At 50.7% G+C, this 55165-nt stretch carries 62 protein-coding genes, 1 tRNA gene, 1 pseudogene and 1 riboswitch (2 of these 65 only partly in view); of the genes and pseudogenes, 25 read left to right on the top strand and 39 right to left on the bottom strand.

Going from position 1 to position 55165, the window contains the following annotated elements:
• Window positions 1-878, top strand: partial view of a DMT family transporter gene (locus JET16_RS21910; RefSeq protein ID WP_199620422.1) — the 3' portion only. It extends 46 nt beyond the left edge of the window; 878 of the gene's 924 nt are visible here — the last part of the coding sequence; its start codon lies off the left edge, out of view; its stop codon occupies window positions 876-878.
• A 6-nt stretch (window positions 879-884) separates the two neighbouring features.
• Here JET16_RS21910 and JET16_RS21905 read toward each other — a convergent pair whose 3' ends face one another.
• From JET16_RS21905 to JET16_RS21885, 5 genes are all read right to left on the bottom strand, one after another.
• On the bottom strand, window positions 885-1892 hold the full coding sequence (locus JET16_RS21905) for a DUF3231 family protein (RefSeq protein ID WP_199620421.1): 1008 nt from the start codon (window positions 1890-1892) through the stop codon (window positions 885-887).
• A gap of 72 nt (window positions 1893-1964) precedes the next feature.
• Window positions 1965-3053, bottom strand: coding sequence for a class II aldolase/adducin family protein (locus JET16_RS21900; protein ID WP_199620420.1), 1089 nt, complete (start codon window positions 3051-3053; stop codon window positions 1965-1967).
• A 41-nt stretch (window positions 3054-3094) separates the two neighbouring features.
• On the bottom strand, window positions 3095-4324 hold the full coding sequence (locus tag JET16_RS21895) for a zinc-dependent alcohol dehydrogenase (protein WP_199620419.1): 1230 nt from the start codon (window positions 4322-4324) through the stop codon (window positions 3095-3097).
• On the bottom strand, window positions 4305-5180 hold the full coding sequence (locus tag JET16_RS21890) for an alpha/beta fold hydrolase (protein ID WP_267908739.1): 876 nt from the start codon (window positions 5178-5180) through the stop codon (window positions 4305-4307). Before JET16_RS21890 ends, JET16_RS21895 begins: the two co-directional genes overlap by 20 nt.
• A gap of 40 nt (window positions 5181-5220) precedes the next feature.
• Complete coding sequence (locus JET16_RS21885) at window positions 5221-6378, bottom strand: MGDG synthase family glycosyltransferase (protein WP_199620415.1); 1158 nt, start codon at window positions 6376-6378, stop codon at window positions 5221-5223.
• Window positions 6379-6516: 138 nt separating this feature from the next.
• On the opposite strand from JET16_RS21885, the gene JET16_RS21880 reads away from it, so the two are divergent.
• Complete coding sequence (locus JET16_RS21880; protein WP_199620413.1) at window positions 6517-7416, top strand: diacylglycerol/lipid kinase family protein; 900 nt, start codon at window positions 6517-6519, stop codon at window positions 7414-7416.
• Window positions 7417-7629: 213 nt separating this feature from the next.
• Here JET16_RS21880 and JET16_RS21875 read toward each other — a convergent pair whose 3' ends face one another.
• Window positions 7630-7818 carry a dimerization/docking domain-containing protein gene (locus JET16_RS21875; RefSeq protein ID WP_199620410.1) on the bottom strand — a complete coding sequence of 63 codons (189 nt, stop codon included), beginning with the start codon at window positions 7816-7818 and terminating at the stop codon, window positions 7630-7632.
• A gap of 526 nt (window positions 7819-8344) precedes the next feature.
• Between JET16_RS21875 and JET16_RS21870 the strand changes: the two genes are divergently transcribed.
• The 4 genes from JET16_RS21870 (at window position 8345) to JET16_RS21855 (ending at window position 11606) form a co-directional block, all read left to right on the top strand.
• Window positions 8345-9523: an MGDG synthase family glycosyltransferase gene (locus tag JET16_RS21870; protein WP_199620407.1), complete on the top strand. Its 1179-nt coding sequence runs from the start codon at window positions 8345-8347 to the stop codon at window positions 9521-9523.
• Window positions 9507-10673, top strand: a complete 1167-nt coding sequence (locus tag JET16_RS21865) for an MFS transporter (RefSeq protein ID WP_199620404.1) — start codon at window positions 9507-9509, stop codon at window positions 10671-10673. The genes JET16_RS21870 and JET16_RS21865 overlap by 17 nt, the downstream gene beginning before the upstream one ends.
• Window positions 10674-10770: 97 nt before the next feature.
• The gene (locus JET16_RS21860; RefSeq protein WP_199620402.1) at window positions 10771-11079 is read left to right on the top strand and encodes a hypothetical protein; all 309 of its coding nucleotides are present in this window, start codon (window positions 10771-10773) and stop codon (window positions 11077-11079) included.
• Between the two features lie 173 nt (window positions 11080-11252).
• Window positions 11253-11606, top strand: a complete 354-nt coding sequence (locus JET16_RS21855) for a winged helix-turn-helix transcriptional regulator (RefSeq protein ID WP_199620400.1) — start codon at window positions 11253-11255, stop codon at window positions 11604-11606.
• 119 nt (window positions 11607-11725) lie between these two features.
• Here the strand turns inward: JET16_RS21855 and JET16_RS21850 are convergent, their stop codons facing one another.
• The 6 genes from JET16_RS21850 to JET16_RS21825 all read right to left on the bottom strand — a co-directional run bounded on the left by JET16_RS21850 (window position 11726) and on the right by JET16_RS21825 (window position 17119).
• Window positions 11726-11989 (bottom strand): hypothetical protein, encoded by a 264-nt coding sequence (locus JET16_RS21850; RefSeq protein ID WP_199620398.1) that lies wholly within the window; start codon window positions 11987-11989, stop codon window positions 11726-11728.
• 5 nt (window positions 11990-11994) lie between these two features.
• Entirely contained in the window at window positions 11995-13041 is a 1047-nt protein-coding gene (locus tag JET16_RS21845; RefSeq protein WP_199620396.1) for an FUSC family protein, read from the bottom strand.
• Window positions 13042-13452: 411 nt separating this feature from the next.
• Window positions 13453-14337 carry a hypothetical protein gene (locus JET16_RS21840; protein ID WP_199620395.1) on the bottom strand — a complete coding sequence of 295 codons (885 nt, stop codon included), beginning with the start codon at window positions 14335-14337 and terminating at the stop codon, window positions 13453-13455.
• A 224-nt stretch (window positions 14338-14561) separates the two neighbouring features.
• Window positions 14562-15338, bottom strand: a complete 777-nt coding sequence (locus JET16_RS21835; RefSeq protein ID WP_199620394.1) for a sporulation protein — start codon at window positions 15336-15338, stop codon at window positions 14562-14564.
• 101 nt (window positions 15339-15439) lie between these two features.
• Window positions 15440-16114 carry a GNAT family N-acetyltransferase gene (locus tag JET16_RS21830; protein ID WP_199620393.1) on the bottom strand — a complete coding sequence of 225 codons (675 nt, stop codon included), beginning with the start codon at window positions 16112-16114 and terminating at the stop codon, window positions 15440-15442.
• A gap of 141 nt (window positions 16115-16255) precedes the next feature.
• Window positions 16256-17119: a carbon-nitrogen hydrolase family protein gene (locus tag JET16_RS21825; protein ID WP_199620392.1), complete on the bottom strand. Its 864-nt coding sequence runs from the start codon at window positions 17117-17119 to the stop codon at window positions 16256-16258.
• Window positions 17120-17261: 142 nt separating this feature from the next.
• On the opposite strand from JET16_RS21825, the gene JET16_RS21820 reads away from it, so the two are divergent.
• Window positions 17262-17699, top strand: coding sequence for a hypothetical protein (locus JET16_RS21820; RefSeq protein ID WP_199620391.1), 438 nt, complete (start codon window positions 17262-17264; stop codon window positions 17697-17699).
• A 1-nt stretch (window position 17700) separates the two neighbouring features.
• Entirely contained in the window at window positions 17701-18645 is a 945-nt protein-coding gene (locus JET16_RS21815; protein ID WP_233532024.1) for an SPL family radical SAM protein, read from the top strand.
• Here the strand turns inward: JET16_RS21815 and JET16_RS21810 are convergent.
• Both JET16_RS21810 and JET16_RS21805 read right to left on the bottom strand, forming a co-directional pair.
• Entirely contained in the window at window positions 18642-19319 is a 678-nt protein-coding gene (locus JET16_RS21810; protein WP_199620389.1) for a uracil-DNA glycosylase, read from the bottom strand. The two genes, JET16_RS21815 and JET16_RS21810, sit on opposite strands and share 4 nt — an antisense overlap.
• 4 nt (window positions 19320-19323) lie before the next feature.
• Window positions 19324-19464, bottom strand: coding sequence for a hypothetical protein (locus tag JET16_RS21805; RefSeq protein ID WP_199620387.1), 141 nt, complete (start codon window positions 19462-19464; stop codon window positions 19324-19326).
• Between the two features lie 173 nt (window positions 19465-19637).
• Here JET16_RS21805 and JET16_RS21800 point away from each other — a divergent pair, with 173 nt between their 5' ends.
• The gene (locus JET16_RS21800) at window positions 19638-20288 is read left to right on the top strand and encodes an HAD family hydrolase (protein WP_199620384.1); all 651 of its coding nucleotides are present in this window, start codon (window positions 19638-19640) and stop codon (window positions 20286-20288) included.
• 461 nt (window positions 20289-20749) lie between these two features.
• Here JET16_RS21800 and JET16_RS21795 read toward each other — a convergent pair.
• Window positions 20750-20822 (bottom strand) — tRNA-Thr (locus tag JET16_RS21795).
• A 186-nt stretch (window positions 20823-21008) separates the two neighbouring features.
• Here JET16_RS21795 and JET16_RS21790 point away from each other — a divergent pair.
• A complete protein-coding gene (locus tag JET16_RS21790) occupies window positions 21009-21194 on the top strand; it encodes a hypothetical protein (protein ID WP_199620382.1) in 186 nt (61 codons plus the stop codon).
• Window positions 21195-21251: 57 nt separating this feature from the next.
• On the opposite strand, the gene JET16_RS21785 is transcribed toward JET16_RS21790, so the two are convergent.
• From JET16_RS21785 to JET16_RS21765, 5 genes are all read right to left on the bottom strand, one after another.
• Window positions 21252-22043, bottom strand: a complete 792-nt coding sequence (locus tag JET16_RS21785) for a TatD family hydrolase (protein WP_199620380.1) — start codon at window positions 22041-22043, stop codon at window positions 21252-21254.
• Window positions 22040-22816, bottom strand: a complete 777-nt coding sequence (locus JET16_RS21780) for an ABC transporter ATP-binding protein (protein WP_233532023.1) — start codon at window positions 22814-22816, stop codon at window positions 22040-22042. The genes JET16_RS21785 and JET16_RS21780 overlap by 4 nt, the downstream gene beginning before the upstream one ends.
• 83 nt (window positions 22817-22899) lie before the next feature.
• Window positions 22900-23667 (bottom strand): ABC transporter permease, encoded by a 768-nt coding sequence (locus tag JET16_RS21775; RefSeq protein ID WP_199620375.1) that lies wholly within the window; start codon window positions 23665-23667, stop codon window positions 22900-22902.
• Window positions 23664-23960: a thiamine-binding protein gene (locus JET16_RS21770; protein ID WP_199620372.1), complete on the bottom strand. Its 297-nt coding sequence runs from the start codon at window positions 23958-23960 to the stop codon at window positions 23664-23666. Before JET16_RS21770 ends, JET16_RS21775 begins: the two co-directional genes overlap by 4 nt.
• A 28-nt stretch (window positions 23961-23988) precedes the next feature.
• Window positions 23989-24972 carry an ABC transporter substrate-binding protein gene (locus JET16_RS21765; RefSeq protein WP_199620369.1) on the bottom strand — a complete coding sequence of 328 codons (984 nt, stop codon included), beginning with the start codon at window positions 24970-24972 and terminating at the stop codon, window positions 23989-23991.
• 111 nt (window positions 24973-25083) lie between these two features.
• Window positions 25084-25197, bottom strand: a riboswitch (TPP riboswitch).
• A gap of 242 nt (window positions 25198-25439) precedes the next feature.
• Between JET16_RS21765 and JET16_RS21760 the strand changes: the two genes are divergently transcribed.
• On the top strand, window positions 25440-26057 hold the full coding sequence (locus JET16_RS21760; RefSeq protein ID WP_199620366.1) for a DUF975 family protein: 618 nt from the start codon (window positions 25440-25442) through the stop codon (window positions 26055-26057).
• Window positions 26058-26455: 398 nt separating this feature from the next.
• Here JET16_RS21760 and JET16_RS30935 read toward each other — a convergent pair whose 3' ends face one another.
• Window positions 26456-26524, bottom strand: a complete 69-nt coding sequence (locus JET16_RS30935; protein ID WP_325176755.1) for a hypothetical protein — start codon at window positions 26522-26524, stop codon at window positions 26456-26458.
• Window positions 26525-26854: 330 nt separating this feature from the next.
• Here JET16_RS30935 and JET16_RS21755 point away from each other — a divergent pair, with 330 nt between their 5' ends.
• The 3 genes from JET16_RS21755 (at window position 26855) to JET16_RS21745 (ending at window position 28524) form a co-directional block, all read left to right on the top strand.
• Entirely contained in the window at window positions 26855-27328 is a 474-nt protein-coding gene (locus JET16_RS21755) for a ribonuclease H-like YkuK family protein (protein WP_199620363.1), read from the top strand.
• Window positions 27329-27447: 119 nt separating this feature from the next.
• Entirely contained in the window at window positions 27448-27780 is a 333-nt protein-coding gene (locus JET16_RS21750; protein WP_199620360.1) for a hypothetical protein, read from the top strand.
• Window positions 27781-27900: 120 nt separating this feature from the next.
• Window positions 27901-28524 carry a TerC family protein gene (locus JET16_RS21745; RefSeq protein ID WP_199620358.1) on the top strand — a complete coding sequence of 208 codons (624 nt, stop codon included), beginning with the start codon at window positions 27901-27903 and terminating at the stop codon, window positions 28522-28524.
• Here the strand turns inward: JET16_RS21745 and JET16_RS21740 are convergent.
• Window positions 28517-29107 (bottom strand): uracil-DNA glycosylase, encoded by a 591-nt coding sequence (locus tag JET16_RS21740; RefSeq protein ID WP_199620356.1) that lies wholly within the window; start codon window positions 29105-29107, stop codon window positions 28517-28519. The genes JET16_RS21745 and JET16_RS21740 overlap by 8 nt on opposite strands.
• A gap of 157 nt (window positions 29108-29264) precedes the next feature.
• Between JET16_RS21740 and JET16_RS21735 the strand changes: the two genes are divergently transcribed.
• On the top strand, window positions 29265-29591 hold the full coding sequence (locus tag JET16_RS21735; RefSeq protein WP_199620354.1) for a hypothetical protein: 327 nt from the start codon (window positions 29265-29267) through the stop codon (window positions 29589-29591).
• Window positions 29592-30273: 682 nt separating this feature from the next.
• Here the strand turns inward: JET16_RS21735 and JET16_RS21730 are convergent.
• The 5 genes from JET16_RS21730 to JET16_RS21710 form a co-directional block, all read right to left on the bottom strand.
• Window positions 30274-30438: a hypothetical protein gene (locus tag JET16_RS21730; protein ID WP_199620353.1), complete on the bottom strand. Its 165-nt coding sequence runs from the start codon at window positions 30436-30438 to the stop codon at window positions 30274-30276.
• A gap of 88 nt (window positions 30439-30526) precedes the next feature.
• The gene (locus JET16_RS21725) at window positions 30527-31807 is read right to left on the bottom strand and encodes a DNA recombination protein RmuC (RefSeq protein WP_199620351.1); all 1281 of its coding nucleotides are present in this window, start codon (window positions 31805-31807) and stop codon (window positions 30527-30529) included.
• Window positions 31808-31899: 92 nt separating this feature from the next.
• The gene (locus JET16_RS21720; RefSeq protein ID WP_199620350.1) at window positions 31900-32922 is read right to left on the bottom strand and encodes an alpha/beta hydrolase; all 1023 of its coding nucleotides are present in this window, start codon (window positions 32920-32922) and stop codon (window positions 31900-31902) included.
• A 155-nt stretch (window positions 32923-33077) separates the two neighbouring features.
• Window positions 33078-33731 carry a PAQR family membrane homeostasis protein TrhA gene (trhA, locus tag JET16_RS21715; protein ID WP_199620349.1) on the bottom strand — a complete coding sequence of 218 codons (654 nt, stop codon included), beginning with the start codon at window positions 33729-33731 and terminating at the stop codon, window positions 33078-33080.
• Window positions 33732-33791: 60 nt separating this feature from the next.
• A complete protein-coding gene (locus JET16_RS21710; protein WP_199620348.1) occupies window positions 33792-34559 on the bottom strand; it encodes a metallophosphoesterase in 768 nt (255 codons plus the stop codon).
• A gap of 159 nt (window positions 34560-34718) precedes the next feature.
• On the opposite strand from JET16_RS21710, the gene JET16_RS21705 reads away from it, so the two are divergent.
• Both JET16_RS21705 and JET16_RS21700 read left to right on the top strand, forming a co-directional pair.
• Window positions 34719-35579: a DegV family protein gene (locus JET16_RS21705; RefSeq protein WP_199620346.1), complete on the top strand. Its 861-nt coding sequence runs from the start codon at window positions 34719-34721 to the stop codon at window positions 35577-35579.
• Between the two features lie 122 nt (window positions 35580-35701).
• Entirely contained in the window at window positions 35702-36193 is a 492-nt protein-coding gene (locus JET16_RS21700) for a superoxide dismutase family protein (protein ID WP_199620344.1), read from the top strand.
• A gap of 88 nt (window positions 36194-36281) precedes the next feature.
• Here JET16_RS21700 and JET16_RS21695 read toward each other — a convergent pair whose 3' ends face one another.
• On the bottom strand, window positions 36282-36482 hold the full coding sequence (locus tag JET16_RS21695; RefSeq protein ID WP_199620342.1) for a cold-shock protein: 201 nt from the start codon (window positions 36480-36482) through the stop codon (window positions 36282-36284).
• A 70-nt stretch (window positions 36483-36552) separates the two neighbouring features.
• Window positions 36553-36750 (bottom strand): cold shock domain-containing protein, encoded by a 198-nt coding sequence (locus JET16_RS21690; protein ID WP_199620339.1) that lies wholly within the window; start codon window positions 36748-36750, stop codon window positions 36553-36555.
• A gap of 155 nt (window positions 36751-36905) precedes the next feature.
• On the opposite strand from JET16_RS21690, the gene JET16_RS21685 reads away from it, so the two are divergent.
• Window positions 36906-37781, top strand: a complete 876-nt coding sequence (locus JET16_RS21685) for an aldose epimerase family protein (protein WP_199620434.1) — start codon at window positions 36906-36908, stop codon at window positions 37779-37781.
• On the opposite strand, the gene ligD is transcribed toward JET16_RS21685, so the two are convergent.
• Window positions 37772-38689 (bottom strand): non-homologous end-joining DNA ligase, encoded by a 918-nt coding sequence (gene ligD / locus JET16_RS21680; protein ID WP_199620337.1) that lies wholly within the window; start codon window positions 38687-38689, stop codon window positions 37772-37774. The genes JET16_RS21685 and ligD overlap by 10 nt on opposite strands.
• Window positions 38690-38834: 145 nt before the next feature.
• Here ligD and JET16_RS21675 point away from each other — a divergent pair, with 145 nt between their 5' ends.
• Window positions 38835-39743, top strand: coding sequence for an ATP-dependent DNA ligase (locus JET16_RS21675; protein ID WP_233532022.1), 909 nt, complete (start codon window positions 38835-38837; stop codon window positions 39741-39743).
• A gap of 17 nt (window positions 39744-39760) precedes the next feature.
• Here JET16_RS21675 and JET16_RS21670 read toward each other — a convergent pair whose 3' ends face one another.
• Complete coding sequence (locus JET16_RS21670; protein WP_199620332.1) at window positions 39761-39925, bottom strand: hypothetical protein; 165 nt, start codon at window positions 39923-39925, stop codon at window positions 39761-39763.
• Between the two features lie 479 nt (window positions 39926-40404).
• On the opposite strand from JET16_RS21670, the gene JET16_RS21665 reads away from it, so the two are divergent.
• Window positions 40405-41076, top strand: coding sequence for an isochorismatase family protein (locus tag JET16_RS21665; RefSeq protein ID WP_199620330.1), 672 nt, complete (start codon window positions 40405-40407; stop codon window positions 41074-41076).
• 61 nt (window positions 41077-41137) lie between these two features.
• On the opposite strand, the gene JET16_RS21660 is transcribed toward JET16_RS21665, so the two are convergent.
• The 3 genes and pseudogenes from JET16_RS21660 to JET16_RS21650 all read right to left on the bottom strand — a co-directional run.
• A complete protein-coding gene (locus tag JET16_RS21660; protein ID WP_199620328.1) occupies window positions 41138-43723 on the bottom strand; it encodes a metallophosphoesterase in 2586 nt (861 codons plus the stop codon).
• A gap of 3 nt (window positions 43724-43726) precedes the next feature.
• Entirely contained in the window at window positions 43727-44992 is a 1266-nt protein-coding gene (locus tag JET16_RS21655) for a class I SAM-dependent methyltransferase (RefSeq protein ID WP_199620326.1), read from the bottom strand.
• 37 nt (window positions 44993-45029) lie between these two features.
• Window positions 45030-45644 (bottom strand): annotated as a pseudogene (locus JET16_RS21650) (nucleotidyltransferase domain-containing protein); the annotation flags it as partial.
• A 389-nt stretch (window positions 45645-46033) separates the two neighbouring features.
• On the opposite strand from JET16_RS21650, the gene JET16_RS21645 reads away from it, so the two are divergent.
• Window positions 46034-46333 (top strand): YkgJ family cysteine cluster protein, encoded by a 300-nt coding sequence (locus JET16_RS21645; protein ID WP_199620322.1) that lies wholly within the window; start codon window positions 46034-46036, stop codon window positions 46331-46333.
• A gap of 52 nt (window positions 46334-46385) precedes the next feature.
• Here JET16_RS21645 and JET16_RS21640 read toward each other — a convergent pair whose 3' ends face one another.
• The 3 genes from JET16_RS21640 to cspD form a co-directional block, all read right to left on the bottom strand.
• Complete coding sequence (locus JET16_RS21640; protein ID WP_199620320.1) at window positions 46386-47297, bottom strand: acyl-ACP desaturase; 912 nt, start codon at window positions 47295-47297, stop codon at window positions 46386-46388.
• Window positions 47298-47375: 78 nt separating this feature from the next.
• A complete protein-coding gene (locus JET16_RS21635) occupies window positions 47376-47612 on the bottom strand; it encodes a cold-shock protein (protein ID WP_199620317.1) in 237 nt (78 codons plus the stop codon).
• 80 nt (window positions 47613-47692) lie between these two features.
• On the bottom strand, window positions 47693-47893 hold the full coding sequence (gene cspD, locus JET16_RS21630; protein ID WP_199620314.1) for a cold-shock protein CspD: 201 nt from the start codon (window positions 47891-47893) through the stop codon (window positions 47693-47695).
• A 298-nt stretch (window positions 47894-48191) separates the two neighbouring features.
• Between cspD and JET16_RS21625 the strand changes: the two genes are divergently transcribed.
• The 4 genes from JET16_RS21625 to JET16_RS21610 all read left to right on the top strand — a co-directional run bounded on the left by JET16_RS21625 (window position 48192) and on the right by JET16_RS21610 (window position 53398).
• Window positions 48192-49766, top strand: a complete 1575-nt coding sequence (locus JET16_RS21625) for an FAD-dependent oxidoreductase (protein ID WP_199620311.1) — start codon at window positions 48192-48194, stop codon at window positions 49764-49766.
• Window positions 49767-49882: 116 nt separating this feature from the next.
• Window positions 49883-51211 carry a spore germination protein gene (locus tag JET16_RS21620; protein WP_199620308.1) on the top strand — a complete coding sequence of 443 codons (1329 nt, stop codon included), beginning with the start codon at window positions 49883-49885 and terminating at the stop codon, window positions 51209-51211.
• The gene (locus tag JET16_RS21615) at window positions 51204-52268 is read left to right on the top strand and encodes a GerAB/ArcD/ProY family transporter (RefSeq protein WP_199620306.1); all 1065 of its coding nucleotides are present in this window, start codon (window positions 51204-51206) and stop codon (window positions 52266-52268) included. Before JET16_RS21620 ends, JET16_RS21615 begins: the two co-directional genes overlap by 8 nt.
• Complete coding sequence (locus tag JET16_RS21610) at window positions 52265-53398, top strand: Ger(x)C family spore germination protein (protein WP_199620303.1); 1134 nt, start codon at window positions 52265-52267, stop codon at window positions 53396-53398. The genes JET16_RS21615 and JET16_RS21610 overlap by 4 nt, the downstream gene beginning before the upstream one ends.
• Before the next feature lie 57 nt (window positions 53399-53455).
• On the opposite strand, the gene JET16_RS21605 is transcribed toward JET16_RS21610, so the two are convergent.
• Window positions 53456-53959 (bottom strand): YhcN/YlaJ family sporulation lipoprotein, encoded by a 504-nt coding sequence (locus JET16_RS21605; protein WP_199620301.1) that lies wholly within the window; start codon window positions 53957-53959, stop codon window positions 53456-53458.
• Between the two features lie 405 nt (window positions 53960-54364).
• A protein-coding gene (locus JET16_RS21595) for an aromatic ring-hydroxylating dioxygenase subunit alpha (protein WP_199620297.1) crosses the window boundary here: on the bottom strand, window positions 54365-55165 show its 3' portion. 183 nt of this gene lie beyond the right edge of the window; 801 of the gene's 984 nt are visible here — the last part of the coding sequence; its start codon lies off the right edge, out of view; the stop codon is at window positions 54365-54367.

Here is a 55165-nt window from a genome sequence, read left to right as displayed (position 1 = left end):
ATCTGTACGCGATGTTGGCGCTCGGTATGGCGGCCATCTCGTTTTCGGCGATATTCATCCGTTGGTCCGATGCGCCCGTATCTGTCGTCGGGATGTACCGGCTTATTTTAACCGTTGCTATCATGCTCCCTTTCTTGTACAAATATGGCCATGAATTCCGCGCGCTCACTACCCGGGACAGTTGGCTGCTCGCCGGTTCCGGCGTCGCTTTGGCGCTCCATTTTTTATTGTGGATGGGCTCGCTGCGCTTTACTACGGTAGCGAGTTCAACCGTACTCCTGACGTTGGAGCCTGTTCTCGTGATGATCGGCTCGGTGTGGTTATTCCGGGAGCGGACCAGCCCCTGGACGGTCGCCGGCATGGCTGTCGCGATAACGGGTGCGGTTCTGATCGGGTGGGGGGATTTCCGCTTGTCGGGACAAGCTTTGTACGGTGACCTTCTCTCTTTACTGGGGACTCTTGCCGTCGTTGTGCATATGCTGCTCGGCCAGGCGCTGAGAAGCCGTGTTTCCTCTTTCGTGTACAACATCACCGTATTTACGGCCGCAGCGGCGGCGTTCGCCGTGTATAACGTTATGGCCGGGCACGCATTCACGGGATACTCGACACGGGAATGGCTGCTGTTCGCGCTCATGGCGTTAGTGCCGACCATATTCGGCCACATGTTGTTCAATTGGCTGCTGAAGTATGTAGGCGCCACAACCGTCTCCATGGCGGTGCTCGGCGAGCCTGTGGGAGCCACGCTGCTGGCGTGGGCGCTGCTTGGCGAAAGCGTTGGCCCGCTTCAAGCGGGGGCGGGCGCGCTGCTCATCCTCGGCGTGTGGATATTCCTTCGCGTAAGTGGAGCCGGGTCCGCTCCTTCGAAGCAGGCCGTGTAACAGCCGCTACACTGTCGTCAATGCACGCCGGTTTATGTTCTGCGGCGGCTGCTCCAACCAGCCGTTGTCGATCATGATATCCGCTCCCTCTTTCGCCAAACGCGCAGCTTCCGCGATCAATCTGGCATATACTACAGGGAGATCGCTGCGCAAGCTTATCGAAGCGGCCATACCGTAGTTCCCCATTCCGGATGCAATAAGGAGCGTAACGACAAACATGAGCAATCTGTCCGAATACGGAGGAATCTTCGACTCCGTTACGCCCGGATCCCAATCCGACGGAGTCGGAACGTCTTCCGCTTCCAGCTTGCTTGAGAGAATTTCTTCATGTTTCTTGGCCATATTCATGCCGCGTTTCATATAGCTGCGCACCTTTTCGTCCCGGGCGGTTTGCATAAAGCCGAGCAGCAGCCGGTTTCCGACGGCATTCGTTTCGATATTGAGCGCAATGTGAGTGATCTCTACAGCGAGCAAAGGCCGCGCATTGCCGATTATGCCGCTAAAAAAGCTCTGTTTGTGCACGACGTCCGCACGATCCGGCTTTGCAATGATCGGCGGGCGAATGTAGACGCCCTTGTTCAACATAGTGTCAGTCACTTCGTTGAACAATTCTATCGTCGTTTCCAACATGTTCATAAACAGCTTCCGAACATCGCTCCTGGTGCTGATGCCCAACATCATTCCATATGCTTCGAGTCCGAAGCCGGACATATGCTTCAAGAAAGTCAAAATAAAAATATCGGAAAACAATCTCGGTGCGTTCACATCCACGTCCTCTTCCGTGAATCCACGCGGAAGCGGCATGTTTTCGCCTCTCATGAGTTCCCCTGAAGCTTCTTCGTATTTCTTGGCGGCAAGGAGGGCTTTGGCTAATATATTTTGCGTATCCGGATCGTCCGCACTGGCGTTAAAAAACTCGAGCATGCGGCGGGTCATCGAATTGTACATATACGCATTCCACAGATTTGCGATCTCCGGCGCCGTCAAGCCGGCGGTTTGCCCGTTGCTGCTCAATTCCGTTCATCCTTCCGTTTCTGCGAGTTACCGTTAATTTCCCCTCCTTTTCACTAATCATTCCGGCTCGAATTAAGTCATCGGAATTTGGGCCATCACCCGACCGTCAATGCGATCGAAAATATCATCCAAATCAGGACCTGTAATGGTGAGACCGTGATTCTTCAATCCGATGATCGCCCTTGCGGGCTCAGGTTCCCGGTTAATCAACTCCGCCACGGTTTCTGCGAGTTCAATGGTTCCGCACGGATAATTAATTTCCGTTCCTTTCACTCCATCGATCCATGCGTGGATATGAACAATTGCGCCGACGTCCGGATGTTGGGAGTAGATCATCCAATGCTCGATCGCGTCAACGGAAACTCTATTTGGTGTAAGATTCGAAGGAACACTGATTTCCATAGCCTTTGAACCGGAGTCATACCCTTTGACGAGAAGCAGGTGATGACCGACTTTTCTCAAATCCGCCTTGTTGCAGCCCGCGGCGCTCATCCAAAAGCGGCTTTCCTCTTTCCGGCTGCTTAGATTTCCGTAGCTTAACCCTCCGATGCCGTACAGCCTCTTTAAATGCTTGAGATCGCGGGGAGTTAAATATTCTTGGATTGGAAAGGGGGCCGGAAGCAAATTCATTTGATCCAACCGTTGCCCGACCGTTCTCAGTTTTTCCGTAATTTCATCCCCCTCCCACAATTGCTCGGGCAAGTCGTCGAAAAACTCATTATTGATCACGAGCTGGGAAGATGCGAGCGGCTCAAGTCTCTCATAGAACTTCTGGAAAAAGGAATCCTCGTCGCCAGGATAGTACGCGATTTTGTAACATCCTTGTTCGGGGGTAATAAAATATACATCGGCATGGTCGTGACTGCAGCATATGTAAACCAGATGGTTAGAAAGGGAACGGACCAAATAAGGATAAGCAGATTTTAATATCGGTTCCTCATTCTTATAGCTTTCCATAATGGAAACGACGAAGGTAGCTTGCGCTTTCCTGCGGAACGGCCGGGGATTGCCGGTATCAATAAAGTTGAAAACGACCCGGATATGATCAATGGGCTCCGGGTAATAGCGATAGCCTTTCGACTGAAACGTATCCCTGATTCCCTCGGCGAACTGACGAAGCAAGGAACTGCCGCATGTGCCTGTAATGGTGAAACTGTGCATTCAAGGTGTCCTCCTGTCGTATGTGATGAAACAATCATTCCTTAAGGTTCGAACACAGCTTTCATACAAGCCTCTTTTCCTTTATTGACAACCGTCGCCAAAGCGTCTTTGTATTTTTCGAGAGGAAATCGATGAGTGACCAGCGGGGACAAATCCATTTTTCCGCTTCTCATCAACTCTATGGCGACTTCCATTGTTCTCATCCGCTTTCCGTTGAACTCCTCCATGCCGTAAGCAAAACTTCCTTTGACGTCCAATTCGTTGAGCCAAACCGTTGTCCAATCGATTCGATCCAAGAGGCCGGCCAATCCGAGAAGCACCACCTTGCCCCCGCTTCTGGCAAAACGAAGCGCGTCATTAACGCTATTGCTCTTTCCGACACATTCGAAGACTATATCCGCTCCTCCTTGAATGACAGGCGGCCCGATGACCGGTTTCAACACTCTTGCCCCCAGCGCTTCGGCGGTTTCATAAATGCTTTTGTAGTCCTTTCCGCCAAGACGAATGACTTCATCGGCGCCGTAGCGGAGCGCCAATTTCGACTGATAATCGTATTTGCATACAACTACAATTTTACTTGCGATATCCAATGCGCGAATGGCGGCCACCACACAGATGCCTATCGTTCCGGCGCCGACAACAAGAACGGTATCGTCATCTCCCGGACGGTTTCGCATCACGCTGTGAAGCGCGCAGCTGAAAGGTTCGATCATAACGCCGTTCGCATCGGTTATTTCATCGGGCAGCTTAATGACTTGACTATGGTGCGCGACCAGATAAGCGCTCCAGCTTCCCCCTGTATCCCTGCACGCGCCGATCAACAGCCCCGGCGCGATATCGCCGTCCGTCATTTGGCTGCAAATACTGTAATCTCCGCGCCGGCATGCGTCGCAAGGATCGGAGAATCCTCTAGCCATGCAGGACAGTATCGGATCAACCGCGACGCGGTCGCCTATCTGGAACCCCGTTACCGCCGCACCCGCTTCGCTGATCGTTCCCACCGCTTCGTGGCCGATTGTGAACGGAAATGAAGCAAAAGGAGAGGTGGAAGGACTATCGTGCAAATTAATCAGATTAATGTCGCTGCCGCAAATGCCGCCATATGTTACTCTGATCTTGACCCACCGGTCGTTTGGAAGGTCAGGATCGGCCGTTTCCCGAAACCTCAAGCAGGAAAAACCGGAATTCCAAAGAAGCGAAGGAAACATTCTGCCTATCGTCTTGCCGAATATGTATCGCGGGATAGAAAATTCAAATTTCAAGGACTGCATCGCAATCACCCTCGAGAATGTTTTCTGAAACTTCTATCGGGCGATTCCGGCCGCCCATGCGCGTGTCCAACCAGCGAAAAACATGCCGCAGCACTTCTCCGTCATGCAGAAACTGATGATTTCCTTTGGTGAACACGAAGCAATCTTTTTCATTGGAGGCGATACTTTCGATAAATCGCTCAATGAGACCGGAATTGACAACCGTGTCATATCGGTCGTAAAGGCATAAGATGGGGGATTGAAATTGCTTCACATCGGTTAATGCCGCAGTCCCGCTATGCAGCAGTTCGGTGAACCATCGGGGAGTATAGCGGATCGTTGCCAGCGGATCCTCGAGCAATCTGTTGGTCCAATCCGGCAAACGCGGTTGAAACCATTTCATCCTTCTCAAAGATTCGTTCCACTTTACAAGTTCAAGGGGTAAAGCGGGAGCCAAAAACGAAACCATATCGATGGATTTTTTAATGAAATATGGAAGCTTCAGGCGAATCCCCAGGGCCGGAGACGACAATATGACTCCCGTCACTTTGTCGCAGAACTGCTGGGCGTACCGGACGGCAACGAGGCCGCCCAAACTATGACCGAACAAATAAAGCGGCAGATCCGAGAACTGATTCCGAAGTTGAATGACCAATTCATCCAAGTCATCCAGATAGTCCTTGAACTGCCGGATATAGCCCCGACTTCCCTCCGACTTGCCGAATCCGCGCAAATCGGGAGCAATGAATGCAATATGCCGTTGCAAACATTCAACGCCTATATGCGAGTATTGTCCGGAATGTTCCCCGGCGCCATGAAGGAAAAGCATCAATCCTTGAGGATGACCGGGTTTCCACAATCGGTAAAACAGTTTCATATCCCGCGTACGACTATAATATGTTCCTTCCTTGGGATTTTTATACATTTGGCCCATCTCCGAATTGTGTGGCTTCATTATTGGCGAGAAGGTCTATAACTGCTTTCACACCGGCATACGGATTCATCTTTTGTTGAAACTGTTTCATGTTTTGGGATAACCGTTCGAGTGCTTCGGGAAAAAACAGCAGCTTTTCGATCCAGCGATCCGTATCCTGCCGGTTATTAATTCGGATGGCCATATGGTGCTTCACGAGATGATTGCAATTATATTCCTCATGGCCGGGAATCGGTTGATAAATAAGCATCGGCACACCTTTACTCAATGCTTCGAAGCATGTTAATCCGCCCGGCTTCGTTACCAGTAAGTCCGCCGCATCAAGCAACTCATCGATGTTATCTACAAATCCGACAATAACGATATGGGGGTGTCGAAAATGTTTATCGCGCTCAAAGGAAATTCTGAGCGAATCGTTGAATCCGGTACAAATGATCAACTGAATGCTTTCTTTCCACTTCATCAACCAACGAGCCACATCGCGGATCCCACCTAATCCGAGGCCCCCTCCCATCACCAAAACGGTAGGCATATTTTTCAAATTCAGTTTTCTTCTTGCCTCTTGCTTGCTGTTTTGCATCCAAAAACTTGATTTAATCGGAATTCCTGCAACGGTTATCCTATGTTTTTGAATTCCCATTTGGATTAATTGCCGGCAAACTTCATCATTCGATACGATATAGAGATCCACTTCGGGATGCACCCATACCCGGTGTGCGTGAAAATCGGTAATAACCGTACACAAGCTGACCGGATACCCGTTTTTTTTTACCCGGGATAACGTAGAGCTGCTGAAAGGGTGAGTGCAAATAACCAAATCGGGGTTCATTTGTTCCAGGACAGTTTCGATATTGCGATGAAACAACCGGTAAATCATAAACTGCAGCCAGTACGGAACAGGCTGATTTTGTTTTGTCAGACGATGATATATTATTTTCCACAAATAAGGACAAGTCGCGATGATTTGCTTATAAGTGCGGAGAACCAGTTCGCTTTTGACCGGGTGAAGCAATTTTCCCGTTTCGATGATTTGCGTTTGGATTGACGGTTCCTGAAGTGAAACGCCTTCAGCCAACGCCTCGGCTGCTTTTGTGTGGCCGCTGCCGAATGCTTCCGAGAGGATTAATACCTTCTTGTGCATAATTTTTCCTCCGCTGACAATTTGCTGAATGCTATTATGCACGAATTTATTAACTGTATTCAGCCGCAGTTCTGTATAGTTGATCGGCTGTGTTGGGAATTATTACTATATGGGGGAAGATTGTGAGGGATCATTCGTTTGTATAATTTTGTAGTTAATAAGATGGCGGGGAACGGAAAAGGAAAGAAGGTCTGGAAAGCCGTCGAACCGCTGCTCCAACGGCAACAAATAGGTTATCATGTTGAATTTTCGGTAAACTCGGCACATGCTGCGGACCTTGTACGGCAGCTTGTTGCAAAAGACTGCAATCGGACCGTATTGGTAATAGTAGGAGGCGACGGCACGCTGCAAAGCGTTATACCTGAGTTGATCGGATATAATGTGCCGTTAGGAATCATTCCTGCCGGCACGGGGAACGATTTTGCGAGAGCTTTGGGGATTCCGTTACACCCGAAGAAAGCGCTTGATTATTTATTCGAAGGCGGAATTAAAAAAATAGATGTTGCGAAAACCGGAGACAAATATTGTCTAACCGTCGTCGGGATCGGGATTGACGGAAAAGTGGCGCAAACCGTGAACGACAGCGGGTATAAGAAATGGTTTAATTTTTTTCGCCTGGGACATCTGTCATATGTACTCAGCTTACTTCAGGTATTGCTGCGCTATCGGCCTGTCACGGCAACCCTTAAGGTGGATGAAACGGAAATGACGTTTTCAAACGTGTGGTTGATTGCCGCAGCCAATTTCCCGAATTATGGCGGGGGGATGGTCATCTGTCCCGGCGCTTCTTATTCGGACGGGGTGCTTGATATTTGTATCGTTCACGGGATATCGCGATTCGAGCTTGTCCGGGTTTTCCCCCTGGTGTTTAAAGGAAAGCATATTTCACATTCCGGAGTTTCCATTCTGCGGGGGAAAGAAGTGAAGGTTGTGTCAAGTTCTCCCATGATAGCCCATGGAGATGGCGAAATAATCGGGCAAACGCCAATAGAGATTGATATTCGAAAAGAAGCGGTGCCTGTCATTTTTAACGGATAACATGGGGTTAACCTTAACACCGCTCCGCAATACTTTTGCAAGCTTGAATCGGATCTTGATGCGTATAGTTGTAACTGTTCAAAATTGCTTCCTGCCCCAGGGTTCGTTGGATTAAAGCAAAAAGAGAGCTCCCAAGTTTCACCTGAAACAGGGGAGTTCGTCGATGTAAAAAAAAAAAAGACCGCCGAAGCGGTCCTCCCTGTCGTCGTTATATTAAGAAACCGTGCTGCCGAGCTTTGCCATTTCGCTCTCGACAAGCCGTGTAAGCACGTCTTCGTATCCTCCCGGAATGCGGTATTTTTTCACGTATTCCCTCACGAACTTCCGCGGATTTGACGGTCTGTAAATCCTCGCCATCTCCTTCACGCTTTCCTTCACTTCATTACTTCCTTTTGCAGCCATAAGCTTGCTCCTCTCCGTAAGTTGTTTTCGGCAGATAGGTCAGGCAGTAATGCTCTATACATCCATAATACAATAATCTGTCCAATATGTCCCTTATTTCTTGCCTCCTATTTCTAAAATGGGCCACATTTCCTCCAATAAACTAATATATCCTTTATTTTCCGTTATATGACAAAGCAGACGAAATGCCGGTTTTTCCCCGTCTAAGGTCGGGGGTAAGCTTATTCGAAAGCCGTGTGCAATCGCTCGGCAAATTCGTTACAATAAGATATGCCGTTATAACAGGAAAGTAAAGTTAATATTAATTTCACATACATAGGCTACAATAAGAAAAGCCTTGATCCAAGCACATAAAGAAAAACTTCATCGAAGCACATGCATGAGTAGCAAGACCGCAATTAGAGGAAGTTTTTCTTGCAACATCAGAAAGGCGAATACGTCTAATAACTTACTTCTGATGTTAACAATGAAGCGGGTTTGTCCTTTAGAGGAACGAAGTTCATGCAGCAAGGAGTTGACTGTTCGCGTGACGGTCGTAAATAAGAAAGTGTTGATTCTATACGCCAGCTTCGGAGACGGCCATATTCAAGTATCCCGCGCGCTCAAAGAACAATTCGAGTGCGAAACAGGATGCAAAGCCGTTCTTGTCGATCTGTTCGCCGAGGCTTATCCTTTACTGAATTCACTGATGAAATTTTTATATATAAAAAGTTACACGATGTTTCCAAAGCTATACGGCTGGACGTATTACGGCACCAGGCACATGCCCAACGACACCCGGTTCTCCAGTTGGTTTAACGGCTTCGGCATGTCGAAACTGAAGGAAATCATCGACAAAGAACAGCCCGATGCGGTTTTGAACACATTTCCGATGCTCGTCATGCCGGAACTGCGCAAAAAAACCGGAATCGCGGTTCCCATCTATAATGTGATTACCGATTTCGTCATGCATCGGCGCTGGGTTCATCCGCTCGTGGACAAATATTACGTGGCGTCTGAGGACTTGAAAGCGCAACTCGCCGGGGACGGCGTTCCGGACCATTGCATCGAAGCGACCGGCATCCCGTTGAAGAAAGAGTTCCAAATTGTCGAGCGGTCGTCGGAATTATTCAACAAATACGACTTGGATCCCGACAAAAAAACAGTATTGATCATGGCCGGCTCCTACGGCGTATTGCAAGGGCTCAAGGAAGTATGCCAATCCCTGGCGGCTTTTCCCAACACTCAGCTGCTGGTGGTTTGCGGCAAAAATAAAGCTCTGTACGATACGATGTGCGGCTGTCTCCGCCAATACCCGTCCATCCGTCTGTTCGGGTTCGTCCAAGAGATGCATGAGCTCATGGCCATATCGGATACGATCGTCACGAAGCCAGGAGGCATTACCCTTATGGAGTCGATTCAATGCCTGCTGCCGATCGCCCTGTTGCGGCCGGTCCCCGGTCAAGAGCGGGATAACGCCGAGTACTTGGCTTCTAAAGGCGCAGCCTTCATCGCTTATGATTCTGACGCGCTTATAGGGCATATCCGGGAATTGCTCGACAATGAGGAGAAACGCAACAAAGTAAGGTCAATCATCGAGTCGCTTCGAAAACAACGGTCTACGGAAATGATCGTACAAGACATACTGGCGGATTTACAGACGTATCGATACGAGACGCGTGCGGCTTCGGAGATAAGGAGAGTGTCAAGTGAGCGCATTTCGTAGTTTATCGATTCCCGTTAATCTCGTTCGCCTCGCAACCGTGTTCTTCTTTATTGAATTCGTGCGCGGGGCGATCTTGATTTCATACATACAGAAATACGCGGTCGATGAATTGTATTTGACTTTGACCGCCGTAGGCGTCGCCGTCACCGCGCATTATGTGGCGGATACGGTTTCCAAATTGGGCGTCGGAGTGCTGTTGGACCGATTGCCGATGCAGTGGATTTTGCAAGCCAGCTTCGCGGTGTCGTTCATCGGCCTTATTTTATTGCAATATTCCGTCTATGCTTGGCTGCTTGTGTTGGGAGCGGCCGTGTTCGGAATCGGCTTCTCTCCCATCTGGATCATCGGCATGAGCAGCGTATCCGAACGGGAGCGCGGGCATCAGATGGGCGTGCTTTATATGGCGTGGATGCTAGGTCTCGGCCTTGGCCCGGTATTGATGAACTTCTTCCTCGACTGGTTCGGCTACTACATTTCGTTCACCATACTGCTGGGCATGACCGTGGCTGCATGGGTCGTTTCATGGCTCATACCCAACTCTCATGTTCATACGCACTCCGTCCCGATGTCGGAACAATTCGGCGCGTTGTGGGAGCGCCTACGGGACATGCGTCCTCTGCTGCCCGGCATGATTTTACAAACACTGGGCGCGAGCATGCTCATACCGATTTTGCCGACCTTCGCGGGGGATCAACTGCAGCTCACGAACTCGCAGTATTCGTTCTTCCTGCTGACCGGCGGCGGTTTCGCCGTGGCCGGTCTGATACCTATGGGAAAGTTAAGCGACAAGCTCGGTAAGAAATGGTTCCTGGTGCTCGGTTTCGCGTTATTCGCTTTCGGATTGTATTCCATAACGACCGTCGATACGTTATGGATCGCCTTCCTGTGGGCGATCGTGCTCGGCCTGTCGTACGCCGCCGTGCTGCCTGCATGGAACGCTCTGCTGGCCGCGTTCGTGCCGCCGAAGCAGAAGGGGATCGGATGGGGCATATTTTCCACCGTCGAGGGAATCGGCGTCATGATCGGCCCGGCTGTCGGAGGTCTTCTCGCCGACTCTTTCGGGCTCTCTCTGCCGTTCCTTATAAGCGCGTCCATGTTCCTGTTCATCGGCCTCTTCTACATGTGGTTCCCTTTACGAGTGTTTCGTTGAAGGCCGGGGATCATAAATCAACTCTACATGAAAACCGGACCCGCAGGGAAAAGTAACTCCGATACTGCACTTTTGGCTGATAAAGGAGGCACGTCCCTTGGCTAACGACAAAGAGATGCACCCGATGTCCGGAGATGTGGCGGAAACGAGCGGAGTGTACCAAGACAATTACGGACATGAAGTCGAGTTGAAGGCGGGCGACGAATTCCCCATGGATCCGCAGCTCGGCAAAGTGGATTACCGGTTGGTCTCGTTCCCTCTGGAAGACAAGTACGAAGACGAGCGTCATACGAACGAAGGAGCGGCTGCGAAAGCGAACATCCCGGTGTCCGCCGTCAACGAGAAGGAGAAAGAAGCGAGAGAGAGCGCCCGCTTGAAGCATCGCCTGCATGGCGGAGAGCGGTAAAAACGGATAATGAAAGCCCGCAGCCCCATAAGGCGACGGGCTTTCTTCGATTCTCCTCGAATAAAGGGAGGTTTGGTTTGAACATTGAAATTCTCAAGTTTTAACATGAGACTTTATGAATTTCAATGTTATAATATGGAGAAATGCGTTCAAGCGAGGTTTGGTGAATCGATATGGAACATACGAAAGGCTGCAAATTGACGGAAGCGATGGAACTGCTCAGCAAGCGCTGGATGGTGCTTGTGATCAACACTTTGTTGGGCGGGCCGCTCCGGTTTTCCGAAATAGAAAACTCTCTGCCGATCAGCGGCAGAATTTTATCGGAGCGCTTGAAAGAGCTGGAAGCGGCCGGGATGGTGTCCCGGGTAATTTATCCCGAAGTGCCGGTACGCGTTGAATATTCGTTAACGGATAAAGGCAAAGCGTTCGAGCCGATCGTGAGCGAAATTCGGAAATGGGCTGAAAGCTGGAGCGAAGAAGTGGATGTAAGCAGCTGCCCGTCCGCTTGCGGTGAATCCGAAGCCTAAGAAGCTCGTCCCCGCTCAACGGCCGTCACTCGAATTTGTGATGTCCGGCGATTGCGCCATACCGCGTATCGTATGCATGCAGTCGCCGGGATGGGGCCTGTTTGAATAAGTTCCAACGGTTACTCCGCTTGCTTGTCCTCTATCTCGACGATCAACGGCACCACATCCGCATCCGCACCGTTATTCTCGCTCAACACGAGCGTCGCGCCGGTTTCATCCATAATCTCGTATAGCTTCGAAAGGACATTGCCGTTAAACTCCACTTCCACAATAGGGTCGACGTGTCCCCGTTTCAATGTGGTCGTCACTTCTCCATACATGCGGAGGGTGCGGAGATATTTCGTTATCCCGTACGGGCTGTTTGTTTCAAACCTGACTCGCACTTTTGTTAACGTTCATCCTTTCCTTCATCTTGTTGTTTCATATGTCCGATCATTTTATCCAGCCTGCGCAATTGATGAGCGTACTCGTAAATGGCGGAAGCCACTACGACAAGCTTTAATTGAGGCTCGTCGTCGACGGCCGCGTTCGCCACCGCCCGCCGCAGCAATTTCTCGGTGTCGGCTCGGATTTTGCCGTTCAAGTGGTCTCCCGGCTTCATCTTCCCCTCATACTTCAAAAACGTATACTCATGATATTTCATCAGCTCTTCCAGGCATTCGTCGTACGTACGGTCCGCCCCGTCGCGGTTACGGTGCGAGAAGTAATGCTCCTCCACCGAATCCAGCACTTCCATGCCTATCGTCAACGCCTTCATCATTTGCTTTTGCACGACAAGCTGGCGGCTCGGCTGCGGCCGGAACCGTCTCCACTTGCGCCACTCCTCCTCCAATATCCCGTAACGTTCGTTAAGCTTCAATACGGCGTCATTCAATTTCTCGCGCAGCGACTTGGATTCGCTCTCCTTCATTTCGTCGGAGACGGCGGTCCGCAGCAGCAAGGACAGCGATTGCAGAGCGGAACGATATCCTTCGAGAAATTGCTTGACATGATTTGGCGGCAAAATGACCGCGTTCACAATGAATGCGCACCCGATGCCGACCAGGATGAGAAGAAAGCGATGGAGCGCAAACTGCAGATCGCTTCCCGCAAGCAGTACGACAATGACGGTGACGAGCGTCAACGCCACCGCGTTTTCCATGCGCAGCGCAATGGTAATGAGAATGACGACGATGCACGTCAACCCGATGACAATTTCGTTCACCGGCAGCAAATAACCGATGCCAAGAGCCAGTGCGGCGCCGAGCGTGTTGGACTGCACTTGCTCAAGCAGGTGCTGCCAAGAGCGGTATACTGACGGCTGAAGAGTAAAGATGGCCGCCACGCAGGCAATAATTCTGTCGCCGGGCTGAAAACCCAATAAAACCGTCATATATAAAGCCAACGCGACGGCGATGCCTGTTTTCACGACACGCGCGCCGATGGTCACATTCATGGACATTTCCTCCCTCGCGTACCTATCTTACCCGATCGGACATTGACTCGCAAAACCTTTCACCTATATAATGGAAAACGGCAGCATCGATTTTTCGAACGAATGACTTGTGCGCGCTGCCTGCGGGATAAATTGAGTTTGCGCATTGTGCCGCGGATGAACTTGGGTTCATTCACGGCTATTTATTTTGTCCGAAAATCGACATGAAGCGTGAACCGTTTTGACTTTGATTCGCAAATTCATATCTTATTATAAACCCCATATCGGGTTGCTTTCCCTCGACTTGACCGCCGCGTTCTTGATGACGTGTTCGGGGCTCGCGGTTCCTTTTCTCATCCCCATTTCCTTAAGACATATTAAAAACCGTCAGGGATTCGCCTGACGGTTCTTTGTACTGCACATTGTTATGCCCTAGGACGCAGCGACGCCTTTGGACTGCCCGCTGTTTCTTGCTGTTATGGCTTCCCTCAGCACGAACGCTCCCGCCGCGAGAGAAGCCAAGAAGAAGACGAACGCAATGAACGGAAACTCAGACAACTCGAAGATGGAGCGTCCGAGGTACGTCTGCCATCCGACCGCCGCCAGTCCTAGCAAGAAAGACGTACCGGCGGCATGGATCATTCTGCGGCGAACCTCGGCCGGCAGCGAGGTGCGCTCCGCAAGCCAAGCGACGATCGGCACCGCTTGAAGCGCGTGGAAGCCAAGGCCGTGCAGCCAAATGATATTGCCTTCCAATCCGGTATAACGACCCTGATTGACGGAAATCCAAATTCCCGCTGCAAACGACAGCATGGTGGCGATCATTGCATATCGGATACCAAGTACCATTTCCGGACGGAGCTCATACGTTGTCCTCCGGAAGTACTGAACCGCCAAGAATACATAGTAAACTACCAGTAGCAGCGCGACTAAAGCAAACACGTTAGAGACCGCCTCATCGAAGGCGCTGCCGTCCTCCACGAATCTGGGGTTAACGCCGCGGAAATGTTGCACGGTTTCTGCGAAATATGAGTATAGCGCCAGGACAATGTAGGACCAGCGAAATACCGCTCTGCTCCGCGCCCCCATCGCCGAGATCGGGCTGATCGCCGCCGTCGACAAGAGAAATAAGCCCAGCGCGGCATTGAAGGAAATCGCTTTCGTAATGTCTCCGTCGGGAGAGACCGCCCCTCCGTACACCATTACCCATATCGCGCATATACCCGCCAGTGCGAATCCGAGCAGTCCCGTAAGAACGAGCCATTTTTCACCCTCGAATAACTTGCCGGCACTCGTTCCGGCATTTGAGCTTCCCATCCCCGCTCACCTGTCCCTATCCTTAAAGTTTTTACTACTCCCACTTTATGGATAAATATGGCGGCGCATAACAGTCTTGGGGATGAGAACCGGTTCAGCCCTTGGGACGGTTTTATGCTTGACTTAAGTCGAGGCGCATGCCGAACCAATCGCCGAAACAAAAATCGCCCGCATACGGTGCCACCCAAGAGTAGCCATCCGCATGGCAGGCGATCTCCTTCTCCTTAAGAATACCGTCGAATGACGCTTTCCAGTTCGCTTGCGACTGCTTGAGCCCCCCGCGACAATGTTGCTTCGTCAAAGCGGCAGCGCACGAACGTCTCGTCCATATCCATCGCTTCCGCAAACAAGCTCCCCAATCCGCGCGCGCGGCGGTCGATCTGCATCAGCACTTCGAGTCCTCCCGCCGGTGACGGCGTGAAGATGACTTCCAGCTCGTCGAGCTTCCCCCGGAACGGCCCCGATACCGGATAAAACTCGAATTCCTGCGCGAACGATCCGTATCCGAAACGCGGCGCGTATTCGCAATCCGCTTTCCGCAGCTGAAATCCAAGCCCGGAAACCGCGTCGAATACCGTTTGCATCGCTGCGTTCGGCGCCACTTCGATCTTGTCGTCGTCCGTCGGGTCGACTGCGCTCTTAATGTCGAGCCCTGTCTTCAACCAAACCGGAGTGCGGCCGACCGACAGCGGTGTTCCTTGCGGCAAAGCGAACGAGAACGGAATTTCCTTCGTTTCGCCCGGCGCAAGCTTGAACGGCTCCGACACGCTGAACTTTCCGAGTTCCGCATTCTGATATACCTTCTGGTCGTTAACTTCCTTCAAATACTGCGTCATCAACGAGATGTAAATACGGTCGATCTGCTGTTCAATGTTGCCGCCGCGCACCTTGACGACCCCGCGCACCTCTTCGCCGACCTGGTAGCGCTGCTTCTCCAACAGCGTATCCACCTGCGCCGAGCCGATTCCGATACTGGCCAACATCCGATTAAAGAACGACATGAGAACAACCTCCAACGATCAAAAATGGTTTCCCACGTTATTACGTATGTTCCCGCCAAAAGGTTCCCCGACTCCGTTATTCCGCGGCAAATCGTATCTCCTCATGACCGGCAAAAAGGATTTCTCCATTCCATCAACAGCGCGTAATTGCGGGATTCGTCGTCCTCGAGGTAGTTTTCCGCAACGGCGACCGGTGTGCGGCCGCAACGCAGCAGGAACGTAATGACGGGATCCTTGCGCAACCCGCTCACGACTTCATCCGCATATTGCTCGGCAGTCATCGCGTCCGCGACTTCATGGTAGCCGGACATTCTCCCGCCGCCCAGCAGCCGCTTGAGCCGCTTCTCCACTACCAGATGATACATCGCGTGCATCAACGCTTTGCCGTATCCGTATTTGCGGTGCGAAGGCCGAACGCTGATATCGACGATGTATAGCGTATCGCCGGAAGGATCGTGGTTGCGTATGTACCCTTCATCGGTGATCTCCGCCCAAGTGTGAGGCCGGTCTTGAGGATCCCAGCGGACAAGAAGCCCGGTCATCGATCCGACAAGCATGCCGTCCGCCTCCACGCATAATGCGCCCTCGGGGAAACGCTCCACGTGCGAAGCGAGCTGCTCCCGGTTCCACCACAATTCCGGCGGAAAAGGCGGCGGAAAGCATTCCCGCTGCATGTCGATCAATTGTTCGAAATCCGAAGCTCCGTACGTTCGGACGACGGACTTTAGCGGAACGTCGCTTCGACCGAATGCGTAGAATTCAGATCTGTACGACATAACGACATCCTCCTAGTGCTTCTGTGAATTGGCCTCGAAAGAGGTTTTCTTAAAATATAAGAAAGTATAAGTTTCACATCTATACTTGGCTTATATTTCAACGGTAAACGGCGCCGACCTCGAAGAGGACGGCGAAGCCGTTTATCCTTGCTTCCAATCCGTATAAAGATCCGTGCGCCGGTCCCGCCAAGTCGTGACGCTGCCCCTCTCGCGCACTTCGTACAACAAGGAAAGATCGAGATCGGCGGTAACGATCATATCTTGATTAATTTCGCCTTCAACGAGGATGCCCCGCGGCGGGAACGGAATGTCGTTCGGCGTAATGACCGCCGCTTGCCCGTAATTCCCGCGCATAAAGTCGACCGTCGGCAAGCTGCCGACCGTGCCCGTCGTGACGACATACACTTGATTTTCCACCGCTCGCGCATGGCTTGTATACCGGACTCGGTAAAATCCGTGGCGATCGTCCGTGCACGACGGACAGAAGATGACGTCGGCGCCTTTCGCCTTTGCGATTCGGACGATTTCAGGAAACTCGATATCGTAGCATGTAAGGAGCGCTACAGTCCCTTTCGAAGTGGGAAATACGCTAAGGCCGTCTCCCGCGTTCATATTCCATTCATTCACTTCCGTCGGCGTGATGTGAAGCTTCGGCTGCTCGACGACAGTGCCGTCAGGATAAAACATGTGCGCAACGTTGTACAAGCGCCCCTCGCGCTCCAGCACGTGCGTCCCGGCGATGATATGCATGCCTGTCGAGCCCGCCAATTCGCGGAACAACGCCCGGTACGCTTCCGTATACTTCGGCAGCTCCCCGATACCTGCAGCTTGCCCCGAAGCGGTCGGGATAGACAGGAGCTGCGTCGTGAAAAACTCCGGAAACAACAAAAATTCCGTCCCGTATTCTTCGGCGGTTTTCACATAGTGTTCCACCCTTGCGCGGAACTCCTCGAAGCTGCTTATCGAGTGCAAATGGTATTGCACTGCGGACACGCGCAATTTCATGTTCCCATCTCCTCTCTATCTCGCGTTAACGGCGATAAGAACATTATATAATATCGCTGCGCGAACGGAACGACATAATTTGTCCTTTGTCCCTATACAATGAAAAGAAGTAAGACATGCATCCGCGGAGGTGGAATGTTCGATGATCGAGTCGCTTTTTCCGTCCGGAGACGAGTGGTTAACTGCGATTGCGGCGAACAAATACAGGTGGTTTGCCGTCATCGCAATCGGAGTTTTCATGTACGGACTATGGCGGTCCCATTGGCGCACGCGGTACGCCCGAAGAATGAAGCAAACGTTCGATAACGCGAATCTATTCGTTAAACCGAAGAAAGATAAGTTGTTTCCGGAGCTGATCGCTCTGTCCGACCGGGAAGATAACGATTTCTACGTATTTCGCTACCGGCTTCGCCCGGGAATGACGATCGCGCAATTCGAAGAGAAGAAGAAGGTGTTTGAAGCGGCGTTTCACAGGAAGGCGGAAGTTTACGGGAAAGGAGCCATACTTACAATTAAGATTAAGAAGTATGAATACCGCATGACGGCTGACGGATGGACAAGCGACCCCTTACGGTGGTAAAATGGGAACAAACGTTCCTGACTGGGGGATTGCATCTGAGATGATCCGTTACGAGGCGTTACAAGCAAAGACGATTCTTAACGCTGTGAAAGCCCCTTCCATGCCGTTCGATTGGTCCATCAATCCGTACCGCGGCTGCCAGCACGGCTGCAGCTTCTGTTACGCGCGGTCGACGCATACGTTCCTGGGGGAAGCGGCGGACGATACGTTTCAACGGCATGTATTTATGAAGACGAACGCCGCACAATCGCTTGACGAGCAGCTTGCCAAGCTCACGCTCGGAGGGCGCCGCGCCGTGAAGGGCGGCATCGCGATCGGTACGGCGACCGACCCGTATCAGCAAGCGGAGGGCAAAGCCCGGCTCACGAGAGCTTGTTTGGAAGTGCTGTCCAAGTATAAAGCCGATGTCAGCATCACCACCCGCTCTCCCCTTGTGCTGCGTGACTTGGATATTTTGCGGAACATGAAATCGGTGTCCGTCAATATCAGCATTAATACATTGAATAAAACCGTATGGCGCAACCTGGAACCATCGACTCCGTCTCCCGTACAGCGGCTGGAGACAGTGCGGCAATTGAATGAAGCGGGTGTTCCCACGTCCGTGTTTCTGGCACCGATCGTACCGTTGTTGACCGACGGCGGCAGCGACCTGCAAGAGGTCATTCACGCCGCCGCCGAAGCCGGCGCATCGTTCGTCATGCCCTCTATCATGCGGTTAAGCACGCGCGAGGTGAAATATTGGTTTTTCCATTGCATTGGGCAGCACTACCCTCATCTTACCGAAAAGATGGCCCGGTTATACGAGAGGTCCGCATACGTGCCCAACGATTACAAAGAGCCGGTCATGGACACGGTCAAGACTTTGCTGAAACAACACGGCCTTTCGGACTGGGATAATCGCCGCCGTCCCGCGGAACCTCCGGTGCAGCTTGCTTTCTCCTTCTAAGGTGAAACAGGGAGCGTCCAATCGATCTCGGGTAACCCGGAGCTCTTCAGCATTTCGTTCGTCTTCGAGAACGGCCGGCTGCCGAAGAAGCCCCTCCGGGCGGACAGCGGACTCGGGTGGGCCGAGACGATGACATGGTGCCGGCTCTCGTCAATGAGCTCCCGTTTCGCCGCCGCGTGCGATCCCCACAGAATGAATACGATCGGAGTTTCGTGGTCATTCAGGATGCGAATGATTCGGTCCGTAAATATTTCCCAACCTTTACCTTTGTGCGAGTTTGGCTCTCCTTCCCTTACGGTGAGGACGGTATTTAGCAGAAGAACCCCTTGCCGTGCCCATGAGTCCAAATTTCCGTGCTTCGGAATGTCCGCCCCGACGTCGTCCTTCAATTCCTTAAATATATTGGTTAACGACCTGGGAATTCCGACCCCGTATCGTACCGAGAAACTTAACCCGTGAGCTTGTCCCGGCCCGTGATAAGGATCTTGTCCGAGAATGACCACTTTCGTATCCGCGTACGGCGTTAACCGAAGAGCGGAAAATATATCGCGCCGCTCCGGAAACACCGCCGCCTGTTCATACTCGACCGCGAGAAACCGCTGCAATTGTTGGAAATAAGGCTTGTCATATTCAGACGCAAGCAGCGCATCCCAATCGTTTCCGATCAAACCCATATTCTCAACCCCCCGTCCAATGCCACAGCCAAACGACGGCCGAACCGATGCCGATCGTCAAACCGGATGCGGCGACGAATCTTTTCCATCTTCGGCGCCGCTCGAACCGTATCCGGTTTCTCTCTTCCGCACGCGACAATGTCATACCCGGTAACCCCCGTTCAAATCTTTGCTGCCCTGCTGAACTTTATGTAATCCGGTAAATGCCTTATATGGTAAAATGTCATTTACAAGCTTTAATGTCCCCGTTCAATGCATCATTAATCATGGTAACAAATCGGGGAGAAAAGAAAAAGAGAAACCAGGGAGTGGATTGAGATGTTTAAAGCCGTAGTGTTTGATTTTGACGGGACAATGCTGGATACGGAGACGGTATGGTACGATTCGTTCCGGGAAACGTTGGCCGAGCATGACATCGACCTTCCGCTCGAAGTGTTCGCTCACGGAATCGGAACGTACGACGATTCTTTATTTCGTTATATCACCGATAAGATGGGCTCCGAAGACGGTTTGGAGGATGTGAAAAGGCGGGCTTTTGCAAAGCATCATGAGAAAGCGGCGACGCTTCCTCTTCGCGATGGGGTCGAGGACTACTTGAAGGATGCGAGCAGGCTCGGATTGCGGATCGCATTGGCAACCAGTTCTCCATATCCATGGGTGGAATCGTTCCTTACGTCGCACGGTCTGATGCATTACTTCGAAACCCTCTGCACGAAAGACGACGTCGCGCAGGTGAAGCCGGATCCGGAGCTGTACACGTTGTCGGTTCGCCGTCTCGGCATTGAACCGCACGAAGCGGTCGCTTTCGAAGACTCCGCCAACGGCGCCAAGGCGGCTGTCGCCGCGGGACTGCGCTGCGTCATTGTGCCGAACCCTGTGACGGAAGCATTGCACTTTGAGAAATACGACATGCGGATCGGTTCGATGAAGGAGCTCAGCCTTGAAGAGCTGCTGCTCAAGCTGTCGTAAAAATTGCTTAACGGAATTTCTTGTACCTAAGTTTCATCTTTGTTGGCGGATAGGCATGGCTTAGCGGAATTATTTGTACTTAAAAATGACCCCTGTATATGTGTGCCGCTCCAACAGAGCCGATTAAGAACATGAAATTCCGTTAACCACTACATTCCATTCGCAGCCGGCCAAGTTAAGCACATCATTTTCCGTAATGGGATTTTGGAGTACTTATTTGTTCAATGTTCCCAACGAATACATCGGGATAAGTGATTTTGAGGTACTTATTTCGCCGCACTTATGGGAAACAGGCACTTTTCCTGCCATACAAGTACCCGGGCTGTTCCTTATGATGTCGTAATCTTGCTGAATCTGCAGCAAATAAGCACCTCGGAATACCTTACTAATATTTCAAGGCCCATAATACGATAAAAGCTCCGAAAGCAGCGCTTCCGGAGCTTACAATTCTTATTTAATGATGCTGATGAAGGGATTCGAACCCCCGACCTACGCATTACGAATGCGTTGCTCTACCAGCTGAGCTACATCAGCAAATTAAAGTCAACGAAATTTATTATAGTGGCTTGCAGCCTGAAACGCAATACCTTAACGCGATTAATTTTTGTGGAAAATGCCGGGTATGCACAAGTACGAACGGATTGACATATACTTAAGAAAGCGCTACCATAAACTCATATAAAATTTTCAGAATATTCAATTTTACGGAGGCGATACGATATGATGTTCGAATCGGAATACCGTCGGAAAGCCATGGCGCACTGGGATACGACCAAAGCCGAAACCCAACGCGAAATTGCCGAAGATTGCCGGCGGGCCGCGAAAAACTTTACCAGCGTTGTCGACCGGCTTCATACCGTCTTCGTTTCCTTATTCCCTTATTCCCGGTCCCATCATCGTTATTAACGCCACAATAAAGCACACCTCGCGCCCAGACTCGGGATGGCCGGTGTGCTTTTCACATTAAAGCCCGTACAACTGCTTGGCATTGGCATAAAGCCGTTCCTGCGCCTCGAACACTGAAACCTCTTTCATGCGCGCAATGCATTCGACCACATGGTGAACCATGCGCGGATGCGTTTCCTGCCCGGCGAAAGGTCCCTCGAACGGCCAAGGACCGTCCGTCTCCGTTAACAACAAGGACAGCGGATATCGACGAATGACGGCTTGCGTCTCCGCATCGTACACACATTCCGGAGTCACGGATACATAGTAACCCGCATCCATCATCCTCGAGAGCGTGCGTTCATCCCCTTTGAACCAATGAAAATGAGCCTTCGTCACACCGTGTTTCTCCAGCAAATCGCACACGATCGGAGCGTCGTCATGCACGGCATGCAATGCGAGCGGCACATTCCATTGAGCGGCGAGGGCAACGAACCGTTCCAGCAAGCGTACATACGGCGCGATGTCGAAGGTCCGGCCGGCAGCCGCGGCTTCCATACGCGAAAAATACGGCAGCCCCACTTCACCGATCGCCTTCACCTCGCTGCGGTGCTCTTCAAGCCAACGAAACAAACGCTCAGCGCCGCCGTCCGGAGGAATCGGCTGCTCCGGATGAAAACCGAACGCGGGCAATACCCGGTCCGGGTACCGTCTGGCGAGAGACAGCGTCTTCCCGCACGATTCCAGACCCATCGACACCGCAACGACCGCATCTATACCCTCTTCGCGCAGCCCATCCAGTACTGACTCGCACCGGGACTCGTCGTACCCGTCAAGATGAATATGCGTATCGATCGCCCTTCGTCTCATAGCCGGCCACTCCGCCCGAACGAGCGCAGCGTTTCATAAATATGCCGCTTCGCCTCGATAAACGCCGGCTCCGACGTTACCGTTTCGCCGCGCGGGCGGCCGAACGGCACGATGATCTCCTCCGCAACGGTCGTCGGACGCCCTGCCAGCACGTATACGCGGTCGGAAAGCAGCAGCGCCTCCTCAATGCTGTGCGTTACGAACAGTACGGACCTGCGCGTCTCCTCCCATATACGCAGCAGCCAATGCTGCATCTCCAGCCGGGTTAATGCATCCAATGCTCCAAACGGCTCGTCCAGGCACATCAATTCCTGCGGACCGAGCAGCGCTCTCAGAAACGACGCCCTCTGCTTCATGCCTCCGGACAGCTGGTGCGGATACGCTTGACCGTAGCCTTGCAATCCGACGCGGTCCAGCCATTCCAGCGCCTTCTCCCGGGCTTCCTTCTTCGGCACGCCGGCCACCTCTTGCGAGAGAACGACATTATCCAAAATCGTGCGCCAAGGAAACAGACTGTCCTGCTGCGGCATATAGCTGATCAACCCGCGCCGTCCCCCGGTGTCCTTGCCGTCGAGCAAAATCGTTCCTTCAGTAGGCTGGGTCAACCCGCCGATCATATGAAACAGCGTGCTCTTGCCGCTGCCGGAAGGACCGATGATCGAGACGAACTCGCCTTCTCCAACCGTAAGTGAAACATCCCCCAGCACTTCGACGGATTCGTGCCCGATGGCGAACGTTTTCCCCACCGAACGAAGCTCCAGCTTTACCGTCAATGGACTGCCCCCTTTGCTACATATATTCGTTATCGCGGACAACCTTCGGTTGCCTCGTTGCTGATGCGTATCCGCCGACCAACCTAAGATTGCCTCTCCCGCCGCCATTTTACCGTTGCCCGCTCCAGCCACACCATCAACCCGTAAAGCAGCCAACTCAAGACGACAATGACGATTACGGCGACAAACATGCGATCCACTTGAAAACCGGTTTTTTTCAATTGCAAGTAATATCCCATTCCGCTCTTGGACCCGACCCACTCGGAAAATACCGCGGCCAGCACACTATAAGCGGCGGCTATTTTCAAGCCGGAAAATATCGAAGGCAGCGACCACGGGAACTCCAATTTCGCGAACGTTTGCCAACGTGTCGCCCCTAACATCCGCATATAATCGCACATGCCCCGGTCCGCGGAAACGAGCCCGTCCATCATGGCCACCGCCACCGGAAAGAAGCATACCAACGTAATAAGGATCAGCTTAGGGAGTATTCCGAATCCGAACCAGACGACGAGCAGCGTCGCCAACACGACGATCGGGACGTTCTGGGACAAGACGAGCAAGGGGGACAAGGCCGACTTCAACCGAACGGAAAAATGAAGCGCCACCGCCACCCCCATACCCACTAAGCAGCCTATAGCCAAGCCCGAGACCGCAATTGACAGAGTCGATCCCGCATGCCGGGCAACCACCTTCGCGTCCGCGACGGCCGCTTCCGCAATGACAACCGGTCCGGGCAAAATAAACTTAGGCACATCCCATACCCATACGGCAACCTGCCACAACAGCAAAAAAAGCATGACCGCCGTAACCGGCGGCCATACTGCGTGCAACAGACTCGGCCGTTTCATGGACGGTATTTCTCCGTCAATCGGTCCATGGAAGCGCCGCCGGTCGGGTTAAAGTATATTTTGACTTGTGAGATGACGTTCGGAGCGCCCAGGGCGATCATCTCCTCGTTCATCCGCTGCACGATTTGCAGCAGCTCGGGCAAGTCTCCCTCCATCGTCGTCTCAAGCGGTCCGACAAGATGCTTGACGCCGGACTGCTGAATGACTTCAATCGCCCGGTCGACGTACGGAATGACGTCTTCCCCGTTCGGCGTCTTCGGCAGTATTTGTATGCTTACAAGCGCGTTGGCCATGGTTTTCGGCCTCCTTTTTCCGCTAGTGTTATTTAGGCAAAAATTCGTTCGTAAACGCTTCGTCGGCGTTAAATTCGCCTTCAAGCAACCCGTGTTCGGACATCCAATCCGCGTAATTCACCCATACGTCCCGCTTCTGCTCTCCCCAGCGAGGCGCATCATCGGCATAACGCGGGCTTAACCACTTCTGGCTTGCGACGACAAGCGCCTTGTTCAGTTCAGGCACGGCCTTTACCAACACGTCCGCGGCTTCCTCCGGTTTATCGATCGCATATTGATATCCCTTCGCCACGGCTTTCAGAAACTTCTTGACCAGCTCCGGATTTTCGGAGATCAGCTTCTCGTTGGTCACAAGAACAGGCGTATAGTAATCGAGCTTCTCGGAATAGTCCGTCAACCAGACGACGTTCAGCGGCTCGTTGCGAAGCTCCGCCTCAATGCCCGTCCAACCGTAATAAATCCACTGGAAATCGATATCTTTCTGCATCGCTGTAAAGAAATCCGAGTCGCCGATGCTTGCGATCGTCACCTTGGAAAAATCTCCGCCGTCTTCCTTCATGAGCGATTCGATCATCGCTCCTTCCACCGGGGAACCCCAACCGCCGTACGTGCGTCCTTCGAAATCTTTCGGCGTCTTGATTCCTTCTTTCGCAAGCGACGCGAATCCGGACGTGTTATGCTGGATGACCGCGGCGATCGAAACAAGCGGAACGCCGTTGACCCGCGCTTGTGTCACACCCTCCTGATAACTTACTCCGAATTGCGCTTCGCCCGAGGCGACGACGGCATCCGCACCGCTCTCGCCCGGCAGAACGATGTCCACCTCGAGGCCTTCTTCTTCGAAGTATCCCAACTCTTTCGCTGCATATAATCCGGTGTGGTTCGTGTTAGGCGTCCAATCTAGAACGAGCTGCACTTTCTCGGTTCCCGCCGCCGAATTCGAACCGCAGCCCGCCAACAAGGACACCGCCGCACAAAGCATGATTCCCATGATGCTCCAACGTCTTGCCATTCGTTGTTTCCCCCTTAATATATGTGTCGCTCCGCCAACCGCAATTTCCGATCTATATTTGTCCGTAACGTCAAAAAAAAACGCCCCCATCCGGGAGCGTATGTCGAATACACGAGTAGTTCGCACGCATTCCTACGCTGGCATTACCCAGATCAGGTTCGAGGGTCAACGTCTTTGCGGGACGAAATCTCAGCCGGCCGTATTCCAGCACCCCTGTACACTATGCGGTTGTCAGTTCATGGTGAAGTATAAAGTAACTCGGAGATTTTGACAAGAAAATATTTCACCGCCGCAATATTTGGTGTAATGAACATTTGAAGGAAGTAATATCAATGTACAATTGAACCGAAATATGGCAATTTAATGAATTTAATTTAAAATTTCTCTTTGCAAACATAACTCATGGTGTTAGAATAGGCACGGGAAAAATATTTAACATCTTTAAATAAAAAGGAGAATGTTTTTAGATGGTGTCCAATTCAGAGATTCGCGCAATTGCGCGCGCAAACTTGAAAGGCTTCTGGGGAATATCGATTTTGGTCTGCTTCCTAGTTAACGCAATAGTAAGCGCACTGGGTTCTATTCCTGTGGTCGGCATTATCGCTTCGCTTATTCTAGGCGGAGCATTCACTTACGGCCTTTATGCTTTCTTCCTAGAGCAAGCCCGCGGCCGTCAGCCGGAACTCGCGGTCATGTTCTCAGGATTCCAGAAGTTCGGGTCAACTTTGGTTCTTTATTTGCTGATGATCGTGTTCATCTTGTTGTGGACCTTGCTGCTCATTGTCCCGGGCATCATCGCAAGCCTGCGTTATTCCATGGCTTTCTTCATTCTTCATGACAATCCGGGTGTGAGCGGAATGGAAGCGATCCGTCAAAGCTCCGAGATGATGAAGGGCTACAAAGGCAAATTGTTCATGCTATACATCAGCTTCATCGGTTGGATTCTTCTCGGCATTATCACGCTCGGTATCGGTTTCTTGTGGATTATACCTTACATGCAAGCCGCTCTTGCCGCATTCTATGAGCAATTAAAGAATGCCTCCAGCTACAATGAAGCTGCAGCGAATCCGACTGTAACCTTGTAATTCATTTACGAATCATCCCGCCTTGCTCCTTGCTGAGCGGGGTCTTTTTTTTTGTTAGCGGAAATTCATGTGCTTAACGAAGTCTCGCAGGTGCCCTTAAAACAACTTAACGGAATATCATGTACCTAAATTTGCATATCTTATAAGTTTTCCTGTCAAACCACGCGTAGTAAGTACACGAAATTCCGTTAAACCGTAAATCCAGCGTGCACTTCGTGATCGTAAGAACACGATTTTCCGTTAACCCGCACTCTCAAGATCTTCCTTCGCAATTGCCACCCTTCGGCATCCCGAAATAAACGGCTACCGAACCGACCAGCAGCACGAGTGAAATAAAGAGCGGCACAAACTTAAAGCGCAGATTCCAATGAAGGAACGATTTAAACCGCTTCGAGCCTTCATGCGTCCTTCATACGGGTGTTCCGCAGCAGCCATGCGGCCATCAGAGGCACGACCGTGAGAGCCACAGCTAGGGATGCAAGCAGCGAGTATGTTACCGTCAATGCGAACGGCAGCAAGAATTCTTACAATGAACCGGGAAGCAAGCCCATCGGCAGGAATAGCTTTATTAAGCCTTATATGTACCTTGATAGGTGGGAGAAGTCATATATTTACCGTGACTCAAGTCATAACCCTGATGCGCCGGACCTATAGCCGGCAAAGAGCATTCCGAAGCCGGGTCATATACTGGAATTGATATCTAGCCGCATATGCGTCAGTATTAGGGTATACTGTAAGAAAACATATAAAGAGCTATATAAGAAAAAGATCACCAATTCTGAAAGGAGACATACCGCATGAAGTTCATGAGCCCGACTTGGGGGATGTTGTCCATCGATCAAATGGTGCTTAATATGAAAAGTTTTCTGGAGGAACATCCGTCGGCACAGTACAAGATTGTAATCGGCACCGATTCACATACAACCAACCAGGCGACCACGTTCGTAACGGCCTTGGTGATCCATCGCGTGGGGAAAGGTGCGAGGTTTTTCTTCCGGAAACAGCGCACCAAGCCGATGTACGACCTGCGCCATCGAATTTACCGGGAGACGGAATTAAGCTTGGAGCTGGTGGAAGTGATGAACGGGAGAGGCATGAGCGATATGATCTCCCAATGGCCGCTTGAAATCCATATCGATATTGGGCAGCAAGGCGAGACGAAGACGCTCATCACCGAAATCAAAGGATGGGTCACTGCCGTCGGGTATGTGGCGCGAATCAAGCCTGAATCGTTCGGAGCGAGCGCCGTTGCCGACCGTTTCACTAGTTGACGGCGCATGTGGGGTATATTTTTTCAAAATGTTCATGCATAAATTTTCCAAGTGGAAGCACACTACGATTTGGGTTTGTTCCCAGACCCAAAAAATAACAATTCCTCAGGAGGATTATCATGCAACAAGCTCAAGCGATCTCCCAGCAATTCCAGCAAATCGAGTCCCTTTGCCAACAGGTGATCCAGCAAACGCAACAACATAATCACCTCTACGCGCAGATGGCTCAACTCGAACAGAAAAACGCTCAGACGATTCAACACATGCTGCAGGAACACTACCAGGCGATCAACACATTGCAGCAATGCATTCAAGCTAGCCGCCAACTCGAGAACCAAGTTCGCGCTATGACGAATGCGATTCCAACCGCGCCGCAAACTCAATTCGGCACGTCCCAATTCGGCGCGCCTCAATATGGCGCGCCTCAATACGGCTCCTCCAACTTTCAATAAGCCGATTGGCAACCCCAACCTCCCGGTGTAACGCCGGGAGGTTTTTCCGTCTTTTTCCTTATGTTGTTTTACATGGCGTGAAGGGCTCATAGGATAGGACAAACGGGTTGGGAGGTCATTATGAGAGATGCAATTGCTGTAGCGTTGGTTACTCTCATGACGAACAGCGACACAATGCTGATTATCCGGACTGCTATCCGGGATGTTTACATGCTGGATAGACGCATGCCCTACCTGATGTTCCTCATCTTGTCCGTCACTCATCCCGTCGCCAGCTTCATCATCGATTCGTTGGCCCGGCTGCCCGGACTGCGTTTTGCCTCTGCGGCCATTACGCTGTTGTTCGCTTTCTCGTTGGCGGGTTCGCGCCTGAGCAACCGCGGATCAAGTTCTAACCGATCTGTCATTTGGGCGTGCTGGACCGTGCTGTGGATGGACATTGTGATGTCGGTCGATACGGTCATGCTTATCTCCCAAACTTCTCCAAGCGTTTACGTTACGGCAGCGGGAAGTATGATAGGTATCGCATTGCTGCTCACTTTCTTGCCCTTCGTGCTTCGGCTGTTTCAGAGAATTGCCTGGCTTCAGGTTGCGGTAGCCGGAGGCATGGCATACTCGGCTTCGCGGCAGCTCGCGGGGGAGCCTCTGATCGCGGCATTCGCGGACAGTTTGGCTTTTCATTTACTGGGATTGGCGCTTGCCGGTGCGGTGTTTGTTTACGGATGGGCTCGTGCGGTCAAGTAAGCCGGCTTTCACGCATGCTTTGGAGACGAACGGCTGCATGCTCCCAATCGGATACGAAAGACCGGTACAAATTCGGCCGGCGGCGAACCGCCAGCGGGTGGTATGTAACCAGTGCGGGAACGCCTCCGAAAGCCGTATGCCAGCGCTCCCGAAGATCGGACAATTGGGCATCGGGCAACGACAGAACTGTTTGGGCGGCGGTCAACCCAAGCAGCATCGCGATCCGCGGTTTCTTAAGTTCGATTTGCTCCGACAGCCATCCGGAGCACGCATCACGCGCGGCCGGTTTGTCGTAAGCGCGAATCGGGCGGCATTTCAGCAAATAGGTGACATAGACGTCGCTTCTCTCCAACCTTGCGTCCTTTACCGCTCTCTGAAGCATTACCCGGGTGGCGCATACAAATGCATTTCCCGTCTTATCTTCCCTTGCACCGGGGTTGTCCAGCAGTGCAAGAACAGACGCGTTCGGCTCCCCTTCCCCCCATACGACTCGAGCGCGGTGTTTGCTTAGTTCGCAGCGGCGGCAATCCGCAGCATATGCCGGTGCCGGCTCCTCTTCCCATATTTCCGGTATGAATTCCATGCTGCGATGCCCTCCTTTCGCATTCCTTTAATGTTAACCGTACCAAATTTGTATATTCGTTCCGTCCGCGTTGCAAAATAAGAAAACCTCTTTCGAAGTTAAAAAATAAAAGCCGCGCTTGATTAGACAGTATTTTATAAAGGAGGATCCTGACAAAATGGAAACCAGAGGCAACACTTCTGCGATGTCGTACCAGGAATACCAGAAGCAGCTCCACGTTCGCGAAGAACGGGCGGCCGCTCAAGCTCAGCAAGCGATCACGTCCGCGGGATTGGATTCTTTCTCTCAACAAGTCAACGACACCGTGCAGCGATTGCGGCAAATCGGCGTCGACCTGAACAACGCGCAAAAACAGCTTGAAGCGCAAATGTCCGCGCAGCAACGCCAGCTCCAGCAGATGCAGCAGCATATCGACGCAATCTGCAATCAGATGCTAAATTCGTTTAAATCCAGAAGCGGCGGCGGCCAATCTTTGCTTCAGTAACGATATCCTTCAACAACAAATAACCTCCAAACCCACTTCAACGGTGGGGATGGAGGTTTTTTGCCGAATTCGAACAAAAGTGAGGCTGTCCGAGGACTAGTAAATTTAGATTCAGCACAGAAACCGGCTTTCGTGACCGTGTACTATTCCTCCGGTTCTACACATGTGACCCAAAGTAGAATAAGATCAAAAGTTGACCCTATGTCTATGTATAAGGTCAATAATTGACCCTATACACCCGCATCATTTGATATCTCAAGCTCTAAGCAGTGGTCCCGGGTATGATAAGATCAAAATTTGATCCTATGTTCAAGGATAAGCTCAAAAATTGATCCTATTTACTCGCAGCGTTCTATTCCTCCGGTTCTACACATGTGATCCAAAGTAGAATAAGATCAAAAGTTGACCCTATGTCTATGCATAAGGTCAATAATTGACCCTATACACCCGCATCATTGGATTTCTCAGGCTCTAAACAGTGGACCCAGGTATGATAAGATCAAAATTTGATCCTATGTTCGAGGATAAGCTCAATAATTGATCCCATTTACTCAAAACCGCTTCCCGGCCACGCCGTCCATCAATCTACAGTTCAAAAAAATGAAGTTATTCTGCGGAAACCACCCGTTCTCCGCCGAATAACTCCAACAAATGAAACCATGGTACTCCGCGACTGTCTTAATTATTGAAGCTCCGCGGTTTTTTGCACGGAAGCGATCGGTTCCGCGTCCGCCGCATCCGCCGCGCCTGCGCGCTGCCGCTCAAACTCGCGCATGCTTTGCAGCATCTGCTGCACTTCGCGCTGCTGCTCGGTTATCGTTTCGTCTGTGTTATATCGGTCTGTCACTTTTAGGCGTCCCCTTTCGGTATGAAAAAGATGCGCCTTTATCGTGCCCAGTTTCGCCGACCATAATTCCCCCCGATACGGGAATACGCTACGATTCTCCCGCCGCCCGGTCCCATTCGGAAATCATCCCTGCGGCGTCGATTGAAGGCGACGGCAGCTCCTCCACGCCTCGAAGCTTGCGTTCGATCGCGCGCGTCCGAACCGCGGCCGTATCGAGCGTATTGGACGCCTCCTGCAGCTTCTTCTGCGTCTTGTCCAGCAGATCGCCGAATTTGCCGAACTCCGTCTTCACCGCACCCAGCACTTGCCATACCTCGCTAGTCCGCTTCTGGATCGCAAGCGTCCGGAATCCCATCTGGAGGCTGTTCAGCAATGCGGAAAGCGTTGTCGGACCCGTGACGACAACCCGGTATTCGCGCTGCAGCGTCTCCCAAAGACCGGGGCGGCGCAGCACTTCGGCGAACAATCCTTCGATCGGCAGGAACAGGATGGCGAACTCCGTCGTGTTCGGCGGATCGATGTATTTATCCCGGATCGATTTGGCTTCCGCCTTCACCCTCGCCTCCAGAAGCTTCATCGCCTCCGACGCCGCAATCGCGTCTCCGCCCTCTTGCGCTTCCATCAGCCTATGGTAATCTTCAAGCGGAAACTTCGCGTCGATCGGCAGCAGCACGCTGCGCTTTCCGTCGGATTTATCGGGCAGCTTCACCGCAAAGTCGACGCGCTCTCCGCCGGTCTTTCGAATCACGGCGTTACGCTCATACTGATCCGGGGACAATGTCTGCTCCAATAAAGCGTCAAGCTGGATCTCGCCGAGCGTTCCCCTTGTTTTCACGTTGGTCAACACTTTCTTTAAATCGCCGACGCCCGACGCCAGCGCTTGCATTTCGCCTAGTCCTTTATGTACGAGGTCCAACCGCTCGCCGACCAATTTGAACGACTCGCCGAGTCTCTGCTCCAACGTTGCGTGCAGCTTCTCGTCTACGGTCACCCTCATCTGCTCCAGCTTCGCGTTGTTATCGGCCTGCAGCGCCGCCAGCTTGCGCTCCACCGTCTCGCGAAGCGCTTCGAGCTTCGACTCGTTCAACCTCGCCAGCTCCGTAAGCTGCGATATTACCGCGTGGTGCTGGCGGCTAAGCGCGTTGCCCAGCTCTTCGCGCTGCTGCCCGCCGGTCACCTGCTGTTCTTGCCGGCTCCGCGCAAATTCGTCGCGCAGAAGCTTGTCCAATTGCTCTTGCATCCTCTTCACATCTTCGATTCGCCGGTGAATATCGTCCGTCCGTCCGCCCCGCAGCTTGCTCACCAATAGGATTAGCAAAGCGGTATTAATAACTCCAAGCCCCAACGCCGCCAACGTTCCCGCATCCATCCGCTTGTCCCCGCCTTCCGCACGTATGTTTGTCCTTGGAGACATTTTACCACAAAACGTACGTTCGTGCCGGAAGGGAACTGCGCGCACGATTAATCGGCAGCGGCCATAGCTACGGCCTGCCGGTCCTCGCTTAACGACGCCGCTGCAACGGCGGAGCGGGGCCGTTCGCTCACCGCCATCGCTTCCGCTAAGAAAGCGTCTACCGCCTGTTCGTATTGGACCTTATTTTTGTAATATGACTCCGCATGACCCGAGTTGGGCGCAAGAAACAAAGACTTCGGCCCTCCGGTCGCTCGATGGAGCTCCACCGACATCCGGGTCGGCACGAACACGTCGTTCTGCCCATGAACATACAGAATCGGAACATTCGCACGCGCCACATCGCGAATCGGCGACACTTGATGGAAGTAAAAGCCCGCCCGGAGCCGGCACCACAAACTGGTCAACGGTATGAGCGGAAACCGCGGCAGCTTGTATCGCACCTTCAACTGGTACGACAGCTGGTCCGCCAAATCCGAGAACGGACAATCCGCTACATAGAACGAAACGCGATCGTCAATCGAGACGTGCTGAAGCGCCGTGGCTGCGCCCATCGATTCGCCGAAGATTCCTATGACCGGTTCTCCCGCGCCTCTCGCGCCTCCGGAGCTTGCGCAACGGTGCAGCGCCCAATCGACGCACGCTCTGAGGTCCCACTTCTCATAGAAACCGTATGTCGTCGTATCCCCTCCGCTGGAGCCGTGCCTGCGGTGGTCGTACACAAGCACATTATACCCCCGCTTGCGAAACATGCCGGTATACTTGAGCATTCCGAGCAGGGATGAGGTGACTCCGTGGGGGAATACGACCGTTTTTCCGGTTTCTCCCGAACACGCAGGAATAAACCACGCACGCAGCCGATAGCCGAATGGCGACGGAATCGACACATCTTCTTTCGGAAGAGCGTCGAACTCCTCCCTCGTAATTCTTCCTCCGTCAATTTCAAAGCCCAAGATCGCATCGTCCGTATGCGTACGGATGTGAATCACCAAGCAGGAGAAGTAAAACGAAAGTGCCGCCAACGCTGCGAATACAAGCAATATCGCTCCGAACGCCATCCAAATCCATTCCACGGTAGCTTCACCTGTCACATGAATTTTTTTACAGCAAACAGCGCAAAAAAAAAAAAAAAAAAAACAACACCGCAAGATTTCTGGACGAGCCAAATTCTTCAGTGTTGCTATTATTTACAAATTTGGCAAGAAACATCCGTCCCTTTGCTCTTACATTACTCCGGCAATATATAAAAGGCGATCATTACAAAATGCAAAAGCGTCCCTACAGACACGAAAATATGAAACACTTCATGAAACCCGAACTTGTTCGGAACGAAGTTGAAAATCTTCGTCGCGTAAATAATTCCTCCGACGGTATATGCGACGCCGCCGAGAATCATTAGAACGAACGCTTCGATCGGAAACACGTTAACGATTTGCGCCAGCGGAATGAGAGCGATCCAACCTAACGCGATATAAAATGCCGTCGATATCGATCTGGGAATCTGGATAAACCATACTTTCATCAAAATGCCGATCAACGACAACACATAAACCGATATCAGCATGCTCCACCGCCACCAGCCCTCCAACCCGAAATAAAGCACGGGCGTATAAGTGCCGGCGATGAGCAGAAAGATCGCGATATGATCCAGTTTCCGCAGCATTCTGACTTTGCCCGGAGTCGTGCGGATCCAATGATACGCCGTGGATGCGCCGTATAGCAAGATCACGCTCGCCCCGAATATAATACCGGTCGTCAGCCTTGCGGCATCGTGCAGCGTTTCGAGTATGAGAAACACGAGACCGGCGATGCCCGCCACGAACGGAATCAAATGCGTAATCGTGTTGGCCGGTTCTTTCATGCGAAGCCACTTCATCTTCATTCATCCCCCTTCTTGGAGCAGGTTATATTAACTATGACATTGACAAGCCCGCCAGTCAAATTACAATTCATGCACGGTGAGCTCGCTGCGGATCATGAACCGCGCATTGAATCCGGCTTGACCGGCGCCTTTCGATATATAAAACACTCCATGCTCGTCGCGGTGCAATCCCTGATAGATACCGCGTTTGGGGAGCGGCCCCTTCTTTACAAAGCGAAATATGAAGGGCACGCGAAATTGACCGCCGTGGAAATGTCCGCACATCAAATAGTTATAGCCGCGCTTGATCTTTAGAGTTACATTCGGATCGTGCGTAATGACGACGGCCGTTTCATCCGGACGAACGCGGCGAAAAGCTTTGGCCGGATTGCTCTTTCGGCTGCTGTCGTCGTCGATGCCGATTAACCGGAAATCCCCCAAGTCCGCCGACTCATTGCGGAGAACCCGTATGCCATTCTCGCTAAACAGATGCAGCAGCTTCGAGAGGTGTCCCTTCAGACGGTAATCATGGTTGCCGAGCACGGCATAAGCCGGGATTCCCGTATCTTTCACTACCCGCAAATACGATGCGACTTTGCCCAAATAGCCCAGCCTCATCGTGTAATCTCCCGTTAGAAAAATATAATCCGGCTTCACTTCCAATATGATTCGCTTCAGCCTGCCGGGGCTGATTCTCAGCTTCTCCACATGCAAATCGCTGATTTGGAGCACTCTTTTGTTAAGGCCTATCGGATAAGAAACCCGTTCGATCTTTACCCATTGCGTCGGAACAATAAACACTGCATAGAACAATGCAATGAGACCTAATGCCGACAAAGCGAATGTCATTATGTATCTCCCCTTGTCTCCCCACACTTCCCATCATAACAGAAAAAATTCCGCAGCGTATTTTCGATGGCGGCTAATTTACAATTTCTTCTGTTATGAGACAATAGAGGCAGTACATAACGAGTACGAAATCCAATTCAAGAGAAAGGGTGAGCGGTAATGACGGTAAAAATTATTGCGGACAGCGCGGCGGATTTGCCCAAAGAGGTCGCCGAGCAGCACGGTATTGATGTGATTCCTTTAATGGTGTATTTAGGGGATGAGGAGTTTTTGGACAACGTGACGCTCAAACCGGCCGAACTGTTTCAAGGAATGCGCAGCGGCCGTACATATAAGACATCCCAGCCGATGTACGGAAACGTCGAATCCGTGTTCCGCAGCGCCGCGGAGAATGAGGACGGCGCCGTGTACGTAGCTTTCTCGTCGGAGCTGTCGGGCACGTATCAAACTGCGGTGATGGTCAAAGGCGATTTAACCGGGGAGCTTACCGGACTCGATCTTGAAATCATCGACTCGAAATGCGCGTCCGCAGGCGCCGGTTTGGTCGCGCTCAAAGCGGCGGAGCTCGCCGCGGGCGGCGCATCCAAAGAAGAGATCGTCCGCAGGGCAAGGTGGTATGCGGAGCACATGGAGCACATATTCACAGTCGACAACCTGGAATATTTGGTGCGCGGCGGCCGGGTAAGTCCCGTGGCGGCGTTCATCGGCGGGTTGTTAAATATTAAACCGATCCTTCACGTAGAAGAGGGAAAGCTTGTTCCGATCGAGAAGGTTCGCGGACGCAAGAAGGTATTCTCGCGAATCGTCGAAATTATGGAGCGGCGCGGGGCGGACTTGGCGAACCAAACGATCGGCATCAGTCACGGGGACGATCCGGAAGCGGCGGAAGAGTTGAAAGCGATGATATCGGAACGATTCGGCTGCCGCAGCTTCTTCGTCAGCATGATCGGCGCCGCGGTAGGCGCTCATGCGGGACCCGGTACGATAGCCGTGTTCTTCCTTAATGCCAAAGAAGCTTAGTACTGAAAATGTCGCTTTCCTCACTTCCTTAGGCGAATTACATATACTGCGGATATGAATTCAGAGGCAACCGAAGGTTGTCCGCGTAGTAATGGCGATCAAGCAACGACAGGGTGAGGGATATGATATTGCCGCGTATTGCGGAGTACGGAAGACAGCGCGCATTCGCCAACATCCAAGGCGGTCCGTTGGCTCCCAATCTAAGAGGAATCGTTATAATGCAGGAGGTAAGAGGCGGTACTGAGGTTTACGTGGAAGTGCTCGGTCTTCCCCCATACAGGCCGGCTCAAGACGGGCAAGATCCGGTCGGGCCCCACGGATTTCACATTCACGAGAACGCCTCCTGCGCGGTCGGCGATCCCGACAAACCGTTCGAGGCAGCCGGAGAACATTGGAATCCGACGAATCAACCGCACGGCAACCACGCAGGGGATTTCCCCGTGTTGTTTTCGAACGGCGGCTATGCCCGAATGAGCTTCTTTACGAATAAATTCCGGGTCAACGACGCGATCGGCAAAGCCGTTATCATTCATCAAAATCCGGACGATTACCGCACGCAACCTGCGGGAGACGCGGGCAAGCGGCTCGCTTGCGGCATCATACAACCGGCGTGAACAAAGCCGCAAAACGAAGGGGCTTTCCCAAAAGTCATCGATGATGACTAAAGGGCAGCCCCTTTCGCTTTGAAGCCGAAGTCCGCATTTACCGAAACGAGACATAATTGACGAGCGTGGGAAGCGATCTGATCTCGCTTTCCATCGGCGCGGAGCATAGCGGACATCTCGGTTCGGATTCGAAGCGAAAATTGTCCCGCATCCAGCCGTTGCAATTGTCTTCCGTGCAGGACCAGACAGCCGTATCCTCTTCGGGAGCTTTTTCCTCCCACTTTTTACGAAAGTTCATAGCAGCGCCCTCCTGTGGATTTCAAAAAAGAAAACTGCCCATACTTTCGCTTTGGGCAGTGTGTTTGGACTTACAGTTTCACGACGTTCTCGGCTTGAGGCCCGCGGTTGCCTTGTACCACCTCGAATTCGACACGTTGTCCTTCTTCCAGGCTCTTGTAGCCTTCTCCTTGAATCGCGCTGAAGTGAACGAACACGTCATTCCCTTCTTCCGTCTCGATAAAACCGTAACCCTTCTCAGCGTTAAACCATTTTACTGTACCGTTCATGTTTTCCTCCGAATCTTATTGTAGCGATAAATAGTTATGGAGCCCTTCGTGGGGTCCATACATTGTAAATGGTGCCCAATTGGAGAATATGCATACAACAATTTTTTTGGTTAAATATTTATGACTACATTACTGTGAGGAGAGGGATTGCATTGATGTCAAATTACAGCGTAACAACGTATACAGATAATTATATGATTTATGAACTGGCGGAAGAACACACTTCTTCACGGGTTTGCATCTGTCCTGAACGGGGAGGAATCGTAACGAGCCACATTGCCGGCGGCAAAGAGCTGCTGTACATGGACAAGCAGACGTTCTACGATCCGCAAGCGAACATTCGGGGCGGTATCCCGGTGTTGTTCCCGATTTGCGGGCAGCTGGCGGACGGCTCGTATGAATGGCAAGGGCGCAAATATTCGATGAAAAACCATGGCGTGGCAAGAATCAGTCCATGGGAAGCGATCGGAACGAAACAACACGGCGAAGCGTCGGTTACGTTGAAACTCGGAAGCGATGAAGCGTCCCGCGAACAATTCCCTTTCGATTTCGAGCTTGTTTTTACATACACACTGAAAAATTCCGCGCTGCACATACTGCAGGAATACCGGAATCTTTCGGACACCGATATGCCGATGTACGCCGGCTTCCACCCTTATTTCGCAGCCGATTCGAAAAACATCAGTTATGAAACCGATGCTCGGCTTTATTACGATTACAATGATAACGAGCAGAAGCCGTTTACAGGCTCTCTTGATTTAAGCGAGATGGTGGAATCCGCCGCCTTATTGGGCGCAGAAAACAGAGAAATTTCGTTTCGTCCATCGTCCGATCGGGTCATCCGAATGAAGTACAGCGAGCATTTTAAATATGTGGTGTTGTGGAGCGTGCCGGGCAAGCCTTTTGTCTGTGTAGAACCTTGGATGGCCTTGACGAGCGAGTTGAACCGCAAACAGGAGCTGGTTTTGGTCAAACCGAACGAGACCTTGCGTGCCGAATTGTCCGTCTCCTGCGACACGGCTCATGCGTGAGTCCGGATAAAACCGATCATTTCATCCAAGCTTTGATTGTATTTATGCGACTCAGTGGTGATCGGCGCGAACAGATCCCCTAAGCGCGCGATTCGCTCCCGCATATTGAGCAAAGTAAAATCGGCCGGGAGAAAACCTCTCTCCACCTCATCCCAAGTAACCGGCGCGGATACCGTTGCATGGTCCCGCGCCCTCACTGCATACGGCGCAATCATCGTCCGTCCTTTCCACAATTGAAGATAGTCGAAATACAACTTTTGCCCCCGTCTGCCCACCACCCGTTCCAATGTAATTTTTCCGGGCATTCGCTGGAATAAATAGTCGGCGATGAATGTATTGATCATGCGCGTCTCTTCGAACGTATAACGGTTGATGACGGGAACGTAAATTTGGAGGCCGGTTCCCCCCGACGTCTTCGCCACGCTGAAAAATCCCAACGATTGAAGCACGTCCCTCGTTTCCAGCGCAATCTCCCTGACCAGATCGAAATTGTCCGCGTCCGACGGGTCCAAATCGAATACGAGCATCGTAGGGTAATCTTTCTTGAAATATGTATCGAATGGAACGTGAATTTCAAGACCGTAGCGGTTCGCCGCCCATGCCAACGTCGCCGCGTCGTTAAGCAACACCCGTTTCTTGCCGTTATACTCGACGGTCTGCAGCCATTCAGGCAGCGTTATGCCGGAGACGGACCTTTCCTCTATGCGCTTCCCTCCGACCCCCTCAGGATACCTCCACAAGTTCAGCATCCTGTCCTTCGTATACGGAAGCAGATAAGGCGACACATCGATGGCGTATTTGACGTAATCCAGCTTCGTGATTTGCGGAATCGGCCAAATAACGGTGTCAGGCTTCGTGATCCGGATTTCCTTTCCTTCAACCGTAACGGTTTCATCTCTCTGCGCCATACTTCACATCCCCTGCTCGTAATTCATCCCTACGCGTCAATCTTCGATTGACTCCCTGCTCGTAATTCATCCCTACGCGTCAAACATATTTTAATCCGTTCGGCTAAAACTATGTGGCATGAATTCTTTCGACGAGGTGATCCGTTTGAATCCGATCGTGCCGATGGAACCGGCAAGCAGCGATACGATCCCTGACACCGACGAATGGCTTGCGCAAATTAAATGGGACGGCGTGCGGATTTGCACTTATTACGACGGGCATGCCGTGCGGTTATTCAACCGAAAGACGCGCGAACGCACGCTGCATTATCCGGAGCTTGTCGATCTGCGCTCATATTGCGGCGCGCTATCGGTTATTCTCGACGGCGAGGTGATCGCTTTAGGCGACGACGGAAAGCCGAGCTTCCAGAAAGTGATGCGCCGCGACGGCATACGCAGGATGGAACGAGTACAGGCGGCGCGCCAAGCCGTTCCCGTGACATACATCATATTCGACATTCTGTATTACAACGGAGAGTGGGTAAACAAGCTGCCATTGCTGCAAAGAATGGATATGCTTCAAACCGTCGTCAAGCCCAACGAATCGGTCCAGCTTGTATCGTCGGCGGATAACGGAGAAGCGTTGTTCGAAGTGATGAAACAACAGGAGATGGAAGGGATCGTCGTCAAGAAGAAAAACTCTCCGCACTTGATCGGAGAGAAGAAGGATTTATGGTTGAAAATTAAAAATTACCGGTTTGTGAACGCGGTCATCGGAGGAGTCACCCTAAGCGGCGGCGTTGTAAACGCCGTTCTGTTAGGGTTATTTGACGAAGAAGGCCGGTTATGGTACGTGGGGCATTCCGGAACCGGCAAGCTGTCGCGACAGGACTGGAGAAACCTTACGGAAAGGATGATGCCGCTTCTCGCGAAGGGGCGTCCGTTCGTCAACGAACCCGCGGGTCTGCGCGACGCATTGTGGGTTCGTCCCGAAGTGACCGCGAGAATCAAGTTCGCCGAATGGACCGAAGGGGGGCGCGCATTGCGCCAGCCCAGTATTCAAGAGCTGCTTTAACCCCTTCATCCGGCGCGTTACCGGTTGTCGCGCTCCCCTGCCGCTTCGGCGTCAAGGTTGACCGCGGCTTCAAACACATTTTCATCCGGCACATTCGTGAGCAGTTCTTTCCGCCGCACCTGGCTCTCGATATTTTCAGTTAGTTTGTTCCGGCTCTCGGCAATGCGTGAATCCTTTTTCAACCGTACCGCCCCCTATTGATATTCATCCGCCTTATTAAGTTGTTTCGCAGCGGTTGTTTTATGCAAGAGCAACATCAGATGGATGCATCCGGTTATGCACGGGCGTGGAGCGTCAGCGCGATCGCTCATCGCTGCAGTTTTTGTCATAAGGGATTTCGGGGTACTTATCTGTTCAATACTATCCCCCGCATTTAAGGATAAGGGATTTGGGGGTACTTATTTTTTCACATTGATGGGCTATAGGTTCTATTTCTGTGAAATAAGTACCCGCGAGTCGCTAATGCTGTCCGGGCCAGCTCAAACATTAGTAAATAAGTACTTGGAAATCCCTTATTTACTTTTCGAGGCCATCTTATGGGGTCAGTCTCTACCCCCAAAAATAAAATGAATGTCACAATACATAACATTAATCGAACAAATATAACTCCTTATGGTAAAATTGTTAACAAAAGCGTTGCTTGCAATAAGGAGGCGTACGAATGAGGACTAAACAGAGAGTGAAATGGGATCTCGATCCGAACCGGACGGCGCTGATCATCATTAATATGCAGAAGGCTTTTTGCGAGCCGGACGGTGCGCTTTATGTGAGAAATACGGAGCATATCATAGACAATATCCGGAGCGTGTCCGACACCGCAAGAAAAGCGGGCATGCCCGTCGTTTATTTGCGCCATAAAGTCCGGGGAGACGGTGATAGCAACCGGATGAACGATATGTACCCGAAAGTGGTCGACCTCTTGAGAAGAAGAACCATCGACTCGGAAATTATTGACGAGCTCGCCCCGAAACCCGAGGACATTATAATCAACAAGTTATTCTACAGCGGTTTCCACTTCACGGATTTGGATACGATTCTCCGCTCACGAGACGTCGATACGCTGATCGTTTGCGGAACGGCGACGAATGTATGCTGCGAAGCGACTGTCCGAGACGCCGTCCACAAGGAGTATAAAGCGATTGTCTTGAGCGACGCGAATGCCGCCGCGGATTATCCGGATATGGGCTGGGGCGCCGTCTCCGCCGAAGAAATTCAACGGTTAAGTTTGACGGCTATTGCATACGAGTTCGGGCAAGTCTCCTCAACGATGGAAATCGTCGGCGAGATTGAAACGAACATATCGGAAGGATTCGCATCTTTCCATTCGGCGTGAGTAGAGGTACGAAAGCCTATTACAGCAACGAAGGCTGCCGTAATGAACGGCAGCCTTGCGTCTACAGCCTTGGATCGATTTCTTTCTCCTTGGCGCATTCAAAAAGCAAATTAGCGACTACTTCCTTATATGAATCATTGTCCGGTGTAATTTCGTTAAAATTGATGGAGAGCATTCTATTGCCCAGCCGATATTCGTTCATTGACGCACGAAGCTTCGGGTGGATGTTCTTTTGTTTCATTAATTTGCGGTACTTATGCGGAAATTTGTAGTCATACCCGTAAATGATCGATAAATAGTCCGGGTTTCGAACCTTCATATACGGGACGGCTCTGCCGACAACCGCCTCCGGCTTAATGACAACGCCTTCCATATTGTTCTCGACGGTTAGTTTGGAGAAATATTGCCGAGCCCTCACATAGTTGCCGGATTCAGTAATATCCACCAAGAGGAATTCGTCATCCGATAAGAAGCTGTACATCTCGGACGTTTTCCAATCCGGAATTTGTTCTTCCCCATTGTTATACACGACTTTTAAGATTGCAAAAGGTTTGTACTCAAGTTCACCTTCTTCGGCATACAATTCCAGCTGTTTCTTATAGTTATTATATGCATTCACATGATCCGCCAGCGGAACATGGGTTTCCAGAATATCGTGAACATGCTTATAATTTTGATAAATACTCGCCCCATACTTCTCGCTCAACATGGTTTTGGAGATGTGGAATTGGTCTTTTTCAAAGCCGCTTGCCGTATACTCTTCAACCAACTGACGGAATGCTTTCTCAAAGCCGTTCTGTTCCAGAAACTGAAGCTCGCTTGCCAACGCCTTCTCGATCGGTTTGAACTGTCTTTCAATCAGCCCTTCCCCTATTGCTTGCCATGGAAGCAGTTCTCCGTCCAAGATCATTATCTCGATCTCATTTTTCTCCATGTAAGAGCCGAACTTTTGCAAAAGTCTCCCATAGATCTCAGTTAAATCAACCTGATTGATTTTATATCCGTTACGGCTGACCGCAAAGCATTGCTCAATATCCTTATGCAGGTATACATTGCATCTTGATCCCATGTATTTCGGCTGCAAAACAACTTTGTCAATTCCTCGCTGCGCAAAATACTCCAACCCGCGTTTCAAGGACTCAAGCTCATGGACGGACTCATCCTTGTCTGCCGGAGACATCGTTCCGGAAATGAAATTGATTTTATTTCTGGAGCAGTAGTGGAGTCTGCGGACTTCATCGTCATCCAAGTCTTGAAGAGATACCTTCCGTTCCGGCTGGAATAACGTCTTGAGTTCATCCGCCATGACAGCTTGGCCGGACTTATGCGATTTCATAAACGGTTTAAACGATATATCGACCGATGTCAGCACATTGCCGTGAACGCTTCCCGTATCAATATGAAGTTTGTTTTTAATGCGAAAAGCGGTTTTCGCTGCAATATGACCAAATACGTGGTACGGATGGTTGCTCACCGCTTCTTGCTTTAGAAATGCGAGCTGTTCCTCCAGCGGAGCGTTGCGGTCGATGCGGAAATTGCGCTGATGGCGAACCGAATTCATATCCAGCTTGCCGATATATTTTTTTTTGCACGGCGCGTGCGTAACGTAAAAAGACGGCCCTTTCGATCCCGCAAATTTGAAAAACGGCTTCGAAAGAGAAACCAGGTGATAAAACTTCTCCAATAGTTCCTTATCGTTTAACAGAACTTGAGTGGAGTCGAAATACGAATCAAGCGTCTCTTGATCGACGTCTTTTATTTCGCCCTTAGTGAACTTATACACGAAATTCTCATGATTCCCCATGACGAAGAAGAAGTGATCTTGATTATTGTACAAAAACTCTACGGTTTCTCTTGTGTTCTTGCCTTTGTCAATCCAGTCGCCCGCTAAAATGATTTTCGTATCGCGTACTTTATCTGTGGCCACTAACCGATCCGCTTCAATTTTGTACCCGTAACCGAGCAGCAATCCTTTAAGTTCGGAAATGCACTCGTGGACATCGCCAACGATGATATATTTCTGATCGTGCGGGAGGATCGTGGACAAATATTGATCCTTATCCTCAATTACAACTGTATAGCCGGGATTTACCCGCCCGTCTTCGACCGAGAAAAAATCCTTATAACGTACCTTGTGAATCCGGGAGTACCCTTCCCGCGGCAAACTGCCAAGTACATCTTTCTTTAATCGATTAATATGGTTAGTAATTAGTTTCTTTGAACGTTCGGATGCGTAATAGTCCTCGCGTTTCCGGTAATCGAACAGAATGACTTCCAAGTTATAATTGTTCTCAAAGGCGATATCCCGAACCTGCGCCCTAAAATCCTCGGATAAGCCGGTCGTATCGACCACCACAAATTCCGCATTGACCGGAAACGACGTTACCATCTTTAATTTCTCAAACAATAGATGAAACGCTTGCTCGCTTGCCTCCAACATGACTTGATCATATTTATCATAGTCAAAGCCCAGAACTTCTTGGCGAATGCTGTCAGATGAAATATATTGAACATTTGCTCTTATACTCTTTGTTTCATCTTCAAATCTAAGTTGAGGGAGTAAAACTTCCTTCGCAAAGGTTGTCTTCCCGCATTCGGTTGACCCGACCATCATGAAGACGGTATGAACTTTTGTCACAATCTCCACGGTTTACGCCCCCCTTTTCTTCAAAATGACGCCTTGCGTAGTCCGGATATTGTTAACACCGTCCCCGACCTCTACAAATTCGCAGTTAACATCGGTTTCCGAGACGGCATCCAAGAACCACCGTTTGAACGACTCCTGACCCATCTCCCATTTATGGTCGTCATGTCTGAAGCCGGTCAATTCGTAGAACTGATTAAAGTCGGAGTTCGGCGTTGTAATAATAAAATTATCAAAGTCTACATGTTTGCAAATCTGAAGAATTAAACCTTTGGCCTCATCTTGATTCAAATGCTCAATTACTTCTGTTAGGATGACATCCACCTGCTCACCATTGTAGTGTTCCAGGAAATGATCAACGGAACGAAACGTGGCAATATTATCGATCTCTCTTGACGCTGCCTTCCGTTGTACGGTTTCAAGAAGTTCTTCATTGATGTCGATTGCATAATAGCTGTCCTCAATCTTGCCTGCAAAAGGAATCGCGTAAAAGCCTTCCCCGCAGCCGATATCCAATATGGATTTGTTAAAGGGCAGCACACCGCCGATATAATTTCTCCTTTGAAACCCGGTGGCTCCAAAATCAAACCGGATATCATAACGGCTTGTCTTCTCTACTTCGGCTTTATATTTTCTAAACCGCTCTTTAGAGGACAAGAAATATCTTACAAATAAACTGCGGATATAAAACGGAGCGTCGATCACGTTGAGGCTCCTGATGTACTTGTCCAAGACGCTGTCTGAAATATCGATATTTTCATTCCCAAACATCGATAAAAACAAGCACAATACGCTTACGACATGAAGCAGATAAAAGAGGCTTCTGTTCGTCGTTACCGTCAGTGAGTAGCTCTTGTGCGCGAGATGATTGATTTCAAACGTAACATCCTTCATATGCTTCTCAAAAAATTCGACATACCGCACCATTTCGATGTGAATCATATTGATGAAAAATATATTTTCGTATCCTTCCGCGTCCCGGTCGTCTTGCGCTTTCAGCGGCGCCGAGAAAAGTTCATTGATAGCGTTCAATGGAAATAAAGGCGTGTTGTAGCGGGACACATTCAAATACTCGAACCCTTCGCGTTCATGCTGCTTATAGGAAATATCGTTATCCGCATCCTTAAAATAAACATTGAACGTGGAGTGATCCGTATACCAACCATAAGCCGTCCCTTTGCGAATGGATCTCAGCATCATGCCGGAATTCGGATTTTTCTTGATAATAAAAGATAAATTCGGATTTGTTGATTTCACTTGTACGATAGCCATCCGTATCTTCCTTTCACTGTTTTAGCCCCACACTTCTTGCTTTTTTGCGAACCAATAATTGCTGCACAATGCCGTACAACTCGCTTTCCTTTGGAATCAACGATTCCACCAAACGGTCAAATTGTATAGGCGCCATGCTGTTGTACTTTTCGATCCAGCAGCAAGCCAATATCGGCCTTAACACATAAAAATATTTTTTGATCTTTACTTGCTCTCCCTGCAGATACTCCCGATAGTTGCCTTTCGCCATGTTAAGATAGTGGTACATACAAGATTTCGGCGAGAACGTTAAAGGAGATATCCCGCGTATTTGCTCTGCAATCGAATAGGATTCATAGTATTTGATAGGAGACTGAAGCCATTCCAGGAGCGGCGGGTTCGATTTACGGAATAATTGAAGGGCCTTCTTCAAATCCCATCCGTTAATGTCCAGCATATTGTTAATCGGACGTTCGATTACGTCCCTTTTATCAAAGATGGATAAATACCACTCGACCGGACGTATATATATAAACCTCACATCGTAGTCGCTGTCCTTGGATGGAAAACCCCACGCCCGGCTGCCTGACTCGCAGGCGTACAAGATTTTCACTTTTTCCTCTTTTTCGATTTTCTGCAGTTCACTCATGATTACGGGACGGAATTCGGACATCGGTTTCAGCTCCTTTACTGTAACAAGAAAAAAGGCCATGGACTCAAACGTCCATGGCCGTGTAAGTATGTTAAGCGTTACTCAATACTGACTCGCATGCGGTCAAGTATCGCTACAGCACAAACCGGAAGGTCGATGAGATTGGGTTGGATACATGTATGTAAATGGCACTTATCTTCATTCGATTTATTCAAAAAGGATCGAATATTCAACATCCTCGCCGGACCTCCTTAATAACATATATTATTGAAATGATAAGCGCTAACCATTGTTTCGTCAATTGGAAAGTTGTTGTCTGCCGAATACCTGCCATCTTTCCGGAATATGGACAACTTTGTGCGATATATGTTGAACGGCGTTATAATGAGAGGATATTAAGGAGGGATCGTATGGATTGCAGAATAGGTTGCGCCGCTTGCTGCATTGCCGTCTCCATATCTTCTCCGATTCCCGGCATGCCGCAAGGCAAGCCGGCGGGCGTTCGCTGTATCCAGCTGACGCCCGGTAACAAATGCCGGCTTTTCGGAAAGCCCGAACGTCCCGCAGTGTGCGGCAGCTTGCGGCCGTCTGAAGATATGTGCGGACTTACTAATGAAGAGGCCTTTAAGATACTGGAGTCGGTTGAGCAAGCAACGAGACCTCAATCACCCGATTCATCGGTTTTTCAAGCAATGCCCGGAGTGAAATAGTTCCGAAAAACAAAAAAAGGCGCCGACCTCGTTACGGTCAATGCCCTTATGTCTAATGTACTCCCTTGGCTGCAAGCCTCTCGGAAATACGCTTTAATTTCAGATGATATTCCAACAAATCTTGTTTCGCCCGTTCCGCTTCGGTTCTGCTGGGTTGCAATTTATCAATGGCCCAAGTCTGCATCAAGACATCGAAAACTTGGTTAAAATATGCGACCGGCCCATAATTGGCTTCTTTCGCGATGATATCCATGCGGTCTTTGAAGGAAGGCATTTCCTTGCCCGGCATTGCAAAGCTTGTCATCGCCTTATGAATGTAATAAACAAAATTATGGTCCACTCCAAGGTAACCCTTGACGGCATCCCGGTAAAAAGCAAAATGCAGCGCCTCGTCTTTGGACAGTCTCCTAAGAAGTTTGGCCAGTTGGGGATCATGGTCTCCAGCCGCTTTCGCTACATTGTTATAGAACACCATGGTGGCCAGTTCTTGAATGGACGTATAGACCATCGTCTCCATAGCCGTATCAAAATCAGGCATAAAACCCGCTTCGACCACTTGTTTACGCAGCCGGTGAAGCTCGTGCGGGTCGGCGTTGCGGGTGACGATTAAATAAGTTTCAATTAACGACGAATGTTGATCTTCTTCGGACACCCAAGTATGGACGAAATCTTGGAGCACCTGCAGCGAGCCTTTGAACGTCACCGCCAAATGATGATAAAAGAACGGCAAGTTCACTTCGGTCAATAAAGAAGTTTCCACTGCGGTATAGATCGCCTGCGGAAGCTTCCTTTGTTCGACCGACCAAGGTTGTTTCTTAAAACAACGGCCTAACTCCCAAGGGATATACTCATGATAGCTCCAGTCGATTCCCGCCGCGCGCTCGCGATGCTGCTTATACAATTCAGTCAAATACGGTTCCAGTTGCGGATCAAATACGTTCAGTTTGTAATTCTCTTGAGGCATAACCAAATCTCCTTAAACATTACTCCCCATAAAGCGTACCCGCTTTTCGTTTTTTTATTATTATGCAAAACCATCTATCTATTCATTGACTGGGACGGTCTTCTTCAAATGTTTTAAGTCTTGATTTGAATTGATGAGAATCGGGAGACTCTTCACGCTGTTGATCATCGGAGACTTGCACTGCGGACAACACGGCATGGCTTCAAACGAAAAATCGTCTCTCATCCAACCGTTGCAATCTTCCTTCGTACACGACCAAATGGAGGTCATTTCGTTCGGAATATCCTCCAACGCCCTCTTCCGTGAATAATACATGGACCAGCCTCCTCAATGGAATTTTATGAAAAAGGCTGCCCCTAACTTCATGTTAAGGGCAGCCTTTATTCGGCACATTCTTACAGTTTTACGACATTCTCGGCTTGCGGACCGCGATTGCCTTGAACTACGTTGAATTCAACGCGTTGGCCTTCGTCCAGCGATTTGTAGCCGTCGCCCGTGATCGCACTGAAGTGTACGAATACGTCGTTGCCGCCTTCCACTTCGATAAAGCCGAAGCCCTTCTCCGCGTTAAACCATTTCACTGTTCCTGTTTGCATGGAAATTCCTCCAAAAATAAAATTTACATGACTTTCTTGATTTCAAATGAAACAAAAAATTCACATATTGGAAAAGGTACCATCGCAGAAAATGATAACCCTTTACAATATGTGAATTGCGAAAGTCAGGTCTCAATTACGATATTTAAACTATAGCATAGTTTTCTCCGGTTAGCAACACCCAAAAGCGGCATCACAATTTTTCGGCAAATTCCTCTAAAATGGAAAATAAAAATGGATGACTCATCCAACTCGTGTTACGATAAAATCAGAAATCCAACGGGAGAGGCGAGTGAACATGGGAGAGAAAACAGCTGACATAATAGTGCTGGGCGGCGGTTTGGGAGGATGCATGGCTTCGTTGGCGGCGGCGAAACTAGGCCTTACAGTCGTTATGACGGAGGAAACGGATTGGCTTGGCGGGCAGCTGACGAGCCAGGCGGTCCCGCCGGATGAACACCGGTGGATCGAAAGCTTCGGATGCACGCAAACGTATCGGGAATTCCGCAACCGGGTTCGCCAATATTATAAAGACAACTATCCCATGACAGAAGATGCGCTGAGGAACGAGCGGTTAAATCCGGGGAACGGTTGGGTGAGCCGACTTTGCCACGAACCGAAAGTCGCGCTTCGCATCATTGAAGATATGCTGGCTCCTTACGTCAGCAGCGGACGAATAACGGTCTATTACGGCTGCCGTGTCGTGTCGGCGGAAACCGACCGGGACTATATCGTATCCGTAACGGTTAAGCACGTTTCCAGCGGTCAGCTAAGATCGTTAAACGCCTTCTATTACTTGGATGCGACGGAGTGCGGAGACCTGCTCCCGTTAGCGGGCGTGGAATATGTGACGGGACGCGAGGCCAAGAGCGAAACGGGAGAAGCTCATGCGCTCGAAACGGCGGACCCGTTGGATATTCAATCCTTTACCTTTGTGTTTGCGGTCGATTACGTTGAAGGCGCTGACTTCACGATCGAGAAACCGGAGCAGTATGATTTTTGGCGCGGGTTCGTTCCGGGTTTCTCGCGATTTCCTTTGTTCGGTTGGAAGACGGGCGACCTCAACGATCCGGCCAAAGTCAAAGAAATCACTTTCTTGCCTGACGGTAGCAACCCGATGCCCTATTGGACATACCGGAGAATTATCGATCGCTCCTTGTTTGCGAACGGCTTGTTCGAAAGCGATATTACATTGATAAACTGGAGCCTGAACGATTACTTTCTGGGTCCTATTTACGAGGTTCCGGAGGAAGAAAGGGAAAAGCACTTGAAGGGCGCACGCCAATTGAGCCTGTCTCTTCTTTATTGGCTGCAGACCGAGGCGCCGCGCCCCGGCGGAGGAAGAGGTTATCCCGGCATCAGACTGCGCAAAGACGTGCTGGGTACGGAAGACGGTCTCGCCAAACATCCTTACATACGCGAATCTCGCCGCATTAAAGCGGTGTATACGATTACGGAGAATGACGTCAGCTTGGACGTTCGTGGCAAACAAGGCATTCGCCGTTACGAAGACAGCGTCGGCGTAGGAAGCTATCACTTGGATCTTCATACAACGACTAAATCGAACCGCGGCTTCTTCATTCCAAGTTTGCCTTTTGAAATCCCGTTGGGCGCGCTGCTGCCGGTTCGAATGAAAAATATGCTGCCGGCATGCAAAAATATCGGAACGACACAAATTACGAACGGATGCTACCGATTGCATCCGACGGAATGGAATATCGGCGAATCCGCCGGTTACTTAGCCGCATATTCCGTACTAAACCGCGTCACGCCGCACCAGGTTCGAGAAAACAAGGAACATCTCGGAGCTTTCCTCGAACTGATTCGGCGGCAAGGAATAGAAACCCACTGGCCTGACGGCTTGCTTTCCTAATCCGCAGAGATGAAAGGCTCCGGCCGCTTGAGGCCGGAGCCCTTTGTTTTCCGCACTTTACCCGTTGGAATAATGGTTGCGCCGTTGTGCCATATTATGGTCAGGTGAAGCGGACAATGGATGACTTAATGACCAGATTGGTCGAACTTCAAAGCAAGAACAGCGATTTCTTCATCAAACAAGTGCATCTCGGCGGAATGCAGCTGTCGCTTTGCGGTTTCGATACGCTTATGGACTTCTCGAAAACCTTATTCCAGCTTCAGAGTATGGCACAAGGCGCGCCGGTTCCTTCTACGCTGGAAGACCTGGCGGCACGCATCGGGGGAAAAACCGGGCTCAGCGCGCACGATGTCGAGAAAGCCGTTACGAATGGAAAGCTGATCGCTTTCAGCACGGACGGCAGTTTCAGAATTATGCTCGAACCGGTACCCGCAAGTCTCCATCGCTCCGTGTCGGAACCGCAGCAAGAAACCGTACTTATGGGGCCGCACGATGCGTTCCAAGAGGATATTCATACGAACGGCGGCATGCTGCGTGACAAATTAAAGACCGACAAGCTCATCCATCTGAGGTTCACGGTCGGAAAACACCATAGACGCGAAATCTCGATGTTTTATCTGGAAGACCAGCTGGATAAGCATACGTTGGAATATCTCGGCGCTCAGCTCCAATTGAATGAACATATTGAACTGGACAACCTCCAAAATTTAGCGCAAATTATGGGGCACCGTTGGTGGAACCCGATTCCTACATATTTATCGACGGAGCTGCCGATTCAAGCCGTTAACTTCTTGAAGAGAGGGCGAATCATTCTGTTCGTTGACGGCTTTCCGTACGCGTTCGTGTTCCCGAAGGTTTGGTACGACATGTTTTGCTCTGCGGCCGACCGGCAATTTCCGCATGTGATCATGTATTTCATACGTGTCGTCCGTGTCATTTCTTTCATTACCGCACTAATACTCCCGGGATTGTATGTGGCGCTCGTCTCGGTAAATCCGGATGTGTTAAAAATCCAATTGGCACTATCCGTCGCCCAGAGCAGGGTCGGTATTCCGTACCCCGCACTATTCGAAGTTATTTTGATCTTTATCATTATTGAAATGGTCGTGGAAGCGATACAGCGGCTCCCGTCCAATATAGGAACGACGATAACAATGGTCGGCGGGATTATACTAGGCGAAGCGGTAGTTCAAGCTGAGCTGATCAGCAATTTGTTGATCATCGTCTTGGCCGCCACCACGATTGCCAGCTTTGCGCTAATCACCATCCATGCTTCCTTCTTCGTCCGTTTGGCGAAATATTTTATTCTTGCGATGGCTGCCCTTTACGGTATTCTCGGCGTTATTGCGGGGCTGCTCGTTGTCGCGATTTTCATTTCTCACATAACATCGGTCGGGCAGCCCTATACCGAACCTTGGACAGAGGGAGGCGCAAGACATGAATAAGCCTCTTTCGCTGGCTGTTACGTTCATCTATATCCATCTCAGCATGTCGTTCTTTTTGTTTCCGGAATACTTGTTGAACGGCACGGACAGAGCATTCTGGCAGCCTTTGGCGATCAATGCGCTGATCCAACTCGCTTTCCTCCTTCTTCTTATTTGCGGACTTCGCAAATTTCCGGAACATGACGCAATCGATATAGTGAACCCGACGGGCAAGATTTGGAGCTTTGTTTTGTTTGTTCCTTTGGCGATGCAGTTTTTCTCTTGCGCCGTCATTATGGTCCGAGGCCATTCCGAATTGGTTTCGATAACTTTCTTGCCTCTAACGCCCGTATGGCTCATTACTCTGTTATTCATCATTATCGCGTTATATGGGGCTTTGTGCGGTCTGCGAACCATATTCCGCGCGAGCTTGATTATTGCGGCTTTTTGCATCCCCTTCGTTTGTTTTTCGCTGCTTACGGCGGCGAAGCTGTTCGACGTAAACAATTTGTTTCCGCTGTGGGACGGCTCTTTCTCATTTGTGTTCAAACGCCAGTATTACCGGACGTTCACTTTGTACGCGGGATTTTTGTTCCTGTGCTTCGTTCCGGCGGTAACTCCCGTCCGGATCCGCTGGATCGCCGGCGCGTGGGGCGTTTTCGTCGTTATTTTGTTGTATTCGGTATATATGCCGGTCTTAATCTACGGATCCGAGTCGGCCGCGACGCTCCGTTTTCCGGTTATCGCAGCGATGGATTCCGTCGAGGTGCCTTGGCTTATATTCGACAGGATCACAATGATATATTCCGTCTGCACGATGATCTTCGTGTTTTTGTATATATCTATCATGATTTGGTCCGTCGGACATATCTCCGATAAATTGGCGCCACGGCTCCCGAAACGGATGATGATAATTTTGACTTCGGCTTTTCTTTTCGTCGGAACGCGCTTCACAAAAACTTGGTACGATTTGGAGCTGCTGATCGATTGGACGCAACCGCTGCGGCTGTACTGCATGACTGCGGTTCCATTAGGGGTGTTTATCATCGGGACGCTAAGAAAGGATAGAAAAACATGAGCCTGCTGCAAATATTGCGAAGCCTCCGATGTGCGAGACGCCCTCTTCACGGACAACCTCCGGTTGCCTACTTCCGGCGCTTAAATGTCGTTCTAGTTGCCTTAATTATTGCGGCTACCGGCTGCGGGGATATAAAAGATATCAACCATCGGGCTCTTCCCCTTGTGATGGCGATTGCCCCGGGAGATGAGAAGGATTTTAGAGTCGCTTTACAAATCCCTTTGCCCGGGCGGCAGCAGTACACCGTCAGGACGGTGTCCGCGGAAGGAGATACAGTGAGCGAAGCTATACAACAGGTGCAGATGAATGTGGAAAACCATCTGGACTTGCTGCATTTGAAGCTGGTCATATTCCATATAGATTTGATCAAAAAGGGGATCAACGAAGAACTTGAATATGTCATCCGCTCCCGGCAAATCGCCCCGAAATCGTTTATCGCCGTGACCGAATCGGATATCGTGAAGCTGTTGAAATCGACAAGGGAACGCGTGGAGCAGGACGGTACGACCTTTTACAACTTTTTCAGCGAAACCGCCGGATGGACCCCGAATATTTCCAATACGCGTCTTTGGGAAGCTTACCGCGCCATTCATTCTTCCAGCCAAGACTACATGGTCGCGATCGTAAGGATCGGGGATGACGAAATGCTGGAATCGAGAGGTTCGGCGACGATCGCAGGCGGCAAGATGGTCGACCGGCTCGATTCGGGAGAGACGCTTCTTGTGAATATATTCAATAACAAGTTTCAAGGAGCGGTCATTCAAGTACTGGAAAAAGCAAGCGTTCAGGTTACCAATGCCGAGGTGCAAAATAGAGTTTTCATTGAGAGAGGCGTACCAAAGCTTCGCTCCAAATTAACGCTATATATCAGCATCGAGGAGACGAAAGGGAAACCGTCCCCCGGCGAAATTCGTCAACAATTAGACGAAGAGATGGAACGCCGGTTCAGGAAGATGTTGAAGCGCACTCAGAAACACAAAGCCGATTTATTTCATATCGGACAGCATTTTAGAAGGATTCTTACGCTTGAAGAGATGAAAAAATGGCGAAGCGAGTACTACCCGCGTCTGGAGGCGGATATCGAGGTAGAAACGTTGATCCGCAATACCGGAGATTTGATCAACGAGTAAACAACGAGACCCATCCCTGCGCTAACCCAAGGATGGGTCCCATCTGCGACATGCGACTTATCTCGCTTTAGGAAACATTCTGATGATCATCTCGTTAAACTCTTCGAAGAAACCGGCAACCGGCCTTCCCTTTTGAACGTCGTTGACGTACTCATTGACTCGGTCGACAAAATCCGGATTTGTCGAGACATACACATTCCGGATATTCGGATCCGCAGCTCTGACCTGTTTGGCGATCTGGTCTTCGAACTTGCGGTCCAACGGCCGGCGGTTGTCGTCCAACACGGCCGCAACGTACGCGTTCCGCTGCGTAACAAGCACATTCGCTTGATCTATTCCCTTCATCTGCGCGATTTTTCTCGCCGCCCGATCCGCTACTTGAATTCGGTTGTCGGCATTCGCTTGCCGGTCATCGCCCCGAACGTCCTGCCGAGCCGGAGCTCCCCGGTTGTCCTGCGCGGCTTGCTGTCCCATTTGATTATCTTGGGCTTGATTGGGATTACATCCGGTTGCAAACAAGCACATTCCGGCCATTACAATGATTGACGCTTTTTTCCACATGATGCTCACCCCTTTTCGTTTTGCAGTTAGTTTGCCTCTATTTCCAATTTACATTCACGCCGCATTCGCTCATTATTTGTGGAAACAGTTTGCCGGAATGCAGCGGTCGGTGAGGTGGAACAATACAGAATGCCAACGTAGTGAAAAAATTTAGGGTAAGGGGTGAGCAATGTGCAGCAATGGATCACAAACATGTGGCGGGTTCCCAATGGAAGACGGACAATGATGTCTTTAATGGCGATCGGACTCGGCGCCGCCGCCGTCGGTATCGCCAGACGCCAAATAAACGGAAGGAACAAGAGGAAAAGAACGTTTGTTATAGGGAATTTTAACGATAATTTTTGATCCATACACGAAGCAAGGGCACTGACCGTAAAGATCAGTGCCTTGTAATTTCCGCGACGTTTATGCTGTTCCCCAGGTTACATTGAGTTCCCCTAACCATTTGCGGTACGCGATGCTCATCCGATCCGCCGGCAGGTGGAGTTCGGCTTGCAGATCGAGCGGCAGCAGTTCGGGCCGTTGGCTCTCAACTACGGAGCTGTCTTGATTTAAAATCAGCTGCTGAAACCGCTCAAACTGCTCATCCGGAATATCGAAACCGTAATTGCGCGATACATTGATAAAAGCCTTTGACGATAGCGGACCATCCGGCAACACGGCAAACAACATGGAGAAAACTTCCCGCGAGGCGGGATCGGTCTTCTTTAACCGTGCGACGGTCGGCTTTAAGATTTCGTAAATATACCTTGTTGTCACCGGCATTCCGCGCCCGTCCGGGTCGGGCTGGTACACGGCGATTTCATCGGATACGATACGGTCTTCCAGCTTGCGCACTTTATAATCGGATATTTCCGGATATGCCGGATCTCCGAGAAAGCCTTCATGAAGAAAAGCCAGATGACCGACATCGAGAAAATTTTCAACGACACGCGGTACGGAAGCTTCCAGATAATACGGCCCGCAGTGCACGGTCCTGTAATTTGCATCGTCATATTCCGGATACGACGGAAGGGAAGCGTCAGCATTGCCGTCGCCATTCAAGCATACCCAAACGATACCGTACGCTTCGGTGCATGCATAAGGAACGGCGCGCGCTTTCGCGGGAATCGCCCGGTTTTCGCACTGCTGCGGGATGTGCGTGCACTGTCCCGCTCCGTCATATCTCCATCCGTGATAAGGACAGACGATTTCATCTCCTTGTTT

The organism is Paenibacillus alkalitolerans, from assembly GCF_016482785.1.
Lineage (GTDB): Bacteria > Bacillota > Bacilli > Paenibacillales > YIM-B00363 > Paenibacillus_AE > Paenibacillus_AE alkalitolerans.
This window is presented reverse-complemented; position numbering and strand designations above follow the sequence as displayed.

What these genes read in the sequence shown, in the direction of transcription:
- JET16_RS21695 (WP_199620342.1), bottom strand. Translation starts at nt 36,482, where the DNA reads ATGAACTTTCGTAAAAAGTGGGAGGAAAAAGCTCCCGAAGAGGATACG.
- JET16_RS21605 (WP_199620301.1), bottom strand. Translation starts at nt 53,959, where the DNA reads ATGTGGAAAAAAGCGTCAATCATTGTAATGGCCGGAATGTGCTTGTTT.
- JET16_RS21895 (WP_199620419.1), bottom strand. Translation starts at nt 4,324, where the DNA reads ATGCAGTCCTTGAAATTTGAATTTTCTATCCCGCGATACATATTCGGC.
- JET16_RS21640 (WP_199620320.1), bottom strand. Translation starts at nt 47,297, where the DNA reads ATGCCTCAAGAGAATTACAAACTGAACGTATTTGATCCGCAACTGGAA.
- JET16_RS21725 (WP_199620351.1), bottom strand. Translation starts at nt 31,807, where the DNA reads ATGGATGCGGGAACGTTGGCGGCGTTGGGGCTTGGAGTTATTAATACC.
- JET16_RS21770 (WP_199620372.1), bottom strand. Translation starts at nt 23,960, where the DNA reads ATGGCCAACGCGCTTGTAAGCATACAAATACTGCCGAAGACGCCGAAC.
- JET16_RS21855 (WP_199620400.1), top strand. Translation starts at nt 11,253, where the DNA reads ATGGAACATACGAAAGGCTGCAAATTGACGGAAGCGATGGAACTGCTC.
- JET16_RS21825 (WP_199620392.1), bottom strand. Translation starts at nt 17,119, where the DNA reads ATGAAATTGCGCGTGTCCGCAGTGCAATACCATTTGCACTCGATAAGC.
- JET16_RS21840 (WP_199620395.1), bottom strand. Translation starts at nt 14,337, where the DNA reads ATGGGAAGCTCAAATGCCGGAACGAGTGCCGGCAAGTTATTCGAGGGT.
- JET16_RS21760 (WP_199620366.1), top strand. Translation starts at nt 25,440, where the DNA reads ATGGTGTCCAATTCAGAGATTCGCGCAATTGCGCGCGCAAACTTGAAA.
- JET16_RS21875 (WP_199620410.1), bottom strand. Translation starts at nt 7,818, where the DNA reads ATGGCTGCAAAAGGAAGTAATGAAGTGAAGGAAAGCGTGAAGGAGATG.
- JET16_RS21790 (WP_199620382.1), top strand. Translation starts at nt 21,009, where the DNA reads ATGATGTTCGAATCGGAATACCGTCGGAAAGCCATGGCGCACTGGGAT.
- JET16_RS21750 (WP_199620360.1), top strand. Translation starts at nt 27,448, where the DNA reads ATGCAACAAGCTCAAGCGATCTCCCAGCAATTCCAGCAAATCGAGTCC.
- JET16_RS21805 (WP_199620387.1), bottom strand. Translation starts at nt 19,464, where the DNA reads ATGACATTGTCGCGTGCGGAAGAGAGAAACCGGATACGGTTCGAGCGG.
- JET16_RS21810 (WP_199620389.1), bottom strand. Translation starts at nt 19,319, where the DNA reads ATGGGTTTGATCGGAAACGATTGGGATGCGCTGCTTGCGTCTGAATAT.
- JET16_RS21700 (WP_199620344.1), top strand. Translation starts at nt 35,702, where the DNA reads ATGATATTGCCGCGTATTGCGGAGTACGGAAGACAGCGCGCATTCGCC.
- JET16_RS21625 (WP_199620311.1), top strand. Translation starts at nt 48,192, where the DNA reads ATGGGAGAGAAAACAGCTGACATAATAGTGCTGGGCGGCGGTTTGGGA.
- JET16_RS21685 (WP_199620434.1), top strand. Translation starts at nt 36,906, where the DNA reads ATGTCAAATTACAGCGTAACAACGTATACAGATAATTATATGATTTAT.
- JET16_RS21705 (WP_199620346.1), top strand. Translation starts at nt 34,719, where the DNA reads ATGACGGTAAAAATTATTGCGGACAGCGCGGCGGATTTGCCCAAAGAG.
- JET16_RS21890 (WP_267908739.1), bottom strand. Translation starts at nt 5,180, where the DNA reads ATGAAACTGTTTTACCGATTGTGGAAACCCGGTCATCCTCAAGGATTG.
- JET16_RS21620 (WP_199620308.1), top strand. Translation starts at nt 49,883, where the DNA reads ATGGATGACTTAATGACCAGATTGGTCGAACTTCAAAGCAAGAACAGC.
- JET16_RS21785 (WP_199620380.1), bottom strand. Translation starts at nt 22,043, where the DNA reads ATGAGACGAAGGGCGATCGATACGCATATTCATCTTGACGGGTACGAC.
- JET16_RS21755 (WP_199620363.1), top strand. Translation starts at nt 26,855, where the DNA reads ATGAAGTTCATGAGCCCGACTTGGGGGATGTTGTCCATCGATCAAATG.
- JET16_RS21635 (WP_199620317.1), bottom strand. Translation starts at nt 47,612, where the DNA reads ATGTATTATTCACGGAAGAGGGCGTTGGAGGATATTCCGAACGAAATG.
- trhA (WP_199620349.1), bottom strand. Translation starts at nt 33,731, where the DNA reads ATGAAGATGAAGTGGCTTCGCATGAAAGAACCGGCCAACACGATTACG.
- JET16_RS21830 (WP_199620393.1), bottom strand. Translation starts at nt 16,114, where the DNA reads ATGTCGTACAGATCTGAATTCTACGCATTCGGTCGAAGCGACGTTCCG.
- JET16_RS21710 (WP_199620348.1), bottom strand. Translation starts at nt 34,559, where the DNA reads ATGACATTCGCTTTGTCGGCATTAGGTCTCATTGCATTGTTCTATGCA.
- JET16_RS21745 (WP_199620358.1), top strand. Translation starts at nt 27,901, where the DNA reads ATGAGAGATGCAATTGCTGTAGCGTTGGTTACTCTCATGACGAACAGC.
- JET16_RS21900 (WP_199620420.1), bottom strand. Translation starts at nt 3,053, where the DNA reads ATGCACAGTTTCACCATTACAGGCACATGCGGCAGTTCCTTGCTTCGT.
- JET16_RS21690 (WP_199620339.1), bottom strand. Translation starts at nt 36,750, where the DNA reads ATGAACGGTACAGTAAAATGGTTTAACGCTGAGAAGGGTTACGGTTTT.
- JET16_RS21820 (WP_199620391.1), top strand. Translation starts at nt 17,262, where the DNA reads ATGATCGAGTCGCTTTTTCCGTCCGGAGACGAGTGGTTAACTGCGATT.
- JET16_RS21885 (WP_199620415.1), bottom strand. Translation starts at nt 6,378, where the DNA reads ATGCACAAGAAGGTATTAATCCTCTCGGAAGCATTCGGCAGCGGCCAC.
- JET16_RS21765 (WP_199620369.1), bottom strand. Translation starts at nt 24,972, where the DNA reads ATGGCAAGACGTTGGAGCATCATGGGAATCATGCTTTGTGCGGCGGTG.
- JET16_RS21800 (WP_199620384.1), top strand. Translation starts at nt 19,638, where the DNA reads ATGTTTAAAGCCGTAGTGTTTGATTTTGACGGGACAATGCTGGATACG.
- JET16_RS21815 (WP_233532024.1), top strand. Translation starts at nt 17,701, where the DNA reads ATGGGAACAAACGTTCCTGACTGGGGGATTGCATCTGAGATGATCCGT.
- JET16_RS21735 (WP_199620354.1), top strand. Translation starts at nt 29,265, where the DNA reads ATGGAAACCAGAGGCAACACTTCTGCGATGTCGTACCAGGAATACCAG.
- ligD (WP_199620337.1), bottom strand. Translation starts at nt 38,689, where the DNA reads ATGGCGCAGAGAGATGAAACCGTTACGGTTGAAGGAAAGGAAATCCGG.
- JET16_RS21740 (WP_199620356.1), bottom strand. Translation starts at nt 29,107, where the DNA reads ATGGAATTCATACCGGAAATATGGGAAGAGGAGCCGGCACCGGCATAT.
- JET16_RS21655 (WP_199620326.1), bottom strand. Translation starts at nt 44,992, where the DNA reads ATGGCTATCGTACAAGTGAAATCAACAAATCCGAATTTATCTTTTATT.
- JET16_RS21665 (WP_199620330.1), top strand. Translation starts at nt 40,405, where the DNA reads ATGAGGACTAAACAGAGAGTGAAATGGGATCTCGATCCGAACCGGACG.
- JET16_RS21845 (WP_199620396.1), bottom strand. Translation starts at nt 13,041, where the DNA reads ATGAATGTGACCATCGGCGCGCGTGTCGTGAAAACAGGCATCGCCGTC.
- JET16_RS21615 (WP_199620306.1), top strand. Translation starts at nt 51,204, where the DNA reads ATGAATAAGCCTCTTTCGCTGGCTGTTACGTTCATCTATATCCATCTC.
- JET16_RS21835 (WP_199620394.1), bottom strand. Translation starts at nt 15,338, where the DNA reads ATGTCGTTCTTTAATCGGATGTTGGCCAGTATCGGAATCGGCTCGGCG.
- JET16_RS21610 (WP_199620303.1), top strand. Translation starts at nt 52,265, where the DNA reads ATGAGCCTGCTGCAAATATTGCGAAGCCTCCGATGTGCGAGACGCCCT.
- JET16_RS21775 (WP_199620375.1), bottom strand. Translation starts at nt 23,667, where the DNA reads ATGAAACGGCCGAGTCTGTTGCACGCAGTATGGCCGCCGGTTACGGCG.
- JET16_RS21645 (WP_199620322.1), top strand. Translation starts at nt 46,034, where the DNA reads ATGGATTGCAGAATAGGTTGCGCCGCTTGCTGCATTGCCGTCTCCATA.
- cspD (WP_199620314.1), bottom strand. Translation starts at nt 47,893, where the DNA reads ATGCAAACAGGAACAGTGAAATGGTTTAACGCGGAGAAGGGCTTCGGC.